Raw genomic sequence first — 57,671 nt, forward strand, 5'->3', positions numbered from 1 at the left:
CAGACGAACGCTCAACCGACGAACCCTGCCCAGCACCACGCTCAACCGACGACACGCTCGACGGACGATCACCCGAAGCAGCAGCAGGCCGCTCACCAGGCGACGCGGCCGACCGCTGATCCGACGGCGACGTACCGACAGCCTGGCCGGACGAACGCCCACTCGACGACGCGGCAGACGACTGCTCACCCGACGTCACCCCATGCCGCTGCTCCGACGGCGCCAGTGACGGCGAGGGCACCGCCGACGACGGCCTCTCCGACGACGTCGCAGACGAACGCTCCACAGGAGACGCACTCGTGACAGGACGCTCACCGGACGACGCCCCAGACGAACGCTCACCCGACGAAGCCTGCCCAGCACCACGCTCAACCGACGACGTGCCCGACGGACGATCACCGGAAGCAGGAGCAGGCCGCTCACCAGGCGACGCCCCATGTCGCTGATCCACCGACGACGGCGTACCGGCAGCCTCGCTGGACGAACGTCCACCCGGCGACGCCGCAGACGACTGCTCACCCGACGTCACCCCAGACCGCTGCTCCGACACCGGTGGCGCCACAGACGAACGCTCCACGGGGGACGCACTGGTGACAGGACGCTCGCCGGCCGACGCACCAGACGGCCGCTCAACCGACGAAGCCTGCCCAGCACCACGCTCAACCGACGACGTACCCGACGGACGATCAGCAGCAGACCGCTGATCCACCTGCGACGGGCCAACGGCGTGGCTGGACGGACGTTCGACCGGCGAAGACTGCTCACCCGACGCCGTACCGGGCCGCTGCTCCGATGACGTGCTGGCAGACGGACGATCCGACGAAGAAGCCGCGGTCGGCTGCTCGGCCGGCGACGGGCTGGAGGAACGTCCGGTCGGCGACGCGGCAGGATGTTCAGCTGATGACGCCGCCGACCGCTGTTCCGACGGCGCACCTGCTGCCGCCCCATCGCCCTGCGACTTCGTAGCCGGACGCTCTGCCTGTCCGGCGGACGGAGCTTCACTCGGCGACGGCGAGCCGGCTGAGTGCGTAGCCGACGAAGTATTCGACGTGCGCCCACTCTGCGACGCCGCGGATGACTGCTCGCCCGACGTTGTCGCAGGCCGCTGCTCCGACGACGTACCACCAGCCGAACGACCCGACGACGAAACCTCGGACCCACGCTCAAACACCGACGAGCCGACAGAACGTTCAGCCGACGACGGCGTAGCTGCACGCTCGGCCGACGACGTGCTCGACGCACGCCCACTCTGCGACGCCGCAGACGACCGCTCGCCCGACGTTGTCGCAGGCCGCTGCTCCGACGACGTACCACCAGCCGAACGACCCGACGACGAAACCTCGGACCCACGCTCAAACACCGACGAGCCGACAGAACGTTCAGCCGACGACGACCGCTGCCCCGACGGCGACGCAGATGTGGCTGCACGCTCGGCCGACGAGGTGTTCGACGCGCGTCCGTTTGGCGATGCGGCGGACGACTGCTCGCCTGATGTTGTCGCAGGGCGCTGTTCCGGCGAGCTGGCCGTGGACGACCGGCCGTCCAGGGAGGTACTCGTCGTCGGGCGTCCCGACGACGGCTGGGTGGCGGACCTTTCGTTCCCGGATGTCGACTGTCCGTTCGACGAGCGAGTGTTCGGCTCGGCCGTGGTGGGCACTGCAGCTTTGCTGCCGCCGGTGAAGCCTGAGCCCAGTTCCCGGCCACGGCTGTCGGTCACCGGCGTGGTGGTCACCGGTGCGGTGGTTTGCGGCGAATTCGCCGTCCGCGTCGTCGAGTCCGGCGTAGCGGAGGTCCGTGTTGCGGAGGTCGGGGTCGCAGAGGTCGAACTGGTCGTGTTGCCAGTCGCAGTACTGGTGCCAGACGACGTTGAGGTGCTCGACGAGGACGCAGTACCAGACGAGGTCGTGGCCGGCGGCACCGTCGTGGTGCTGGGCGTGGTGTCTGATGTGGGCAGCGGGGTCGCGGTGTCGAGGCCGGCGGGCGACGGCACCGGGACCGAGTTGAGCGGGCGCACGGTCAACGGATCGATGTTGCGGATGTTCACCTTCGGGCGGCCGCCACCGCCTGGCTCGAAGGCGCCGAACATGCCGTCGGTGAGGTTGCCGCCGGAACTGCCCGTTGCGACGTTGGTGAGCGGGTTGCTCGCTACTGCGGCGGCGATCTGGAAGCCGGTGTTCGTCAGCGTCCCGATCACGGCCTTCAGGCCGCGTGACGAGTGGGAGAAGGCCGAGCCGGCTGCCTTGCCCAGCACGCCGGCGAAGCCCTCGCCCAGGCCGCTCAGCGCTCCTCCGATGGCGCCACCGATCGCGGAGCCCTTGAGAGATTCCTTGTCGAAGCCTTCGCGCTTTCCGGCGGCGATCTGGCCGCCCTGGATGCCCGCGTCCAGGCCGACCATGAACGCCGTGCCCATGGCCGTGTTGGTCACGACCTTGATGGCGATCTGCTTCAGGATCTGAGCGAAGCCGGCCTGCATCAGCCTCTGCACCAGGGCACGCAGGGCGAAGCCGATGCCGACGCGCGCGGCGGCGATGACCCCCGGCGCGAAGATCGATCCGAAGAGGGACGCGAACAGGGACGCCAGCGTTGCGGCCAGGATCGCCAGCATCCCGATGATCATGGCCTTGGTCTTCTGGATGTCGGCGCCGCCGTTCTGCAGCGCCTTCGCCAGTTGCTCCGCGCCGTCCTTCATCTCGCCCGCGGACTTGCCGAGGACATCTCTCAGATGCTTCTGCAGCGCCGTCCCGGTGTCTCCCTCGATGGCGCGCCCGAAAGCACTCGCCTCCGCGTCCAGATCGGAGGCGAGCTGGTCCAGTTCGTCGGCGAAGGTCCGCCACGACCTCGCCAGGTCCCACATCTCGCCTTCGTCGCCCTCCGGCCAGGGCATGCCGACGGTGAGCTTCAGCAGTGTTTGAAGCTCAGGTGGCAGATGCGTCGTCATGTGGGGACCTACCTGACAGGAAGTCGCTGCGGCTACAGGTGATGCGTTGTCTCAGCGGGAACTGAGGCGGACCTCGCGAACCTCGCTGACATCGACCACGTCCGCGGAAGACACCTCGGTGAGCCGGCTCTCGCGGACCTCTGCCACGGTCAGGTTGCCGGCGTTGATCTCGTCGGTCTTCTCGAAGGCGTCGACGGCCTGCTCGACCTGCGTCGCGGTGCTGGTGACTCCTTCCTTCATCTGCCCGGCGTTGTCGAGCATCTGCTTCTCTCCGGGCTCGTAGCTCTTGCCGAACGCCTGACCGAACTCGTCGTTGCCCCAGCAGCCTTCGTGCTGCGCGGCGTCCGACTTGATTTTGTCCACAGCGGACTGGAACCGCGACGCGATTCCCTTCAGGCGTGCGATCTCGGCGCGCGCCAGGTCCGGGTCGATCCTCGTCTTGTCAGCCATTCTGGCCACCTCCCTGCGTGTCCTTCTGGGAACGGCCGAGGATGCCGTCAGCGGCCTCGTCGCCCAGGAACGGCGACACGAGCTTCTGGAAGATGTCCTCGGCGTCCATCTTTCCGGTGGCCAGGTCGGCGAAGCTGATGCCGGGCAGGAAGTCCTCGCCCATCGCGTCGGCCACTTTCTGCAGGCACTGGGCACGGCCCGCGCGGAGCGTCTCCATGAGCACGTGGCTCAGCTCCGCGGGCGCCATGGTCCGGTATTTCGTGCCGTGGAACGTGATCGCGGTGACCTCGCCCCGACCGTCGAAGTCCATCGACACCGAACGGTCCTTGGACCGCACCGTCGTCGACTCCTGGTCGATCATGTTCGTCACTTCGGTGAGCTTTTGGTGTTCGCGGTCGAGAGAGGCCAACGCCGCCTCTTGGGCTTCCTCCACCGTCCTGAACTCGGCGCTCCAGTCCTTCATCGCGCATCCTCTCCTTGCCCGGTGGCGTTCCTGTCTCCGGTGAAGCCCAGCCTGTGATCGCACGCGTGATCGCTGCCCGGCTGGCCGGCAGGCGTGTGAGTGGCGGTCCAGTCGCCGCTGTCGCCCCGCAACCACACCTCCGCGCCGCGTCCCAGCGGGGCACCGGGCACGCCAGGGGGAACGGCCGCCCCCAGGCCTGGGCGCATCATGTTCGCCGCGGATGCCGTGTCCGGCGCGAAGTTCGTGTGTGCCGGAGACGCCGGGAGACCCGGCGTGGCGGCGGGAGGAACGGGGTGCGCCGTGGGCGTGGCGGGCGCCGACGCAAGCACGGAGGTGGTCGTCAACGGAAGCTGCTGCGGCCTGGCGGTGGAGGTGTCGGCCGCGACCGCCGGAGCGGAAGCCGCTGACACCGAAGCCGAAGGTGCCGAAGCCGAACCTGTCGCAGCTGAAGCCGCCGGAGCCGACACCGTTGCAGGCGGCGCCGCTGCGGGCGCCGAAGCCGCGGCAGGGGCCGACTCCAGCTTCACCGGAGCTGCTTTGTCCACATTGGACAGGATGTCCGAGCGGTCCGGTTTCGCCGCAACCTCGGCAGTGTCGCCGTGGCCCCGATCTCGTTGCTGCGCAGTGCCTTCCGCGGCAGCCGAGCCAGGCGCTCGCGACAACACCGCCAGAACGGCCGCGTCGTCCTGGTCGGCAAGCCGCGCGAAGCCGTTGAACGACGGGACCTTCTGGGCGGGCGGCTTGGCCGGCGCCGACCGGGTCGCGAGCTGCGCGAAGCCCCCGAAGGCGGCTTGCGACACGTGATCATCCTTCTCCGCGACGTCCTCGGACGCGACCGTCTGCGAACGCATCAACATCGCGTTGACGGGCGCGAACCCCGCGGCACCACCAGTGACGACACCGGCTGTGCCAGCGCGTTCCCCGGTGTCGACGCGCGGCGGCGGCGCGACCAGCGTGTGGCCGCTCGCGGTGCGTTCCGGCAGTTCCGGCAACCGGCCGCCGAGCTCCCGATACGTGCGGGACAGGTCGTCGAGGATCTTGCGAGCCTGCTCGTCGCGGTCGGACGACGCGCGCGAGTCCGCGGTGGCCGGCTGGTGACGCAGGTCGAGCAACCGCCTGCGACTGTCCACAATGGCGTCACCGATGAGGCGCAGCAGGACGGGATAGCTGGGCATGTCGCCCATCAGCGCCGAAAGGTGCCGCACCAAGCCGTCCAGCTGGTCGAACCGCTGTTCGGTGCTGTTGGACCAGGATTCCTCCAGGACCCGCCGATGCTTCCTCAGCAGTCCCTTGGCGTCGTCGAGAGACACCACCGCCTGCTCGAACGCGTTGGCCTGCGTGTAGAAGCTCTCGGAGTCCGCGGCGAGCACGCGTTCGAGGATCTCCTCGAACACCGGCTGCCCGTCGTGTGAGGTCGCCATCGGTCAGCTCCGTCCGAGCGTCGGCGATGACACGCCCGTGTCGTCTTCGCGCCAGTCGTCCGGATCGCCCTGCAGCCACGTGGTCCGCTCGCGCTCCTGCTTCTGAGGACCACCGGCGGCGCCCGCTCCGGCGGCCGGCGGCGGCATCATGGGCATGCCGGGGTCGCCGGGAACACCACCGGGCACCCGGCCCAAGGCCGCGCCGCTGCCCTGGCCGCGGCCCGGCACCGTGAATCCCTGGTCGCCGGCGGAGTTGACGGCGCCCTCCGACGTCAGGGCGACGCCGGAGGCACCGAGGTTCCCGCTGCCTAGACCACTTCCGCCGACGCCAGCGGTTCCGCCGGTCTTGCCCGCGCCACCGAGGAAGCCGGCCAACGACGACTTCTCGTCGGCCCCGCCGGACGTGAGCGCCTTGATCGCGTCGTTCGCCTCCTTGCGAGCCGCGTCGGAGAAGCGGGACGTGTCGGACGGGGCGTTGTCCGAACCCGATCCGCCGCCGGAGTTCAGTGCGTCGATCGCCTGCTGCGCCTGCCGCCGTGCCTCGTCCGCGGCGGCGGGGTTCGCGCCGCCTTGGGGGGTGGGTGAGGTGTTGTGGCCCGAATGTGACGCACCACCACTTGAACCGCCGCCGGTTCCGCCGCTGGACAACGCCGCCATCGCCGCGTCAGCCTGCCTCTGAGCCTCCCGACGAGCAGCCTCGTTCCCAGCAGCCACCTTCGTCGCATCCGAACCACCGGCACCAGAACCACCGGAACCGCCAGTGGACAACGCCTTCACCGCAGCGTCAGCCTGCCGCTGAGCTTCCCGACGAGCAGCCTCATTCGCAGTAGCCACCTTCGTCGCATCCGAACCACCGGCAGCACCGCCGGAACCGCTGCCCCCACCAGACCCGCTGCCGCCACCGGAAGCACCAGTGGACAACGCCGCCATCGCCGACTCAGCCTGCCGCTGAGCCTCCCGACGAGCAGCCTCATTCCCAGCAGCCACCTTCGTCGCATCCGAACCACCGGCAGCACCGCCGGAACCACCCGTTCCGGAGCCGGCGCTCAGGCCCTTCATCGCGGCGTCCGCGGCCTTCTTCGCCTCGCTCAACGCCTTCTGCCGCTCGGACTCACCACCGGCACCGGTACCGCTGCCCAAGGCCTTGATCGCGGCGTCGGCAGCCTTCCGAGCGTCCCCCAACGCCTTCTGCCGCGCGGCATCGCCGGCACCACTGTCCGCGCCGGCGCCACCGGCCAGGCTCTTGATCGCGGCGTCCGCGGCCTTCTTGGCCTCTCCCAACGCCCTCTGCCGCACGGCGTCCGCGTTGCCGTTCTGAGCGGCGCCGCCTTCGTCGGTCTTCTTGATGGCGTCGATCGCGTCGTTGGCGGCCTTCTTCGCTGCCTCCAACGCCTTCTGGCGGGCGGGGTCGCCGGCGCTCTGCTGCTGCAGCGCGCTGATCGCGGCGTTGGCCGCGTTCTTGGCGTCTGCCAAGGCCTTCTGCCGCGGCGTCTCCGAGCTGGCGCCGGCACCACCCTTCGCACCGGAGCGGCCCTTCGAACCTCCGGCGCCCCCACCGAACCCGGCCATCCCAGCACCGCCGGCACCGTCACCCGACTGCTGCAGCTTCCCGATCGCGGCGTCAGCCGCGTTCTTGGCGTCCGCCAACGCCTTCTGCCGCGCCGCGTTCGCCTTGTCGGTGGCGCCACCACCGCTGCCGGTCGCACCGCCGCCAGAACCACCGGCCGCGCCACCACCACCAGACCCACCGGCCGCGCCGCCACCAGCGCCCTTACCGGCGCCGGCTCCCGCACGAGAGCCGCCCGCCACACCGGTACCGGCACCGGTACCGGTACCGGGGACGAAGCCGGCGCCCTGCCCTTCCTGCTGCAGCTTGCCGATCGTGTCGTCAGCGGCCTTCTTGGCGTCGGCCAATGCCTGCTGCCGCGCCGCGTCGGTCGACTGGCCCGCGCCGGAAGCCTCCTGCGCGGCGAGCTCGTCGAAGCGCTGGTCGATGGACTTCTTCGCCTCCAACAACGCCTCGCGTCGTGCGTCGGCCTCCGGTGAGGTCCCCGCCGGTGGCGTGGCCTTCAGCAGGTCGTCGATTCCCTTGTCCGCGACCTTCTTCGCGTCCGCGATGGCCTTCTGCCGAGCCTCCGTCGCGGCAGCACCGGTGCCGGCACCAGCAGCATCGGCGCTCGTGCCCGCTGCGGCACCAGCGGCGGCACCCCCACCGGCAGCACCAGCGGCAGCGGCTGCGGAGTCACCGTCCTTCGCCCCGTCGGCGGTGCCGTTGCCCTTCGCACCCGCAGCCGCGCCACCACCGGAGCCCGCGCCGCCGCCCGCTGCGGCGCCGGCGCCCGCGCCACCACCGGCTTGAGAGGAATGCGCTCCACGCGGCGGCTGCATCGCCCGAGGGTCGAACTCGGTCAACGCCTTGCCGTTGCTCGCATAGGAGTTGGCGAGATCGATCAGCGCCCGCCGCAACTCGGGCAGCACAGTGGTGTCGAGGTCCTTCTGGACGACCGTCTTCATGTACCCGCCGGCGTCGAACTCCGTGCCCAGCGTGGTCATCGCCGCCGACAGCTTGTCGACGAGCCGCGACTTCTCCTGCAACCGGGACTTGGCCTCGGCCTCGATCTCGGCGACCTTCGCCTGGAAGAAGGTGATCGACCGGGAGATGGACCGCAACGCGGCGGGGTAGCTCGACAGCGCCGAGGTGACGTCCTGGCTGCGCCGCAGGATCTGGTTGGTCGCGAAGTCCTGGAACTGGTCGCCCGCCCAGCCCCGGAACGAGGGTTTCACGCCCTGCACGGCGGAGTTGAAGCCCCGCTGGAACTCCGTCAACGAGTTGGTCGACGCCTCGAAGGCGGCTGCCAGCGCGTTCCAGCCCTCCGCGGCTCCCAGGTCCAACGCCGTGCCGGCCACGGACTTGAACTGCTCGATCGACGTGATGCCGTCGCCGTTGACGCTCAGCGCAGCGCTCGTCGAACCGGCGGCGGAATCGCTGACCTGCGGTCCCGGTCCCATGGTGATCGGTTGCACCACAACGACATCAGACCCGCCAACGCCGTGGATCTGCGTGTCGGAGTCGAACTTGGCAGGACCGCCGGTCACGTTGAACCGGGAGCCGTCACCAGAGTCCGGTGTGGTCATCTCACGTCCTCAGCGTCGTTGTTCCGCGCGGCTCAAGCAGATGCCAGTGCCCGGCGAGCACTGGCACCCGCTTCAGTCGCGCTGGTCCTGGGAGCCTTCTGGCTGATTCCCCGCCACCTCCCGCGCCGTCGCGCCGCTCTCGTAGGCGTGGATCTTCATGACGTTGACCTCGTGACCGACCGCGCGGTCGATCTGGCGGGCGTTCGTGTCGTCGGTGTCCTCGAGGGCGTCACTGACCTGGTTGAGGCTCTGGTCGATGTCGCCGAGGACGAGCTTCACGTGCGTCGCGTGCTCCAGCAGGCCCTTCTGCCTGTCGTGCACCACTTCCTCGAGCCACTGGGCGGCCCCGAAGTTGCCCGCCTTCGTCTCGGTGGAGGTGCACTTCTGGAACGGCGACATGTCGCCGAGCAGGCCACCGATCTCGCTCGCCGCGGAGCGCACAGCCTCCGGGTCGATGTGCGTGTGGTCACCACTTCCAGCCATGTCCGACCTTTCTGAGGTGCTGGGAGTCCTGCGATGATGGGAGCGGGTGGTGCCGGACCCGGGATGTCCGGCACCACCCGCGGCTCATCAGGGCTGGAAACGGCGCGACTCGCCGCGGTCCCGGTCCTGGAAGTTGTTGGCGCCGGTGTTGACCTTGCCCGCCAGCGTGTCGAGCTGCTGGTTGCTCGTCGTGAGGTCCTGAGCGATCTTCTGCGAGCAGGTGTCGTACGAGTCCGAGGCGGCACCGGTGAAGGCGCCCCGCAGGTTCTGCACCTCGCGGCGCAGGTTGCTCACCTGGTCGCGGATGTTGTTGTTGATCTGCCGCATGTGGTTCACGCCTTCGGAGATCGAGGCGTAGTCGTAATTGATCAAGCCGCTGGTCACTGTTTCACTCCTGACGAGAAAGAAAGTCTTCGGTAAAGGGACTGCAAACTTCAGGTCAGAGGTTGACCCCGGCCGCGCCGGCCTCGTCCTCGCTCTGCAGGTTCGTCGCCACGCTGTCGAGCGTCGTCGCCATCGTCGTCAGGTTGGTGACGATGTCCTTGGTGAGGCGGTCCCACTCGTGGTGGACCTCGGTCAGCTTCTGCATCATCCGGCCGCTGTTCACCGAGGTCAGGGTGTTGATGTGGGTGGTGAGCGTGCGCTGCTGGCTCGTGATGTCGTCGGCGCAGTTGCGGTGCTTCTTCGCCACGGCCTGTACGTCGGCCGGAGTCAGCTTGGTGTTGTTTCCCGCCATTCTCATAACCTCCTGAATGAATTTCGAAGGCCGTGCCCCGAGGAACGGCCGCGGTTCAATTAGAGGTCCGCACGCCGGTCCGCGCGGGCTCAGAAGTCCACTCAGGACCAAGCCGGGGAATATCCCTCATGAGCCCGGCGGGCTGATCGGCCTGCTCACCACGGCGTCGGCCGGGTTCAGCGCGGGGCCGCTCGGCAGCAGCGCGAGCAGTCCTACCGGGACACCCACGGCGGGCAGGTGCCCGTAGCCGAGCACGCCCGCCACGTTCTCGTCCGCCAACGGGTACTTGACGCCCAAATCGGTCACGAGGAACCCGGTGCCCGGTGGCGCACCGGGAGCGGCGACGGCGGACACGAGGGCGCCACCACCCGTTGGGATGACAACCTGGTCGGCGGTCGTACCCACGGTGTGCTTGCCCGCAGGCGGCACGGCGGCGCTCTCCGCCGAGTCCGGCAGGATCACCAGCGACGGCGTGTGCCCGCCTTCGGGACGCGGGTCGAACCTCAGGCACGGCTCCCCGGACCCGCCGAGGTCCACCAGCACGGGCGGGGCCGCCGGCAGGTCGGCCGACGCCTGGTCGCCCGGCACGACCGGAATCCCTGCCACGTCACCCGGCCCCACCTCGATCGGCCGCACGGACGAGTCCGGGTAGGCCTTCTTCACCGCGGGGTCGACCAGCAGCATGGACGCCACGCTGCGGCTGACCGGCATGAGCCCGCCGGCCTGCAGCACGTACAGCGTGTCCGACCCGATGGCGGGGTTCTTGAGCTCGTAGAGCTGCCCGACGCGACCGGGCTTGCCGGCCACCGCAGGCCCCGGCGCACCGATGTCCGCAATGGACGGAGGCCTCAGGTCACGCCCGACCGGGAGCACGTTCAGCCAGGCGGGCGACACCAGCACGGGCGGAGCCGAGTTGTAGCCCATCGCCTCGAGGACCGCCGGACTCGCGACCCGGTGCCGGACCCCGCGCCACACCAGCTGGGTGGAACCGTCCGGAGTGGACGCCAGCAGGGCGTGGTCCTGCGGTGCGGGCGTACCCGCCACACCGTCCAGGCGCAACGTCACGGTCGGCGCGCTCGCCACGGCGTTGTGGTCGGACGGCTTGGCGCAGACCGTCCACGGCGAGGTGTTGAGCCGGTCCGCGACGGGCAGCCCGTCCGGCGCGCCGGGAATGCCGATCGGGGTGCCGACCGGAACGCCGGTCAGTGAGCTCTTGCTGACCGAGGTGATCTTGGCCGCGTCACCGGCGGCGAGCAGCGCGGACGACAGGTTCAGCGCGGGTCGCAGCCGGCCGTCGAGGTAGACGTACCGGGCCCCGGACTCCTTCTCCATCACGACGGCACCCTGCACGCGCCAGGAGTTGTTGCCACCGGGGAACAACAGCCCGTAGATGCCGAAGCACGCCACGAGCAGACACGCGACCAGCAGGCCGACGAACGTGCCGCTGTTGAACCGCTTGTTGGGGTGCTCCACCACGTCCGGCTTGCCCTGCATGAGCCCGGACACCAACCGGCCGACGACGAAGAAGTAGGCCTGGACCTGATCCTTGCGTGACTGCATCAGCCGCTCAGCCCTCTCACCCAGGCGTAGACGTCCAGCACCGCCAGCAGCACGGGGACGACGGCGATCGCGGTCGTGTACTCCAGGATGTCCACCGCCCGGCCCCAGTACGGCCGCATCCGCCTACCGGGCAGAACCGGGGTGAGCACGACGAAAGCGGCGCCGGCGAGCACGAGCGGCGTCAGCACCGCCAGCACGCGGTCCAGCGGGTCGTCGCCGAACGCCAGGCGCAGCACGACGGCCACGACCGCGGCCGCCGCGGGCACGAGCAGCGACCACCGCGCCAGCACCCCGTTCAGATGCCTGGCGCGCAGGAACAACAGCAACGCGCAGACCGCGACGAAGATCAAGGGCCACTGTCCACCCCGGACGCTCAGACCGACCAGCAGCAACGTCTGCGAGGCGCCGAAACCCAGGTACAGCGCGGTGAGGTAGCCGAAGACGACAGCGCCGCGCTCGACGACGACGCGGTGCGGAACCGGGTCGATGTCCTCCTTCACCTCCGCCGCCTCGGTGGGCAGCATGGGCAGTTTCAACCTGCCGAGCCGGAACGCGGTGCCCGGCACGAAAAGCGCGGCCACCAGGTTCACCGCGACACCGATGGCGGCGCTCTGCTGCGCGGTCAGGTCCGACCAGGCCCAGATCACCGTCGGGACCAGCGTGAACACGCCGAACACCAGGCAGGCGGTGAAGATCAGCGCCGAGTCGGCGACGGCGACCAGGGCGAGCACCGTCGCCACGATCCCCAGCGCCAACGCACAGGAAATCGCGACACCGACCTCGCCGCCGGGATCGAGCCACCTGGCGAGCAGCCATCCCGCCGCAACCGCGTAAACCACACTGACCAGTGCGAGCGCGGTGGCGTCGACGACATCACCGATCGTGCGCGCCACGGCGGCTGCTCCGATGACCAGTGCCAGCGCCACCACGGCGGGCACCGTCCAGAACGACACGGCGCCGGGACCTGCGAAAAGGGCCGCCAGACCGGTGAGCAGCGCGACCACCGCACCGGTCCGCAGCATCCACCGCGACCGCTCCGGCGTCCACCTGCCCGCGTCCGCGCGGGCCCGTTCGGCGAGACCGTCGACGAGGTCGTCGAAGTCCAGCGGGGCGAGCTCTTCGCTCCTCGGTCTCAGGTAGACGGTGTCTCCGTCGTGCAACTGCAGCTCGGCGGGCGAGGAGTCCTCGTCCAGCGGCTCCTCACCGAGCCGCTGCACGACCCAGCCCTCGTGGTCGACGCTTTCCTCGATCCGCTCCTTCCCGAACTGGGCCAGGATCGAGGGCAGCAGGTCGACCAGCTGCACATCACCCGGCAGTGCGACGTCGACCGCCTTGTCGCCGAGAACGAACCGTAGCCTCGTCGGCACGTTTGTGCGATGCTGCGTGCGTTCTTCCATTTTGGGCACCGGAATCCTTCTGGCGAAAGACGAGCGTGCGTGCGGCAACCTTGCCGCGCCACACCCGCCCCCGCAGATGGTGATCAAGCCAGATCGCCACTTCGGGGGAAACCCTTCACCAGAGGAGTCCCGAGTGGCCACCGAGGTATTCATGCGCAGGACGCGCCGGCCGGGGCCGACCGCGCCCAGCGACGAGATCGAGCTGCAACCGCCACCGGTGGTACCCGAGGTGACCGGCGGCGGTATCGGTGCTGTCCTCACCTACGCGCCGATGGCCCTCAGCTCGCTCGCCATGGTGCTGTTGTTCGTCCGGCCCGGTTCGGGCGCGCTGGCCTACGTCGGCGGCGGCCTGATGCTCGTGGCCGCGGTCGGCATGCTCGTGACCAACCTCCTGCGGTCCGGGGTCGACCACAAGGAGAAGCTGCGCGGTGACCGCCGCGACTACATCCGCTACCTCGGCCAGCTGCGCGGCAAGATGCGCGGCGCCCTGTCCCAGCAGCGCAAGGCCGCTTTGTGGGTGCACCCCGAGCCGCGCTCGCTGTGGTCGATGGCCATGGGCTACCGGCTGTGGGAACGACGTCCGACGCACGAGGACTTCGGCGAGGTGCGCATCGGCGTCGGCAAGCAGCGCAGCTCCACCAAGCTGCACCCGCCGGCCGACTCCAAGCCGCTCGAGGACCTGGAACCGTTGTGCGCACACGCGTTGCGCCGGTTCATCCGCGCCTACTCGACGCTCGACAACGCCCCGATCGCGGTGTACCTGCGCGCGTTCGCCCGCCTGCAGTTCCAGGGTTTCCCCGAGGAGGTCCGCGGGTTGGTCCGCGCCGTGCTGGCCCAGCTCGCGACCGCGCACAGCCCCGGTGAGGCACGGATCGCGGTGTGCGTGAGCGGCGAGTCCCGCGCCCACTGGGACTGGGTGAAGTGGCTGCCGCACAACCAGAACCTCGACGCGCGCGACGCGACCGGGCCGCGTCGGCTGGTCGCCGACAGCATCACCGAGCTGGAACGCCTGCTCGGCGGCACCGAGTTCATCGGCAGGCCACCGTTCGAACCGGACAGTCCGATCAGCACCAACGAGCCGCTCGTCGTCGTGGTGCTCGACGGCGTCTCGCTGCCCGACGACCACCGGGTGTTCGACGAGGCCTACCGCAACACCGTCGTGCTCGACCTGACCGGCGCGCTGTCCTGGCAGTCCCGGCCCCACACGCTGCACCTGCAGGTGTCCGACGGCAAGCTGAGCACCGTCACGTTCGACCGGCTCGGCAAGCCGGTGCCGAACCCGTTGTGCCGCGCGGACTCGCTGAGCCCGCAGGCCGTGGCCGCGCTCGCCCGGCTGCTCGCGCGCTACCGGGTGGGCGAGGCGCAGGACACCGAGGAACCGCTGGCCGGTGACTACGAGCTGCCGAACCTGCTCGGCCTCGGCGATCTGCGGACGTTCGACCCGGCCACCTACCGCAAGGGCCGCAAGAGCGCGCGGCGACGGTTGCGCGTGCCGATCGGCATGACCTCGACCGGTACCTCGATCGAGCTGGACATCAAGGAGTCGGCAGAAGGTGGCATGGGCCCGCACGGCCTGCTGATCGGCGCGACGGGTTCCGGCAAGAGCGAGCTGTTGCGCACCCTCGTGCTGTCGATGGCGGCCACGCACTCGTCGGAGGAGCTCAACCTCGTCCTGGTGGACTTCAAGGGTGGTGCCGCGTTCCTCGGGTTCGACCAGCTGCCGCACACGTCCGCGGTCATCACGAACCTCGCCGACGAGCTCGACCTGGTCGACCGCATGCAGGACGCCCTCGCGGGTGAGCTCAACCGCCGCCAGGAACTGCTGCGCGCGGCGGGCAACTACGCGTCCCGGCGCGACTACGAGGCGGCCAGGGCACAGGGCACCCAGCTGGAACCGATGCCCGCGCTGTTCATCGTCGTCGACGAGTTCAGCGAGATGCTGGCGAGCAAACCGGAGTTCGTGGAGACGTTCGCCATGATCGGCCGGCTGGGCCGCAGCCTCGGCGTGCACCTGCTGCTGGCCAGCCAGCGGCTCGACGAGGGCCGCATCCACAAGATCGAGAGCCACCTGTCGTACCGGATCGGCCTGCGCACCTTCTCCGCGATGGAGAGCCGCAGCGTGCTCGGTGTGCCGGACGCCTACGAGCTGCCCAACAGCCCCGGCCACGGCTACCTGCGCCCCGACACGACGTCGCTGGTCCGGTTCAAGGGCGCCTACTGCTCCGGCCCGTACCACCCGCCGACGCGCAAACGGCGCCGGCGCGCGGAGGTGGAGCAGGACCTCGTGGCGTTCGGCACCGAGTACATCGCGCCGCGCCTGGCCGGGCAGGAGGTGGAGGAGGAGCCCGAGCAGACGTCCGGGGTGGCCGCCACCATGCTCGACGTCCTGATCAACCGGTTGCGCGGCATCGGCCCGGTGGCGCACCAGGTGTGGCTGCCGCCGCTCAAGCAGCCGCCGGCACTCGACCAGCTGCTGCCCCCGCTGGTGGACCACCCCGAGCTCGGCCCGCGCCCGGTCGGCGACTACGACGTCTCCACGTTGCGCGTGCCGGTCGGTCTCGTCGACCTGCCCGCACAGCAACGACGTGAGCTGCTCAGCGCCGACCTGTCCGGGGCGAAGGGCAACGTCGCGATCGTCGGCGGCCCGCAGACCGGCAAGAGCACCCTGGTCCGCACGCTGCTCAGCGGGCTGGCACTGACGCACACCGCGGCCGAGGTCCAGTTCTACTGCCTCGACTTCAGCGGCACGCTGAGCACGCTGTCCCGGCTCCCGCACACGGGCAGCATCGCCGGGCGCCTCGACCGCGACCGCGTCACGCGGACCGTGGCCGAGATGACCAACCTCATGGCCCGCCGCGAGCAGTTGTTCGCGCAGCACAACATCGACTCGATGGCGAGCTACCGCAGGGCCCGGCGGCAGGGCCAGTTCCTCGACGTCGATCCGCACGGGGACGCGTTCCTGGTCGTCGACGGCTGGTACACGATCCGGCAGGACTACGAGGAGCTGGAGGACCGCTTCAGCGAGCTCGCCGCCCGCGGCCTCGGCTTCGGCGTGCACCTGGTGATCGCCACCAACCGCTGGTCGGAGATGCGGCCGTGGCTGCGCGACGTGCTCGGCACCCGGTTCGAGCTGCGCCTCGGCGACCCGCTCGAGTCCGAGATCAACAGCCGCGCCGCCGCGGGCGTGCCGGAGATTCCCGGCCGTGGCCTCACGTTCGAGCAGATGCACTTCCTCACCGCGCTCCCCCGCATCGACGGCACGGGCACGACCGAGGACGTGGCGGAGGCGACGATGCAGCTCGCCGAGTCGCTGGACCTGCCGACGGCACCTCGCGCGCCACAGGTGCGTCTGCTGCCCGCCGAGGTCTTGTCAGCCTCGCTCCCTGCACCGACGTCACCCGCACCGTCGTCGGACATGACGATGGCGCTGGGCATCGAGGACGGCGCGCTGGGCCCGCTGTGGCACGACTTCGACGCGAACCCGCACCTGCTGATCTTCGGCGACGCGGAGACCGGCAAGACGAACCTGTTGCGGCACATCGCCCGCAGCGTGGCCGCCCACTACGGCCCGGACGAGGGCAGGGTGATGTTCGTCGACTTCCGCCGCGAGCTGCACGACGCGGTCCCGCAGGACAACCAGATCAACTACACGGTCAGCACCGACGGTCTGACCGAGGCCATCCGCGAGGTGGCCGACCTGGTGCAGAGCAGGGTGCCGGGCGCGGACATCACGCCCGACCGGTTGCGCAAGCGGGACTGGTGGAGCGGCGGCAGGTTGTTCATCCTGATCGACGACTTCGAGCTGTCCGAGACCGGCGGGTTCGACGACCCGATGCAACCGCTGCAGTCGTTGCTGCAGCACGGCGCGGACATCGGCCTGCACCTGATCATCGCGCGCAGCACGGCCAGCGCGGGCCGGGCGATGATGAACCCGCTCATGCGGCGGATGTGGGAGCTGGGCACCGCGGTGCTGCTGTTCTCCTGCCCGAAGGACGAGGGCGTGTTCATCGGCAACGTGCGGCCGAAGACGTTGCCGGTCGGACGGGCGCAGTTCGTGAACCGCCGCCGGACGGTGAACTTGGTGCAGACGCCCGTCGTCGAGTGAGCCGTCTTTGCGCAACGGGCGTGGTCCGCGCCCGTTGCGCCCTATCCTCGGCAGCCGGGGGTGCACATGCGCGAGGAACTGCGGGCACGGATCAAACTGGCCATCGGCCACCGGGACAACAGTGAGACCTCGGCTGCGGTCGCCGAGCTGGAAGAGGTCGTGGCGCGCGGCACCGCGGAGTTCGGACCCGACGACCCGGTGGTGCTGGAGGCCGGTCATCAACTCGCACTCTCGTACGCGAACGCGGCGGACTTCACCGCCCAACGCATGGGCCCCGCGCTCACCCTGATGGAACAGGTCGCCGGCGCTCGGGAACGGGTGCTCGGCCCCGCTCACCCTGACACCCTCGCCACCTGGGGAAGTCTTGGGGCGCTTTACATGTGGGCTCCCGCAGGCCACGAGTTCGTGGAAGGACTGGCAGAACGCGTGCGCGACGGCTGGGAACAGGTGGTCGCCCAGCGCATCGCGACGATCGGCGCGGACGAGCCGGAGACGCAGTTCGCCAGAATGCAACTGTCCCGCTGCTACGGCGACGGCCCGGAAGCCGAGCGGATCTGCGGGGAGATCAGCGCGTCGTTCGGACGCCTCGCCGCCGACCGCACGCGCCGCCTCGGCCCCGTTCACCCGGACACCGCCGACGCTCGCGCGCGCTACGCCGACACGGTGCCCAAGGAGCAGCGGATGACGTTGCTGCGCGAGCTCGTCCTCGATCACGAACTCCTGCTCGGCCCGCGTGATCCCCAGACGCTGCACTGGCAGAGGAACATCGTGCTCGAGTACGTCGGTGGCGCTCACGACGTGCCCGGCGCCATCGCGTTGGCCGAACGCGTCCTCGGCACCGCCCACGACGTGCTGGGCGAGGAGCACGAGGACTACCGCAGTCTGGTGAGCTCCCTCAGGTATGCCGAAGACCTCCTCGATCTCGGGTACGGCCGGTCGTTCCGCCAGGACGCCGTCGACCACTACGCCGGGCTGCTGCCCGAGAACGCAGACTTCTGTCTCACCGCCGTGCGCGGCCTGACCGCGGCAGAGGCGTTGCGGCGCTTCGAAGTTGCTTCCGTCGCGGAGGAGGTGGACGGCTGGATCTTCCTGGCAGGGCCGGCCTGGCCGAGCCCCGAGGCGCTGACCCGGCTGACGGAGAACAAGCTCGTGGCGTCGGCGTGCTGGAACGCGGCCGGTGAGAGCGCGATCTCGCTCGCGCGCGGAACCCGGCTCGAAACGTTCGACCTCGTCACCAGAGTCGGGAGAGGCCGCAACACCAGGCTCATGCCGTACCTGGAGGACCTGGACTTCACCGACCCGGACCGCAGACGAGCCGAGGCGCTCGCCTTCGTGGAACGCGTGTCGGACGTGCGGCTCACCCGGCTGCCCGGTTGGACTTCGTGACAGCTGCCGTCACGACTTCTCGGCCACCTCGATGCGACGCGCGGGTCGCCAGCGCCGCCTCATGCCGATCGGCACCAGCCGCGCACCAAGACCCACCAGGGCCGCCACGAGCACCACACCCAGCACGCTGAGCGCGACGACCACGCCGCTGGTCCGGTCCTCGACCGGCGCCGACGGCAGCTGGGCGTTGGGAAACACCGCTGTGGTCGCCACACCGGCGCTGCCTTCCTCCGGCAACAGCGCGGAGACCGCGGCGGACGGGTTCACGACACCCCACCCGAGGGCGGCGTCGGGAACGTTCGCCGGCGGCCGGTCCGCGGTGGCCTCCAGCCGGCGCTTCACCTGCGCGGCGGTGAGGTTCGGGTGGTAGGCGCGCACGAGTGCGGCGACCCCTGCCACGAACGGCGCCGCGTAGCTCGTGCCGCTGGCTTCCCACTGGCCGGGGCCGCCGGGACCGATGCTGGACACGTCCACCCCTGGCGCGGCGAGGTCCAGGTAGTCGCCGGTGTCCGAAAAGGACGCCGGCCTACCCGAGGAGTCGATGGCTCCCACCGCGACGACGCCGTCGAACGCAGCCGGGTACGGGGTCGGGTTGCCCTGCTGGGCGCTGTTGCCCGCGGACGCCACGACCAGCACGTCGCGCGACGCCGCGTAGGCCACCGCCGCTTCGAGCTCGCCGTCCTTCGCCGGGGTGCTGGCAGACACGTTCACGACTCTGGCGCCACCGTCCACCGCCGCCCTGACGCCCTTGGCGAGGGTGGCGGCGGAGGTGTCGGTGGCCTGGTCGGCAACGCGGATCGGCAGGATCGTGACGTCCGGCGCCACCCCGGCGAACATCGTGTCCTTCGCGGGTGCGGCGCCGATGATCCCGGCGACGAACGTGCCGTGGCCGAAACAGTCGGTGTCCGCGGGGCGGTCACCGGGGTTGCGCACGTCCCGTCCCGGCAGCACCCGTCCGGCGAGTTGCTGCGCTTTGCCGTCGGCGCCGGTGTCCACGACGCCGACGGTCACGCCGGCGCCGCGGGTGAGCGACCAGGTTCGTTGCGGGGCAAGCAGTTGCTGCGCCCAGGGCACGGTGTCAGCGCTCGCCTGCGGTGGTGGCAGGCACTGCTGGGTGATCGGGATCTTCGGCACCGGGGCGGCCAGGGCGGGCTGGGGAACGGCGACCAGCGCGGCGACCGCGGCCGCTGCGGACAGGCGGTTCACTTGTCCGCCTCGAGTGGAGTCGTCAGCCGTGCCAACGCATCCGGTTCCTCGATCAGCCGCAGGTCCGCGGTCTGACGTTCCCGCCACGCACGTTCCAGCCGTGGCAACACCGTCCGGTCCCGTTCCAGTGCTTCGGGCGACTGCGGGTCCTCGTCGGGCAACAGCTCACGGGAGAGCATGGACGGACCCCCGTCGCCGGTTTTCGTGGCCAGCACCTTGAAGCGGCGGCCCACCGGGAAGACGACCTCGTCGAACGTCCTGCCCATCACCAGTTCGGACGTGCGGCGCGCAGCGACCGGCCAGATCAGGTGGTCGATGCGTGCCGAGCCGGTGGTCACGTCCAGATGCAGGCTCGCGCTGAGGAAGCCCGGTTCGGTCAGGACGGTGCCCTCGGCGTGCTCGGTGTTCTCCTGGCGCAGCACGACTTTGCGGTGTGTCGGCAACCGGCGCAGGCCCGACACGAGGCACGGCAGATACCCGTCGAACGGCTCGCGTCCCTCGGCCAGCGCGTCGGCCAGTGCCGTCGCGCCGCCTTCGCCTCGGCCCAGGTACAGGCACACGGCGACGAGGTCCGCCTTCGCCTCCGGCTTCAGCATCGGCCACGCCGACAGCGCCACGTTCACCGCGGCCAGCGCCTCGGTGTACAAGGCTCCGGCGCTGGTCGCCAGGCGGGCCTGCTCGGCGGGAGTGCTGGGACGGTCGGCCAGGTCGACGGGTTCGCGCGGTTTCGCCGAGGTGACCGGTTCGGGCTCGGGTTCTGCTTGCGGCGCAACGGGTTCTGGCTTCGGTTCTGGTTTCGGTTCCGGCTGCGTCGCGACCGGGCCCGACACGGTGGCGACCGGTGACGCGGTCACCACGACCGGAACGTGCACCGGCTTCGCCACCACGATCCGCTGGGTCCGGCTGGAGTCCTCGCTTTCCTGGCGCGGCGGTGCCTGCAACGTGGCGCCAACGGAACGCACGTGCGCACCGAGCGCGGCCAGCTCCGCCGGCTCCGCGGTCCCCAGCACGCGGACCTGCGCGGTGCGGCACTGGTGCGGCGCGAGCCCGCCGAGCAGTTCGCGGACAGCGGCCAGTTCGGCCTCGGTGACCGGCTGGCCCTCGCCGCCGATCGCGAGCGTCCACGACGGCGAGTCGAGCCGCGTGGTGAAGACCGGCTGCTCGGCGTCCGAGTGCACGTGCAGCCCGCCGGGCAGCACCTCGGCGAGCAGCGAGGAACTGCGATCGCCGGCCCGCCGGTAGCAGCGGGACCCGTGCTTCTCCCAGCCCGGCGGCGCGGGGGCGATGTCCACGACCTCCGGCGCCGCGGCACCGGCCCGGTGCCGCAGCATCGCGGCCAGCGGCACGAGCACCTCCTGCCCCTGTGGCCCGAGCACGACCGTGCGCACCACACCGGCGCGGTTGATGGTCTCCAGACCGGCGGTGAGCATGACGTCCTCGCCGAGCAGCTCGGCGAGCTCCGCCGCCCACTCCGGCGCGACCGCCGAAGCCGACACGGGCACGACCAGCAACGCCCGCCGCAGCGGCTCCGGCACGTGCCCGAGGATCTCCGCCACCGCCTTCGCCGGCACGTCGACGCCCGGCTGCCCGACGATCAGCTTCGGGATGCGCGCGTGCATCGGCACGCGGAACACCGGACTCATGTGGCCGGGCGCGGGCAACCCGGCGGGCCGAACCGCCAGCCCGGCCGGAACTGTCGCCGTGACCAGACCCGCCGCCGTGACCGGCCCGCGCGGCAACTGGTGCTCCCACGCCGGCACGGGAAACCGGCACCCGACCACATCGCCCTGCCCACGCGGCCCGAAGCGACGCCAGCCGGTGCCACCCTCGGCGCGGTTGACGTAGAGCCCGGCGCCGACCGTCGTGGTGAGCGGGCCGTCCGGGGCGATGACGTCGATGTCGAAGTCCACCGCCAGCCCGTGCATCCACGGCCCGCACATGCCGTCCGTGTCACCGAGATCCGGCACCGCGAGCCAAACCGCCTGCAACCCGGCGCCGCCAGGAGTCGACCGCAGCTGCGCCAGCCAGTCCCGCACCACGCCGGACAGGCTGGGATGGCGGTGCGCGGTGGCCGACACCAGCACGAGGACGTTGCCGGGCACCCACGGAATGGTGCCGAGCACGTCGGCGGCACCGGGCAACTCGTCCCTGCGCCGGATCAACGTGTGCGGCCCGCGCCACTCGACGACGAGATCCCCGCCCCGCTCGCGAGGTCGGGGCGGCGGCGGAGCTCCGGTGGCCGGTGCTGCCAAAACGCCCTCCTGGTTCGTGGGCCTCTTCCCCCAGCAACCCGCATCGTCACAGCCGGCCGGACGCGACACAGCGGGACAGGCCGGGGTCACCTGATCCGCGGGGATATCCCTCACGTGCCGCGTGAACGAGCGCTCGACGAGCACGGCGCGGTGGCGCCTACCCGTGCACAGCGGCGGCCCCCACTGCCACCAGCCTGCCTTCGAGGCTCGCCGTGGCGAGGTCGAGGCGGGACCGGCAGCCGGTGCGCACGAACAGCCGGGTGAGGTAGTTCTCCACGGTCTTCTCGCTCATCCGGACCGTCGTCGCGATCTGCCGGTTGGTCCTGCCCTGGCCGACGAGGGCGATGATCCGCAGTTCGACGGCGGAGAAGTTGTCGCGAGCGGCGCGGGCGCGGGGCAGGGTCAGGCCCACCTTGCGCATCGTCTCCTTGATGTGCAGGTCCATTCCGCTCGCACCGAGTTTCCTGGCGAACTCCAGTGCCTCGCCGTACCAGGGTGCCGGGTCGTCGCTCAGAGCGGCCACCGCCAGGCACGCGCGCATCAGGTCGGCCGCGTTGCCGGTGCGGCGCAACAGGGCCACGGCGGCGACCAGAAGCGCGGAGTCCCGTTCGGACAGTCCGCGCAGGAGCATCTCGGCCGTGCGCAGGTCCGCCGAGCCGAAGTGCCCGCACCACCGCTTCGCCTCGGCGGCCGCGCGGGCCAGGCCGTCGGCGTTGCCCCGCGCTTCCTCCAGCAGGCCCAGGCGCAGCAGCAGGCACGCCAGACCGATGCCCTCGCCACGCTCGGCCGCCTGGGCGTACCCGGCCCAGCCGCGCCCGGCGCAGCGAGTCACGCCGAGGTCCGCCCAGGCCCACAGCGCCGGGAACGGGCGGGGCCCGGTCAGGGCGAGCCACTGCGCGGCGCGGCGCAGGTCGCCGGTCGACGCGTGGACCTCGGCGGTCAGCAGCCGTGCCACGTGGTGCATCGCGGTGGGGGCTCTGCTGAGCTCCAAGCGGCGCGCATGAGTAACGACCTGGGACCACTCGCCGGCGGCGTAGTCGCGCAGCAGCTGGCGATAGGTGGCGATCGGGCCGGTCTCGGGTACGCCGTAGCCGGGCACCTGCCGCAGCATCGCCACGACGTCGTACGGGCCGTCGACGGCGTCGAACGACTCGGCCACACCGAACGCGGCCGCCACCGAAGCGGGAGACACCGGCGAGTCGAACCAGCGCACGGCGAACTGCAACGCCGAACAAGTGTCACCCGAAAGTGCCTCAAACACGTTGGCGGGCAACGGCTGTCCGGTGTGGACGGACGCCAACGCGGCCGCGACGGCGAGCTCGTGCCGACAGCACCGCGGAACACCCAGCGCAACCTCGGTCGAGACGACCTCGGCCAGCTCCGAGTATTGCGCCGTGCGCACCAGCAGTTGCAGCACGGTTCGCAGCAGCCGCACGCGGTCCACGACAGGGGCGTGCCGAAGCGCGGCGCGGAACCACTGCGCGGCCAGCGGCGGGTCCGCTCGCAGGATGCGGGTCGCCTCCCGTTCCAGCAGCGACGCCAGCGCCGGATCCGGAGGCAGTGCGGCGCCCGCCAACGCGATGAGGTCCGGCCGCAACAACTGCCGTGCCATCACCCGGTAGTCCGCACCGCGCGTCAGTGCGGCCGCCAACGCAGGACACGGCACGCTCAGCTGGCCGTTGTCATCGCACGCCAGCGCGCCGATGGCGACGAGCCGGTCCACCACCTCACCGCCGTCGTGCCCGGAGGCGTCCAGAACGTCGTCCACCCCGAGGCCGGTGCGAGCCGCCAGCACGACGATCCGCACGGCCGTCTCACCAAGCCCGGTGACCTCGAGAACGAGCGTGTGGTCTGCAGGCAACGCGATCGCGGACGGATCGCGCAGGCACAAGTGGCCGAGCACATCGATGAACGCGTTCGACCGCAACAGCGCCCCGAACGTGGCGAGCACCGTGCCGGGGTTGCCCGCCAAAGGACCGAGCGCGGTACGCACCGCCGGCAGCACCGACGAGTCCAACGGCAGCGGCGCGACAGGGGCGAGCAGATCCGCGACCAGCGCCGGGAGGTCGAGCACGAGATCCGCGAGCGACACCAGCGGCGTGTCCGAGCAACAGGTGACGACGACCGTGCATCCCGCACGACGCGCCGCGGCAACAGCACGGACCGGATCAGCAGCGGTGTCCACGTCGTCGACGAACACCGCGACCGGCCGAGTGGCGCGCAACCGAGCGAACAGGCGCACCAACTCCGCGAAAGCGCCGTCCGGAGAGCCGCACGTCATCCGGCCGAGCGCTGCCAAGGGACCCGCGAGGTCGGCACCGTCGAACTCGTTGCAGGACTCGCGCACCAGCCGCACGACCGCCTGGGTGCCGAAGACGTCCCAGCCCGGGGACACTGAAAAAGACGGGGACAGCACGGTGATGCCGCGGTCCTCCCACAGCCGGCGCAGTTCGTGGAGGAATGCGGTCTTGCCGATGCCGCGTGGGCCGCGCACGACCAGCACGGACGGCACGCCCGCGAACCTCTCCAGAGCCGCCAGCTCCGCGGCACGTCCCAGGAACACCAGCCCTCCCCCGCACTACTCCATTCGGCGCAGTCATGGTAGGGCAGGACGGCGCTGCCAGCTCAGACCATCGATTCGGTGAAGTCCTCGGCGAGCAGCAGCGTCATGTCGGAGGACGTCACCCGGTCGGCCATGGCGAGCCTGGTCGCCTGGTGGTCCGCCATCACCTCGAACACCTTGCGCGCCGTGCGACCGTTGCCGAACGTGCCGTCCTTCGGGATGCGCTCGAAGTAGTCGTGCAGCACCTGCGCCGCCACCTCGTCGAGCCGGTAGTCGTGCCGGCGGCAGTGCAGGCCGACGATGGTCACCAGTTCGGCCGGCGTGTAGTTCTCGAACTCGACGGTGCGGCTGAAGCGCGACTCCAGACCGGGGTTGGCCTGCAGGAACTCGCTCATCTGCTGCGAGTAGCCCGCCGCGATGACGACCACGTCCTCGCGGTGGTCCTCCATCAGCTTCAGCAACGTGTCGATCGCCTCGCGGCCGAAGTCGGGGCCGGTGCCGCCGCCCTGGCCCGCGCTCAGGGTGTACGCCTCGTCGATGAACAGCACGCCACCGAGCGCGGTGTTGAACACCTCGGTGGTCTTGATCGCCGTGCCGCCGATGATCTGCGCGACGAGGTCCGCGCGCGCGACCTCCACGAGGTGACCGGAGCGCAGCACGCCGAGGTCGGCGAGGATCGCACCGTAGAGCCGCGCCACGGTGGTCTTGCCGGTGCCCGGCGCGCCCGCGAAGACCAGATGCCTCGCCATAGGTGGCGCCGAGAGACCCGCCTCCTGCCGCCGCTTGGCCATGAGGTTGAGGTTCACCAGCGAGTTGACCTCGCGCTTGACGCCTTCGAGGCCCACCAACGAGTTCAGCTCGCCGATGGGCTCGCCCGGCGGGCGCAGATCCACCGAAGCCGGTGCGGCGGGAGCGGATCCGGTCGCCGTTGCGGCCGCCGAGCCGTGGGCGTCGCGAACGGCGTTGCCCGTACTGCGCAGGTCGGTCACGACCAGCTCACTGCTCGGCCTGGCCTGCCGCAGCCCGGAACCGCTGTTGTCGCGGACCAGGCACTGGACGACCCGGATCCGGTCCTCGCTGTGCACGCTGATGCCGTCACCGGCGTTCGCGGTGAACTCCGACTCCTCCAGCACCCCCGTCGCGCCCGCGTCGAACAGGCAGCCGCTGGCCTTGCTGTCCCGCACCCGGCACCGCAGCGCGGTGAGCTCTCCGCCGTCACCGACGTGCAGCCCGTCCCGCCCCGCCTCGGCGATCTCGCAGTCGGACAGGGCCAGCGCCGCTGCCCGCACCAGCACCCCGCCCTCCGCGGTGCCGCGGATGCTCGCCCCGGTCACGGAGGTGCGGGCCGCACCCGTCACCGAGATCCCGTGCTTGCCGGCCCGCTCGATCTCGATGTTCTCGAACCGCCCGCGGGCGCCGTCGGTCACGTCGATCGCGGCGCCGTCGCACCCCAGCACCCGCAGGCCGCGGAAGAACGGGTCGGCCGCGCCGTCCACGCGCACACCCGCCCCGGAGCACGACGAGACCGCGGCGCGGACGAACTCCGTGGTGCACCGCTCCCCGACGGCGATGCCGACGCCGTTGACGTCGCCCGCCCCGCACTCCTCCAGCGTGCCGGCGGCCCGGCCGGTCAGGAGGTAGCCGTAGTCGCGGGTGCGCTCGACCCGGAACCGCCGCAGCACCGGTGCGCAGCCGGCGGTCACCAAGACGCCCTCGGCACCCGCGCCGCTGACGGAGCTGTCCTCGACCAGGACGCTGCCCGACGTGGCGAGGTAGAAGCCGATCCCCCTGGCGTCGCTGACGGTGACCCGCGTGGCCACCGCCGCCGCGTGCTGCTCGACCGCGATCGCCGGCTTGGCGGTGCGGGTGATGGTCGTGTCGGTGACGGTGATCCGGCCGTGGCCGTTGAGGCAGATGCCGTTGCCACCGGCGTCGCGCACCCCGCAGGCGCGCATGACGAGCTCGCCGTGCTCGGCGATCACCACGCCCGACGTGCCGGCCTCCGCCAGGCGGCACGAGTCGAGCAGGTTGCCTCCCGACGAAGTCACCACGACCCCGGCGCCGGCCGGGTTGCGCACCTCGCAGCCCCGCATCAGGATCGTGCCGCGGCCGGTCGCGTACACGGCGGACCAGGCAGCGGCGCCGATCTGGCACTCGGTGAAGCTCAGCTGGCCGTCGGTCACCACCACGGCGGGGCTCTCCGGGTCCTGCGACTCGACGATCAACCCGGACAGCGCGCCGGAGTCGGCGGCCAGCACGACCGCGGGCCCGGACGCCGAGACCACCCGCACCGTGCCGGGACCGTCCTCAGCGGTGATGGTGACGGCCCTGGTCAGCACCAGCGTCTCGCTGTACTGGCCGGTGCGCACCAGGATCACCGCACCGTCGGCGGCGGACATCAACGCGTCCGAGATGGTCGTGTGCCCCTGCCCCGTCGCGGGGTCGACCGTGATCACGTCCTGGGCCACCTGGATTCCTTCCCTGACCGCGACGAGGCTGTGGTCCGTTTGGCGGCACCCAGCTGATCGAACTAGTCTTGCGCAACCGCGGGCGGCCCCGTGCCGCCCTGCCGAGGCCGGAGACCAAATGAGGGAGTTCCCTCACGAGGTCGCCCAGCGGACCAGCACGACCAGTAGAACGACGAACAGAACAGAGCGGCTTCCGTGCCACCAGACCGACTTGCCGCGCCGGCCGAGGGTGCCGCCGCCCGCCTCCTGGAACAGGTGAACGGCGCTGGTCAGCCGCCGTTGACGGTCATCGCCGGCCCCGGCGGCGTGGAGTCGCGCTTCGTGGCGAACGAGATCTCCCGCGCGCTGGGCACGGGAGACCGCAGGGGCAGGGTCGTCAACCTCTCCTACAGCGAACCGGGCACGGGGTTCGACCTGGTCAGCCAGATTCCGCCGCCGCCGGCACTGCGCGCCGCACCGGGACTGCTGCTGTTCTTCAAGGACACGCACCGGCTGCCCGCCGAGGCGCTCGGCACGCTGGAATCGCTGGTCCGCCAGACGGCGAACACGGAGACGCGCTGCCTGTGCGCGATCACGCTGCCGCTGCCGCCCGAGACCAGGGACGCCTTCCTGGCGAGCTTCGACCGGCTGCGCCGCGACGGCCTGGTGCGGCTCGTGACCCTGCGCCCGGCGCCGCGGCGCGATCTGCCCGACCTGGTCACGTCGGCGATCGGCGCACTGCCGGAGACCGCGCTGAGCGAGGGGCTGTGGCTCACGACCAGGGGCTGGCCGAACGTGGTCACCACAGCGCTGCGGATCGGGCGCGACCGCGACCTGATGACCGTGGTGGACCGGCACGCCTACCTCACCGCGTGGCGCAGGCAGTTCCGCGTCGCGGCGGACGACGAGCTGCTCGCGGATGTGCGCCGGCTGGGGCCGACGGCGTGGCAGGCGGCCAAGGCGATCGCTGTGCTCGGCCCGCTCGGCGCCGCCGCGCCACGGCTGGTCGGCGCGGCGCTCGGGGTGTCCGAGCAGGAGGCGGAGGCGGAGCTCGCCGGACTCGCCCACGCCGGGGTGCTGCGGTACGCCAGTGCGAGCAGCACCTGGCGGTTCCGCGTACCTCTGGTGGCGTTGTCGCTGGAGTCCGCCGCCGGTCCGTACGAACGCCGCAGGCTCGCGCAGCTCGCGGTCACCGCGCTGTGGGAGGGCGAGGCGCGGTGCGACCTGCCGGCCTACCTGCCCGACCAGCTCGTCAACGCGGGCCGGCTGGTCGACCAGGAGCGGGCGCGCACCGAGCTGCTGGTGAGCGCGGGCCGGGCGGCGTTGCGCGAGGCGGAGCGGTCGCTGACGTGGTTGCGTGCCGCCGCGGAGCTGTCGGCTGACCGCGCAGACCGCGCGCAGATCCTCCTCACCCACGCGCGCACCTGCCTGATGTGCGGCGAGGCCGCGCAGGCGCTGGAGTCGACGGGCACCGTGCTGCGCGAGTACGCGGAGGAGATCCCGGACGACGAGATCATGAGCATCTGCCTGCTGCACCTCAACGCGTTGCACAAGGCCGGCGACCTCGCGACGCTCGAACAGGTGGCGCAGGACGCGTGGTGGCCGTGGCCGGGCGACGACGTGCAGCGGGCCGTCGGCCGAGCGTCCGCGCTGGCGCTGCTCGGCCGGTGGCGGCAGACCCACGAGCTGCTCGATCAGATCCGGCGGGAGCACGACACCACGCCGGTCGACCGGCACATCCGCGCCATCAGCCCGATCATCCGGCTGTGGCTGGGCGACGCGGCCGAGTTCGACGACGACGTCGCGGAGCTGGTCGCCAGGGCCGAGGCCGGCGAGAAACCGCACGACGAACTGCAGAGCCGCGCCAGCGCGCTGGTGACGCTCGGCGAGTCGCGCCGGGCACGGGACCTGCTCGCGCTGTCCGACCGCGTGCACATCCCGCTCGCCACCGCCTGCCGGGCGGCGCTGGCGGTGGCGGACGGCCGCGCGACCGAGGCGCTCGAGCTCACCCGCCAGAGCATCGCCACCGGTCCGCGCAGCGGCTGCGACGCCGAGCACACGATGATGTTCCACCTCGCGGCGACCGTGCAGCTGTACCGCGGCAAGCTCTCCCGCGCGCTCGCACTCCTCGCCACGGCACACGACCGCGCGCCGGTCCTCCCGCACCTGCTGGTCCTGACCGAGGCGACGCACGAACGCCTGTTCCGGCGAGATGTTGCCGCCGGGCAGGCACTGGAGGCGGCGTTGCGCCGGGCGGAGGAGACCGGCGGCATCGCGCTGACCGACCTGCTCTGGACCGCACTGGCCGACATCGCCTTCGACGCCGACCGGCGGGACCTGCTGCCCGGCTACCTCACGCGGGTGGAACAGGTCGCCGAGCGGATGGGCACCGAGCAGGCCGAGATGAACCGGCTGACCCTGCGGGCGGTCGTCCACGCGGACACCGGCGCGGCGGAGAAGGCCGTCGCACTGCTGCGCGAACGCGGCCGGCCGCTGGACCTGGTGAGCGGGCTCGAACGCCTGGTGCGCTACGAGGTGGCCCCGCCAGAGCTGCTGCTGGAGGCCTACAGCGCGGCGGGCGAGCTGGACGCGTTGATGTTCCGGACGGGGTTGCGCAACCTCATGCGCGCCCGCGGCATCTCCGTGCCGGGGCGGCAGGCCACCGTGGCGGAGAACGAACGCCTGCTGGCCGTCCTGGTCGCGGACGGCCTCGGCAACAAGCAGATCGCGACCCTGCTCGGCGCGAGCGAGAAGAGCGTCGAGGGCCGGCTCTCGCGGCTGTTCTCCCGCACCGGTTACCGGTCGCGGGTCGAGCTCGCCGCGGCGATGCTCACCGGCCGCTTCAAGGTGTGATCACGGCGAGTCCTCGGACGCCACGAGCCTGCCCTCCAGGCTGGCGGCGGCGAGGTCGAGCCGCGACCGGCAGCCCGTTCTGGCGAACAACCTGGTGAGGTAGTTCTCCACGGTCTTCTCGCTGATCCGCACCGAGGACGCGATCTGCCGGTTGGTCATGCCGTGACCGACGAGCTCGATGATCTGCAGGTCGGTCTCCGAGAACTCCTCGCGGGCGACGCGAGCCCGCGGCGGCGCGACGCCCAGCTTGCGCATCGACTCCTTGATGTGCGCGCCCATCCAGTCCTCACCGATCCGTCTGGAGATCTCCAGCGCCTCCGCGTACCAAGGTCCGGGCTCGTCGCAGAAGAAGGCCACCGTCATGCACGCCCGCATCAGCTCCGCCAGGTTGCCCTGCTCGCGCAACAGCTCGACCGCGGTCGTCGCGGCTTCGTAGTCGTGCTCGGCCAGCCCGCGCAGGATGAGCTCGGCCGCGCGCAGGCCGGAGCCGCCGAAGCGGGCGTGCCAGCGCCTGGCCTCCGCGCACAACCGAGCGAGCGGCTCCGCGTGCTCCGACCGTTCCTCCAGGAACGCGAGGCGCACCAGGAACCACCGCAGTCCCACGTTGTCGCCCTCGTCGGCCGCGTTGCAGATCTGCGGGTAGGCCGCCCAGCCCCGCGCGATGGCCTCCTCCCACTCGCCACCGCGGTACGCGATGCCGATCTCCACCCACGTTCGCATCGCCGGGAAGGGACCGTGCTCGCCGGCGAGTGCGAGCCACTGCCGGGCGCGCTTGAAGTCGCCGAGTGACGACATGACCTCCGCCGCGAGCAGCCGGGAGACCTGGTGCAGGGCCGTGTGCCACGGTCCGGTGAGCTCCAGCCGCCGCGCGTCGGTGACGACCTCGGCCCACGCGCCGTTGATGTAGTTGCGCACCAACCGGCCGTAGATCGCGATCGGGCCGGACGTCGGTTCGCCGTAGCCGGCGTCGAGCACCAGCTTGAACATCGTCGGGACGTCGTACTGGTCGTCGGCGCACTCGATCGCCTCCTCCCTGGCCGGCTCCACCCCGAAGAGGTGGTCGACGCGGAACCCGCCGAACGCGGTGACCAGGTCGCTCGCCCGCACCGGCGTCCGGCCGCGGAACCAGCGGGCGGCGAACTCCAGCGGGGCACGACTGCGCATGTCACGGGCCAGCGCGTCGTACACCGCGCACGTCACCGGGCGTCCGGTGTGGACGGCGGCGAGCGCGGCCGACGCGGCCAGCTCGTGCCGGAAGCGGTCCTCGACGCCCACGCCCACGACCTCCTCCACCACCACGCCCAGGTCGCGGTAGTGGCCCAGGCGCACCAGCAGGTGCAGGACGATCGGCACCAGCCGACCCCGTTCGGCGCTTTCGGCCGGGCAGTGCCGCAGCGCGGCGCGGTACAGGCGGGCGGCCAGCGCGGGACACGCCCGCACCGCGCGCCTGGCCTCCTGGTCCAGCATCGGCACGAGGGAGGGATCGGCGGCCAGCGCGGCACCCGCCAGTGCCACGTGGTCGGCGAGCACCGAGGACTCCGCCGTCCCCGCGCGCAGGAGGTGCGTCGCGACGACCGCGTGCAGTCGTTCCGCCTCGCCCGCAGGCCGGTTGCGGTCCAGCGTGATCACCAGCGCCCGGCAGGGCACGGTCAGCACACCCTCCCAGTCGTGCGCCAGCACCCCTGCGACGCAGAGCCGGTCCACCACCACGCCGCAGGACCCGAGGTCGTAGCCGAACGCGTCGGCGAAGTACAGCACGTCGTCGATCGTGCAGCGGGTGGCGCGCGAGACCAGCGCGACGAGCCGATCGCCGATCTCACCGGCGGCCGCCACCGCTGCGACGAGCTCGTGGTCCGGCGGCAGCGCGATCGTCTCGGGCGTCGGGTCGCCGACGCACAGGTACCCGAGCACCTCCGCGAGCCGGCGTTCCTCCTTCAGCAGGCCGAACGTGGCGAGCACGGTGCCGGGGTTGCCCGCCAGTGGACCGAGCGCCGCGCGCACCGCGGGCACCACCGCCTCGTCCAGTGGAGCGCACGCGGTCTGGTTCACCAGCAGCTCGATGTCCTGTTCCCCGAGCGGTCCCAGATCCAGCACCAGATCGGCGAGACCGCTCAACGCGACCGTGCCGGTCGTGGCGTCGTCGCGGCAGGTGGCGACGACCGTGCAGCCGGCCCGGTGCGCCGCGGCGACCGCGAGCACCGGATCCGGGGCCGTGTGCACGTCGTCGAACAGCACGGCGACCGGGCCGTCGGCGCGCAGCTGGGTGTACAGCCGGACCAGTTCCGCGAACAGGACGGCCCGCGACCGCACCGACTCGCCGTACTCCTCCTGGCACAGGCGGTCGACGGCGGCGAACGCGTTCAGCGCATGTGCTCCCGCGAGCTCGTCGTAGGACTGCCGGACCAGGTCGATCGCGGATCGCGCGCAGAACACGTCCCACGGCGGTGCGCTGCCGGCGGGCACGGACAGCACGGTGATGCCGCGCTCCTGCCACAGCCGGCCCAGCTCGTCCAGGAGTGCCGTCTTCCCGATTCCGCCGGCGCCGCGGAGCAGCAGGAGCGCCCGCGATCCCGCGTACGCGTCGAGATCACCGATCTCCGCTGTCCTGCCCACGAGAACCCTGCGCGGCATCCCAGCCTCCTCACCGTCTCCGCCTGGCCCCTGGCGGGACGCGGACTCGGGGCCGTGATGACGCGAAACGGGTCGACCCCGAAGAAGATTGCTCCGTTCAGCCCATTCCGGCGCGCCCAGGATAGGCCGGACGCAGGCAGCCCGGCAGGACCACACGGCAGTCGTGCACACCCCGTGACCTGCGGCAGCGCCACCAGGACGTTCCACCCCGTTCCACGCCTGTTCCACCGGTCTGCTTGGGTGTGCGGCGTGACGCCCGAGTCGTTGTTGGCAGCAGGCACCCGCGCGTTGACGGAGAACGGGGACCTGAGGACCAGCAGGGAGCGTTTCGCTCAGGCCTACGAGGCCGCCCAGAAGACCGGTGACGTGCACACCCTCGTCGCTGCCGCACTCGGCGCCGGCGGGGTGTGGGTGCACGAGCACCGCACCGCGGCCGAGGCGGAACTGGTGCGGTCACAGCTCAAGCACGCGCTCACGCTCGTGGAACCGAAGTCCGACATCGCGTTGCGGTTGCGGTTGCGGCTCACCGCGGAAAGCGACTACCAGGCCAACACGTGCACGAACATCCTTGCGCTGCTTGACGAAGCCCGGCAGGTCGTGGATCCGGTGGTGCGGGTCGAGGCGCTCAGCCTCGCGCATCACTGCGTGCTCGGGCCGGATCACGTGGAACTGCGCAAGGAACTGGCCGCCGAGATGATCGGCGAGAGTCTGCGCAGCGGGCGCCAGGGCGACCTGATGATGGCGTTGCTGTGGCAGGTGGTCGACCACTTCCTCGACGCCGACCCGCACGCCGTGCGCCGCCTCACCGACCTGAGGGAACGGCTCAAGCACGAGGACCACCTCGCCGTGCGGTTCGTGGTGAGCGCGATGGAGGTCATGCTCGCGATCCGCGACGGGCGCTTCGCCGAGGCCGAACAACTGGCCGGCGCGAGCGCGCAGCTCGGCGCCGAGGTCGGTGACGTGGACGCGACGGCCTGGTACGGCGCGCAGCTCAGTGCGATCCGTTGGTATCAGGGCCGCACCGCGGAGCTGTTCCCGTTGCTGGACCATCTGGTGCACTCGCCGACGCTGAGCACCGTCGACAACTCGTTCTTCGCCGCGCTCGCGGTCGCCGCCGCGCTCTCCGGTGACCGGCGCAAGGCCCACGGCGCGCTCGCGATGCTGTGCCGGGACGGGCTGCACTCGCTGCCCCGCTCCAGCACGTGGCTGGTGACCATGAGCGGGGTCGCGGATGCCGCGCACCTGCTCGACGACGTCGACGTCGCGCGCGAGGTCTACGCGATCCTGCTGCCGTTCGCGCGGCTGCCGTTGATGGCGAGTCTCGCCGTCACGTGCTTCGGCTCGGCCCAGCACCCGCTCGGGCTGGCGGCGCTGACGTTCGGCGACGTCGGCCTGGCGCTGACGCATCTCAAGGCGGCCGTGCGGGACAACCTCGCGCTCGGGCACTGGCCAGCCGTGCTGTCGTCGCGGCGCAAGTACGCCGAGGCGCTGGAACGGGCGGGCGCCGTCGCGGAAGCCCGCCGCCAGCTCGCCACGTGCGCGCAGGAGGCCGCCGAACTCGGCGTTGACACGCCTCCTGACGCGGATCTGACCGTGCGACGCGAGGGCAAGCAGTGGCTCGTCCGGCTCGGCAGCCGGAACGTCCTCGTGGACGGCGGAATCGGGATGGCCCACCTCGCCGTGCTCACCGCGAACCCGGGCAGGGAGATCGACGCGGCGGAGCTCGTGGCGGGCACCACCGCGGTGGCGGCCGAGGTCACCGGGCAGGATCAGCTCGACCTGGAAGCGTTGCGGCAGTATCGGAACAGGCTCGCCGACCTGCGCGGGCGCGAGCTGAGCGACGCCGAGCAGGCCGAGCACGACTGGCTCGCCGGGGAGATCGCGGCGGCCACCGGGCTGGGCGGCAGGACCCGGACGTTCACCGATTCCGGCGAGCGAGCCCGGATCGCCGTCGGCAAAGCGATCCGCCGCGCGGTGACGGCGCTGTCGTCGGCTGATCCGGTGATCGCCGAGCACGTGCGCGACCGCGTCCGGACGGGCCGCCGGTGCAGCTACACACCTGGACCGTGAGCGGATTTCGATTGTCCGGCAACGAAAATCGCACAATATTGGTCAGTGATGAACACCTGCACATTTGTCGTGATCGTCCGATTCGCAGATCATCGAACGCGATCGATCACCTCAAGACAAGCTTAAGAACAAGACCCAATCCGGTGTGATCTAGCGCACACACAGCCGCGTTCGACGACCGTTCGACAGCTGTGAACAAAGATCCGATGCCCGAACGGGCAGGCGATCGAGAGCGCTCCCACGACCTGGGCAAACGATCTTCCTGATCATCCGCCGTTCACCTCGGGGCCGCCCGTTTCCGTGTGCCGCAAGGACTTGTGAACAGTGGATCTCAATTGGTGACCTGCGAACCGGAATACGAGCTTTCCCCTAAAAGGTACTTGATACTGCACGCATGTACATCGTCGGTGACAAAGACGCTGTCCCGCTGCGGGACACCGTCAGCTCGGGTCAGGTGCAACTCGACCCGACCGCGGGCGAGGAGCTCCGCAAGCAGTTCCAGGCACAGATCGACCAGGTCGACTCGTGGCTCGAACGCGCCAACACCACCATCGCCCGGCCCGCACCGCTCGGCGCCAACCCGGTCGGCGACGCCATGCGCGACAAGTTCACCCAGCGGGCCGAGGGTGAGCAGTACTCGTTCGTCAACGTCATGACCGCGTACCGCACGGTCCTGGAGCAGACGAAGAACTCGATCGTCGAGGCGATCGAGAACTTCACCCGCCTCGACGAGGAAAAGCAAGCAGAGCTGAAGAAGTTCATGAACAGCTGATCCCGGCTCGGATCCAGCTGAGTCCACCGACGCGAGAGGCGAGCCGGTCATGCCCCCCGAGACCGACCCGAGCGACTTCGAGAACAAGCCGGTCCTCACGGACCCCCAGAACTGGGCGTCACGCTCGCACGCCGAGCTCTACGCCGCTGTGCACAACAACAACGACCCCGGTGCGGCCGGCCAGATCAGCTCCGACTGGAGCAAGTACGGCTCCGAGCTGACCGAGGCGGCCCGCACGATCAACGCGGTCATCACCGCGTCGGAGTCCAAGTGGACCGGCGGCGCCGCAGAGGCCGCTCGCGAGGCGATGAAGAAGCTCGGTGACTGGGTCGACGAGACCGCGCGCACCGCCGTCGAGGTCGGCAGCAAGGTGTCCGAGCAGGGCCACGTGGTGGAGAGCGCCCGCGCGCAGATGCCCGCGCCGATCGCGTTCGACTGGCACAAGGCCGCAGCCGCGCTCTCCCAGCCGGGCACGCCCGCCTTCGTGCTGGCCTCCGCCGACATCGCCGTGGCCAACGCCGCGTCGCGCGCGGCGCACGACCAGGCGGTCAACGTCATGACCGCCATGGAGAGCAACTCCCGGCAGGTCGACACGACGACGCCGACCTTCAAGCCGCCGTTCAACCCGAACACCGGCCAGGTCGAGGAGCCCCCGGTGGCGCTGCGGCGTCTGGCCGGCACGCCCACGCTGGGCACCGCCGAGGCTCTCACGTCGACGCACGCGGCGGGTGGCGCCGGCACGGCCGCTCCGCCCAGCCCCACCGGTGCGGCGGCTCCCGGCTCGGCGCAGACCAGTGGCGCCAACGCGCCCGCTGCGGCGGCCTACACGCCGTCGGCTCCCGGCTACACCGGTCCTGGCGGCGCCGCGGGTGGCGGTGCCGGCTACACGCCGCAGATGACGAACCACAACCCCGGCAACACGAGCGCGGCCGCCGCGACGTACACGCCGACGGCGCCGGGCTACACGGCGCCGGGCAACGCCGGCAACACCTACACCAGCGGTGGCGGCAGCAACTACACGCCGCAGTTCCCGACGGGTGGCACGCCGTACGCCCCCACGAGCCCGACCAGCAGCACGCCGCGACCGCTGGCGAACATCCCGAAGGTCCCCGTGGTCGGCAAGGACGTCCCGAACCCGAACTACACGCCGCAGAACCCCAACTCCCCCAAGGGTTACACGCCCACGGCACCCGGCTACACCGGTCCTGGCGGCCCCGGTGGCGGCGGCGGTGGTGGCGGTGCCGGGTCTGGCATGAAGCCCGGTGCGATGCCGAACTTCGGCGCCGCGGGCGGTGGCGCCGGTGGTTTCGGTGGCGGTGCGGGCGGCGCCGGTGGTGCCGGTGGCGGCTCGGTGCAGGCCGGCGGCTCGGCGGGCGTGCAGGGCAGGGCCGGTGCCATGCCGATGGGCATGACGGGTCCCGGTGCGGCCGCGGCGGCCGGTGCCGGCATGGGTGCCGGTGCGCCGATGGGTGGCGCTCCCGGTGCCGGTGGCCGGGGCGAGGAGGACAAGGAACACCGTTCCGCCAGCTACATCATGGGCGGCGACCTGTTCGAGGTTCCCGGCGAGCACCTGCCCCCTGCGGTCATCGGTGGCGCGAAGGTGAAGAAGCCGAAGGGAACCGACGCGTCGTGATCACCCCTGAGTTCCTGCTCTCGCCGCGCGAGTTCGACATCCTGTGGCACGAGTTGCGGCTCGGCCGGATGCCGTACCCGCTGGACGTGCCGAGCGAGGGCGCCACCGAGCAGGAACGCCGTGTCCTGCGCGACCGGACGCTCGAGGACCTGAAGGGGCGCGGCCTCGCCGGCAATCAGAGACTCGAGGACTTCCTGCGGCTGCTCGACGACCACGAGATGTCCGTGGACGCCGTCGCCGGGCTGGACCGGACCGTGCGGGCGCTGGCCGCGTCCGACGGCCGCCAGGCCGTGCTGGCGATCATCGACGACGACCGGATCGGACTGCTGGAGATCCGCGAGACCGGCCTGGCCCGCGAGATCGTCCGGGTCCTGCCGGACGGCGAGGCCGGTCCCGGCACCGCGGTGAACGTGCGGGTGGAGACGTTGCAGCAGGCCGTGGAACTGCAGGAGTCCGAAGAGGACGACGACTCCGACGACCCGTGGGGCGCGGCCGACGACGAACTGGACGACCGGCAGGCGCTGCAGCGCGCCGGCCTGTCGCCCCAGGACGCCAAGCAGTTCGGGGAGCTCGCGGCGAACCGCGTGGCGGGCGGCCAGTTCGGGGTCACCCGCGGCCGGCAGCGCTCAGGTGTCGTGATCAACTGGTTCGACACGCACCAGGGCCGTTACCTGATGGTCAACTCGGACGGCTGGCTGAGCCTCTCGCCGACCGACAACGACCGCATCGCCACCCGAATCAACTCCGTGCTCGCGTGAGAGCGCGTTCCCAGTTGAACCACCGCCGCCGGAGGACCGTGTGAATCCCGCGAACCCCTATCAGTGGGTCGAAGACTACGAGGCCAAGCTGGCCGACCTGAAGAAGAAGTCCGAGGACCTGGTCGAGAACTTCGCCGCGTCCAGCGCGACCGTGACGTCGAAGGACGGCGCGGTGACGGTGACCGTGGGTCCCAACGGCGGCCTGCAGAACCTCGTGCTCGGGCATCGCGCGCTGGAGCTCGGCGGGCCGCGGCTCACCGCGTTGATCCTGGAAACCGCGCGGCACGCCCAGAAGCAGGCCGCCGGGAAGGTTCTGGAGATCTTCGCGCCGCTCGGTGAAGGCACCGAGGCGTACCAGATGGTGTCCGACTCGATCCCGGCCGACGAGCCGGTCGAGGAGACCGACGCGTACGACGTCGACGACGAGATCGACGACGAGCCGGAACCCGCTCCGGCTCCCCCGCCGGTGAGCCGGCCCGCCGCGGCCCCGCAGCCGCCGCCCGTCCGCGGACGACGCCGCGCGGACGACGTTGACGACGATGACAACCAGCCCTGGTAAGGAACTGCGATGACCGCGCCGGAAAAACCACTCCCCTCTCCTCCTGGCATGAAGATCACGGAGGAGAACAAGCTCAAGGGCTCGTTGTTCATCGAGGCCTACGGCAGTCTGATCGACGGCATCAGCAAGGACGCCGAGTCCGAGACCGAGAAGGCGCTGGACATCACGTTCAACGCCATCGGCGCGGCGTCGGCCACGGTGATGCTCGCGGTCGACCCGCTGGGTACCCTGATCGGTGCCGGCATCGGCTGGCTGATCGAGCACGTCTCGTTCCTGCGTGACGCCCTCAACCAGGTGATGGGCGACCCGGACGAGATCAAGGCCAACGTCGACGCGAACAAGGCGAAGGCCGTCGAGCTGCGGCAGCTGGCCGAGGACCACAAGAGCGGGCTCGCCACGTTCGACGGCTGGACCGGCGCGTCGTCGGAGCGGTTCAAGGCGTCCATGGACGGGATGACCCAGGAGCTCGAGGACCTGGCCAACGCCGTCGAGAGCAAGGCCAAGATCGTCGCGATCATGGGCATGCTGGTCACCGTCCTGCGCGACATCGTGCGCGACATGATCGCCCAGTTGCTCGGCTCGCTGATCGGTGGCGCCATCGCCGCGGCCGCCGCGATGATCCCGACCTTCGGCGCCTCGATCCCGATCTTCATCGGCTTCGCGGTCGGCAAGGCGGTCGCGCTGGGCGTCAACATCGCCTCCCGCGTCGCCCGCGTCGTCGCCGCGCTGGGCCGCCAGATGAAGCGGATCGGCGACCTCGACGACATCATGGCCAAGATCAGCAAGGGCTGGAACCGGTTCGAGAACGGCGCCGACGTCGCCGAGATCGCCTACGAGGGCTACAAGGCGCAGAACGAGGTCAACAAGGCCGTCGACAAGGTCACCCCAGGCGGTGGCTCCGGCGGCTCCGGCGGCTCCGGGGGTGAGGGCACCTCCGGTACCAAGACGGCCGCGGACACGCTCGCAAAGGCCCGCGAGGGCACGGTGCAGGCGAGCCAGATGCACGCGCTCCAGGCCCCCACGGCCAGGGTGCAGGCGGAGGGCGAGCCGATGCAGGCCCTCTCGGCCACGCGGATGCACGACGCGCCTGTGCAGATGGCCCAGGCCCAGCCTCAGCACCTGGTCATGCCCCTCGAGGCCGAGGCGGTCCGGCCCGCCCACCGGTTGGAGCCCATGGAGGCGCTCCAGCCGATGCACCGCGCGGAACCGGCCGAGGCACTGCGGCCCACGCACCGTGTGGAGGCGGCCGAGGCACTGCGGCCCATGCACCGCGTGGAGCCGGTCGAGCAGTTGCAGCCGATGTACCGCTCGGAGGCCCCGCAGGCCATGCAGCGCGTGGACGCGATGCCGGCCCAGGACGCCACGATGGCCTCCGGCGTCAGCATGACCGCGGCGACGCCGTTCCAGCAGGCCGTCCAACCGCACGAGTTCTCGAACAGCGCCTTCGAGAGCACTCCCGCAGAGCCGCTGCAGGGCGCCCAGGCGTCGCACGTCTTCCAGGCGCTCGAGCCGACGCAGTCCTACGAGCGTGCCCAGCCGGTCCAGTCCTACGCGGCCTTCGAGGCACCGGCCGAGGAGGGCTACAACCCGCTCCTGGCCCAGGAAGCGCCTCGTGGGGGCGCGGCCCACGAGACCGCCGCCCAGGCCGGTGGCGCACCTGCGCAGCCGCTCCGGCAGGCCGTCACCAACGAGCGCCCCAGGCAGCCGGGGCAGTAGCTCCTCAGCCGGGACCCCGCCGACCCTGCTTGTTCTGACGCAGCACTGGAGAAAAGCCGCTCATGGCCAAGGGGAACACGAATCCCACACCGCCGCCGTCGTCGTCGAACCCGAACCCGACGCCGAGCCCGACGCCGTCGCCCACGGGTACCGGCGGTGGTGGTCCCACCGGCAACAGCGGCTTCTCCATGAGCGACTCCTCGATGCAGGGGTTGCAGAACAAGGCAGGGGACCTGGGGTCCCGGCTGTCGGCCATCTCCAGCGGCCTGCGCGGCCTGAACTTCAGCGGCAACGCACTGGGCCCCATCGGCCTGTTCGCCGTGCCGGCGCTCAACGCGTCGAACGACAACGCCATCTCCCAGGCCGACAAGGGCGCCAAGGCGTTCACCGACGTCCAGTCGAAACTGAAGGCCACGCTCGAAACGCACGTGCAGACCGACACGAAGATCGGTCAGGACCTCAAGTCCGTCGACACGAGCACCAACGCCAAGCCGCCACCCGGCGCGGCCAACACGACGCTCGGCAACAACACGCAGGGCGGCCCCAAGGTCCAGGGCCCGGGCACGATCGCGGGCGGCACCGGCTACACCGGTGGCGGGCAGAAGGGCCCCGGCGGCGGCCCGGTCGCCCCACCACCGAACGTCAAGGGCGGCACCGGTCCCGTCGGCACCGGAGGCTCGAAGGCACCCGGCGGCGGCCCGGTCGCCCCACCACCGAGCATCAAGGGCGGCACCGGACCTGTCGGCACCGGAGGCTCGAAAGCCCCTGCCGGCGGCCCGGCTGTGGGGGCGCCGCCGAACATCAAGGGCGGCGCCGGCCCGGTCAACAACCCCACCACCCCGGCGAACTTCGTGCCCAAGGACGTGAAGGTCCCGACCGGCCCGACCGGCGGTCCGATCGGTGCCGGTCCCGTCGGCGGCCCGGTCGGCGCTACGCCGGGGTCGAGGCCGAACACGCCAGGCGGCGGAGCCAAGGGCCCAGCCAACTTCACCCCCAAGGACGTCAAGGTCCCCACCGGCCCGACCGCCGGTCCCATCGGCGGCCCGGTCGGCGCCACGCCGGGGTCCAGGCCCAACACGCCAGGCGGCGGAGCCAAGGGCCCAGCCAACTTCACCCCCAAAGACGTCAAAGTCCCCACCGGCCCCACCGCCGGTGCCACGCCGGGTTCCAACACGCCGGGCGGAGGAGCCAAGGGCCCAGCCAACTTCGTCCCCAAGGACGTCAAGGTCCCCACCGGCCCGACCGCCACACCACCCGGCCCGCAGAGCGCAGTGACGTCTCCGTCCACGGGCGCCGGTCCGCGCAACTTCACCCCGACGGCCGGCGCCACCCCCGGCGCAGGCATGGGTGCCGCTCCACCGATGGCTCCCGGCGGCACTCCAGCCGCAGGCGCACCAGCCGACCGCAGCACCAAGTACAACGCCCCCGGCAGCGGCGGCAAGGGCGTGTTCGACGCCCCCAAGCCCGCCACCCCGGACACCATCTCCAAGGCCCCCAAGGACTCGAGCGCCACGCCGGGTCCGGCTCCAACCTCGACACCGGGTGCGGGCACGACGCCCAAGCCCGGCGGCGTTCCAACCACGCCCGGCGCAACCCCGGGCTCAGCTCCGACCGTGCCCCCAGGCGCGACCCCAGGTTCGACGCCGACCACACCCGGCCAGCAAACCGCCGTAACCGCGCCGTCCCAAAGCGGCCCGCGCGGCGCCACCCCAACGCCGACCGCTCCCGCAGCAACCCCCGGCGCCATGCCGCCCGCCGCACCACCCGCAGCCGCCCCACCGCCCGGCGCCACGGGCACCGACCGAACCAGCAAGTACACCGGCGGAACGGGCGCGGGCAAGGGCGTGTTCGACGCCCCCAAGCCCCCCACCCCCGACAACACCATCACCAGGGCTCCGGGCACCTCGCCGTCCACCCCACCCCCGGCCCCGAAGCCAACCTCGTTCACGCCGCCACCGGCCACCGTGCCGCCGACGTCGACGAGCACGCCATCACCGACTCCGGCCACGCCGCCGGTGAACACGCCAGGCGCCAACCCGAACACGGCATCACCCAACCAGGCACGCCCGACCCCAGCCGCGCCGCCGGTGAACGCACCTTCGCCAAATGCACCGTCGTCGGCGAACACCCCGTCGCCCAGGCCGGATACCGCGCCCTCCGCCCAGACGCCCAAGGCAGACACGGCTCCGCCCGCTCAGACGCGTCCCGCACCGTCGCCGACGCCCAGTCCGAGCACCAACGTCCCGCCGGTCAACACGCCGTCACCCAAGCCGGAAACCAACGTCCCGCCGGCGAACACCCCGCCGGTCAACGCGCCCAAGCCGGACACGAACGTTCCCCCGGCCAACACTGCGTCGCCCAAGCCCGAGACGAACGCTCCGCCGGCTCAGACGAAGCCCACGCCGGACACGAACACGGCTCCGCCTGCTCAGACGCGTCCCGCTCCAGCGCCTGCCGTCAACGCGCCGCCCGCGAACGTCCCAGCGGCCAACGTCCCAGCGGCGAACACGCCGAACCCGAACTGGCCCAACACGAACACGCCGCCACCGGCAGCCCCAGCGGCCGGGCCACGCGCCGTGCCCGGCGGTTGGATGCCGGACACCGATACCGGCCAGAAGACTCCTGCGGCGGCTCCGGTCACAGACACCACCAACGTCAATGCCATGTGGCCCCCGGCCGGTCCGCGGCCGGGCAGTGTGCCCAACGTCCCCGGTGTCGTGGGCCCGCCCCAGGGCATCTTCGCCCCCAACCGGCCCGCCGCGGACGCACTGCGCCCAATCGCCGAAGCATCACCACCCGCGCAACCGCGCCCCACGCCGACCACCCCCCAGCCTCCTGCCGTCCAGCCGGAGAAGAAGCCGTTCGAACCGCCCAAGCCGGGACCGTCGCCTGACCCCTTCCCCGTCGAGCCGATCAAGGCATCCCCCAACCTGCTCGACCTGCTCGACCCCCGCGGATACCCCGGCACCACCAATCACAACTCCCCCGGCAACTACAAAGCCGACGCCGCCTGGCCCGCCACCACCATCGACGGCAAACCCTGGGCCGACCTGCAAAACCTCACGCCCGAGGAAAGCAGGAAGTGGATCGACAAACTGCGCAACGTCCTGGCCTCCAAACCAGACGGCGCGTTCTTCTGGTCCGGCAACTACTACGACTCCGACGGCAACCGCATCTCGGTCATGAACGAAGCCGAGTACATGGCCAAAGCCGACGGACGCAACACCCTCGAAGGCACACTCGACGACAAAGCCATCAAACTCCCCGGATGGGGCAACACCTCACCCGAAGGCAAAGCGGTGTGGGACAGCGTGTCCGCCAGTCTCGCACACGGCGCCAGCGGTGACGTCTACGTCCTGCTCGGCCCGTCAAGGCGGCCCGACAACGTCTTCCACATGACCGAATTCCCCATCCTCCAACAAAACCCCAACGTCAACAGGGTCATCACCATCGACGTCCACACCAAAGAAGAGACGGTGATCTACACAGCCAACACCCCACCAGCACCAGACAACACCGACACGCGGTCCGCACCCCCGATGCCCGGCGACATCGGCACATCGCCGGACGCCGACACCAAGCCGGACACCAAGCCGGACACCGACACGGACACCAACGCGTCCGCCCAGAACACCCAACCGCAGAACAACCAGGCGCAGAACACCCCCGCGCCGAACACCACGGCCGACAACGGCCCGGCGCCGACCAGGGACGCCCCGGTGACCCCGCCGCCGGCCCCGCCCGCGCGGGAGCCGAACCTGAACCCCGACGGCACCCGCAAGGACGTGCCGAAGGTCGGCGCCCCGCCGGCCATGACCCCGCCGACCCCGGAGTCGCACCAGGGCAAGGACGTCCTCACCGACGGCTCGTGGCGCCACGACCCGGCGAAGACCGCGGACTGGTCGAACCCGAGCAACCCGGCCGACCGCAGCACCTGGGCCGACCGCCGCAACGACACCGACGTCCGCACCGTCGACGTCACGGTCCACGACGTCCGCACCGACAGCACACCGAGCAACATCAAGTCCTACCAAGGACTCATCAACTACGACCTGCGCCGCATCGAGACGACACCCGGCAACTTCGTCCAGGAATACACCGTCAAGGTGCACGTCGACCCCGCCGCGAACGTCGACCCGGACGCCGTGCAACAGGTCAAGGACAACGCCACCAACGGCGTCAACTCCCTGCTGAACCAGGGTTTCCGGCTGCCGAGCGGCGACCAGTTCCACCTCAACCTGGAGTTCACCGACAACGCGGCGGACGCGCACACCACCATCAAGGTCGACCCGGACAACCCCAACGTCGACCAAACCCACTGGAACCCGGACACCAGCCCCGAGGTCCTCGCCCACGAAACCCTGCACTACCTGGGCATCCCGGACGAGTACAAGGACACGTCCCGCGTCTTCCAGCAGCACGACACCAACTCCGGCGTCCACCAGAACGACGGCGGCCTCATGGGCGCCGACGTCCACCTGCCCGACCCCGGCATCCGGCCGCGCCACCTGTGGCTGATCGAAAACACCGCCAACAGCCAGGTCATGGTGCCCGACACCACGATCAACACACCCGGCCCCGCCACCGTGCCCCCGCCCGCCGACTGGAAACCGAACCCCAGCACCGAGACCGCTCCCACCCCGGCAACGGACCCGAGGCCCGACGCCGACACGCGGGCCATGCCGAAGCGCGACGCCTGGGACAGCGACAGCGACAGCGACGCGGAAACGGCGCCGGAGCAGAACAAGCGGCCCAAGCACGACGGCGCGCCGTTCGATCCGGGCAACGTCGCCGGTCCGTCCACAATCGACAGTGACGCCATGGACGTTGACCAGGACAGCCAGGTCGACGACCTCGCCAACGCGCTCAACGACCTGTCGCTGAGCAACGTCCAGTACAACCAGGCGTTCGCGAACCTGGCCAACGACGGCTTCGACCTGCCCACGAAGGACAACTACCTCGCCAAGCTCAAGGAGAGCGTCGAGGCCGACAAGCGTCCTTCCTTCGTGGTCAACATGATCGTGAGCCACACCGAGCTGGGCAAGATCAACGACGTCATCAACTCGATCACCGCCGACGCCGGGCCCACCGGCAAGGACATGGTGTTCGTCGTCGGTGTCAACGGCCCCAACGGTTCGGCCGCCACCATCGACGCCAGCATCACCCAGGCCAACAACAGCGTCTCCGGCAGGCCCGAGCCGATCGCGCTCGTGCCGTTGCCGACGTTCGACCCGGCGAAGGGCTTCCCCTTCGGCACCATGCGCAACGAGACGATGCACAGCCCTGCCACGACGTTCGCCATCGGCGCGATGAACGGCAAGGACACGCATCCGTACATCTCGTTCCAGGACTTCGACACCGGCTCGCGCAAGGTCACCGGCGACCAGAAGGACATCTTCAACCACTTCAAGGACTCGCTGAACCCGCCGGGTGCAGGCCCGATCCGGCCGGTGCTGTACTCGGGTGGTTACCGCGTCGGCGACCCGGCCGCGCTCGTCAACGACACGCAGACGCGCATCGACAAAGAGCGCGCCAAGATCAACAACGACCCCAAGCTGTCCGCGGACAAGAAGGCGGAGAAACTCGAGGAACTGCGCGTCGCGGAACAGCAGATCCGGCAGCCGGACTTCGCCGAGAAGTTCCAGCAGGCGATGAGCGACGACATGGACGCGCGCAGCCGCCAGAAGGACTCGGCGCCGCTGCTGCCGTACTCGCCGGAGCCCAACCTCTTCATCGACGCGAGCGTCACCGTCGTCGCACCCGACGTCAAGTTCAGCAAGGACGCCAACGAGTTCGGCGGTCTGAGCCAGTCGATCAACCAGTTCGCCGGCAACGAGATCGCCGAGATCCACCAGAACCAGCTGCCGAAGCCGGAGTTCACCGAGGACGTCAAGCAGGCCAAGGCGCAGCTCGAAGCCGACATCGCGGCCCAGGGCGGCAAGCCGAGCCCCGCCCAGGCCCAGGTGCTGGCCTCGCTCGACGCCGAGATCAAGGCCAAGGATGCACGCGCCGCGGCCGACCCCGGCTTCAAGGACAGCTCCGCACAGCTCGTCGTCGACGCCGGCATCGAGGTCGACCTCAAGACCAACCGGAACCCCTACCGCGGCGAGAACTTCACCAGCGACTTCGTCAACGGCGCGGTGGGCACCGACCTGTCCCGCCTCGCGCTCGGGTTCGCCAAGAGCGAGGGCAAGTCGTGGCCGCAGTCGCACGTCGCGCTCACCTCGGTCACCAGCCGCATGTACGCCGGTGTCCCGGACGCGACCGGCAAGCTCGACCCGCAGGCCGACCGCGCGGCCAAGTCCGACGTGTCCGGCGCGAAGATCCGCGACGAGTTCCAGGACCGCAAGCCCGGCAAGGACGGCACGCCGAACCCGAAGAACAAACCGCACAGCGAGCGCGAGGCCCAGCAGCTCAAGGTCCACGGCGACCAGCCGACGGGCGGCTGGAACCCGTCGGACGCCGACGCGAAGAAGCTCGGTGTGCAGGACAAGAACACCCTCAGCACGGCGGTCTCCGCGCCCGTCGCGGGTCACGGACACATGGGCATCGACCCGACGGCCAAGAACGAGAAGATGGCCGCGATGCTCAACCTGGCGTTGTCGTCGAACACGAGCAACGTCACCCGCACCTTCGGCACGCTGGAGCACGGCGTCCTGCCGATCGCCGATCCGCCGCGGCAGGACGGCATGTTCAACGCCGTGCACGACGCAATGGTCAAGGACGCCAAGGCGAACCCGCCCGGCGCCAAGAAGGGCAAGCCCGCTCCGGAGATCAAGTCGGCGACGGACCTGCGCGCCGGCGCGATCCAGAAGGGCTCGATCGCCTCCCCCGCGATCACCAAGCAGATCGCGAACTTCCGCCAGGAGCACGGCCTCGAGAACGGCCACCTGGTCAACGCGCTCATCGAGCCGAACGCGGCACCGCAGGCCGACACCACGGCCCAGGAGATCGACGCCGACAAGATCGCCGACAACGCCAAGGCGGCCAAGGCGGAGGAGCTGGCCGCCAAGCTGCTCGCGACGGAGATCGGCCGGCCGCTGACCATCCACGGCCCCAACGGACCGCAGACCTTCGAGCCGTTCTACGAGCCCAGGCCGGAGACCAACTCGAAGTCCAAGCCTGCGGACATCAAGAAGGCGGAGAACTGGAGGCCGCCGGCCTTCCCGCCACCGCTCGAGCTCGACGCGCACCCACAGCCGAACGGCAAGACGCATTTCACGCCGCACGACCTGGGTGAAGGCCCGTCGCACCGGGCCGCACCGCCGGCGCCCGACACCCAGACACCGGACGTGGAGACGCGCCCGGCACCGCAACGGCCGACGCCGAACCCGGTCATCCCGATGACCACCACGGCCCCGCAACCGGTGGGCCAGGTCCCGAACACGAACCTGCCGAGCTTCTTCCAGGACAACAAGGCACTGGGTTCGATCACGCCGACGGACGTGCGCGGCGCGGACGCGGTGGTCAACGAGATCCAGGGCATCAAGCCGGACGACCAGGCGCGCATCAAGAACTCGCTGGAGAACGACTTCGAGACGTTCCTGGGCAACGGCCGCAACTTCCAGGTGAAGATCGGCAACGCCTGGTTCGAGGCGAACGTCCGCGCCGAGATGCACGCGGACACCAACACGGCTGTGCAGGACGCGGCCGACACCAAGGTGGACAAGAACTTCCAGGCCGCCGCGGCCTCCACCACCACGAACACCATCGCGACGGCCAACGACGTCGGCGCCTCGGCGACGGCCGGTGTCGCCATGGGCCCGTACGGCTCGCTGGGCGGCAAGGCCGCGCTCGCCACGCCCGCGGTGTCGCAGGCGACCACGAACACCACGACCGAGCAGCGCGCGATCAAGGGGTCGGACGACGGCTCCAAGAAGGTCACGGTGCCGGTCTCGTTCGAGATCACGGTCACCGACGCGGCCGGCAACCCCAGGCAGTTCGCGACGCTGAACAGCGGCCCGGACGTCACGCTGCAGGTCCCGACCGACCTCAGCACGATCGTCGACTCCGGCAAGTCGTCCGACGTGGTCACCCCGACCGACGCGGCCTGGGGCACGAAGGTCGAGAACGCGGTGCCGGAAGCCGTGGTGGTCAACGACTCCGGGAAGGCGTTCAACGACGTCGCGGCGAAGCTGCACCCGTCGATCACGAAGGTCGGCTCGCCCGGACGCGAGGCGCTGCAGAACTTCCTGAGCCCGACGTCGATCCGCAACAACCTGCCCGCGATGCTCGGCGGCTTCGTCACCTCGCCCGACCTGATCAGCCCGCACGCCAGCAAGGGCGGCGCGGTGCAGATGACGGCGACGCTGAAGGACGCGAAGCTCGTCGGCACGCACGACAACGCGGCGCTGGACCTGAAGGACACCTCTGCCTGGGGCAGCAGTGTGTCCGCGACCACCAAGACCGGCTTCGACGTCACCGCGGGCTTCGGCGGCAACATCGGTGTGCCGGGCCAGGTCGGCGGCACGGTCGGCGCCACCGCCACCTACTCCGCGCGCACCGCGGAAGGCGTGAACGCGGGGACCAGCTCCAGCCGCAAGACCGGCATCGGTGTCAAGAACGAGACGGGCCTCTACGAGGTCACCGCCGAGGTCGAGGTGCGCACGCCCGCGGGCGACAGCGTCAAGATCCCGGTCACCACGCACATGCGGATGGGCCTGCACGAGGCCGGCGCGGTCGGTCTGCCGACGCCAGACGGCACCAGGAACACGATCACCGACGCGGCCACCGCGGACACCAAGTTCCTGCCGCCCTACCTCGCCGACACGCTCGCCGCCGGCAACGCCAAGGTCGGCGAGTTCGTGCCGGCCACCAAGGTGCAGGGCCAGGTCGAGGGCGCGCTGCGGGACCTGCCCGGCTTCGGGAAGTTCCTGCCGCAGTGGAACAACCCGGACGCGAACCCGCGCAGCGGCAAGGGCCAGAGCTTCGCCGACGTCGCCGAGCAGCTCGCGAACCAGCGCAAGCTGACCGCGAACCTCTCCCCCGCCGCGTTGAAGGCGAACATGGACAGCCTGCTCGGTCCCGGCGTCCAGGTGCAGCTGAAGAACTCCGGCAAGACCACGAACACCTACGTCAACGTCACCGTCAAGGCGAAGCTGACCAACCCGAAGCACCTCGGCCAGGCCGACGCGCGCCCGGTCAGCGACTCGACCACCACCGGTCCGAAGCTGGACGCGAACACCAGCACCACCAAGGGCTGGACCGGTGGCGTGCAGGGCCGGGTCAACATCCCGGTCAAGACCGGGGTCGCCTCGCTCACCCCGGCGCCGCAGGTCGGCGCGTCCTACACCCACTCGTGGACGGACAAGACGACGGCCGGACCGGCGGTCAGCAGCACGTCGGCGAACCCCGGCAGCCCGGACGCCCAGGTGTTCCAGCAGGACGTGGAGTTCGAGGTCGAGATCACCTCGTTCACCCGGCCGCGCACGTGGGTGCGCAACATCGTGCCCGGCGCGCCGGGATTCCACTCGCCAGAGGTGAAGACGGTCGCCAAGACCGGCGCCGGTCTGGACAAGATCGACGGCAAGGTCAACCTGTGGGTGTCGGACGGCTCGACGCTGAAGACCAATCCCGGCAACGGTTTCAAGCCCGGTGACCCGCGGTCGACCAAGATCGAGAACTCGCCGACCGTCAAGGACCTGCTGAACCCCAAGGAAGCGCGCCCGAAGTCGCCGGAGTTCCTGCACGTCGAAGCCGTCGCGAACACGACGGCGTTGCGGGACCAGGCGATCGACGCGCTCAACCGTGCCGCGAACGGCGACTCGGCGCTGACCGTGCCGGGCACCGCGTCCCGTGCCCAGATCGACAAGATGTTCTCCCCGGAGAACATCAAGGCGAACCTGCAGCGGCTGGTCGACACCGGCATCCAGGAGCAGGGCCTCAAGTACGACCGCCGCGTCACCGACCGTTCCGGCGCCATCGGCATATCCGTGAAGCTGGGCGAGGCGAAGCTGGTGTCCATTTCGGACACCACCGGCACGGACAACTCGGTCAGCGGCGGCTACAAGGCCGGAGAATCGTCGTCGACCAGCCGGTCCGTCGACCTCACGGCCGGCATCAACGTGCCGGTGCGCCCCAACGTCACCCCGCCGCCCGCCGGCACGCCGTCGCAGCCCAGCGGGTCCGGCGGTGCCGCGGTCACCGGCAAGGTGACGCCGTGGTCGGACAGCAAGACGGAGTCGAACGAGATCGGCGGCAACGTCGACCGCGGCAAGACCACCCCCGGTGACGCGCGGACCGTGCTGGTCCAGATCGACGCCGAGTTCACCATCGTCGGCGAGAGCCGGGCGGGGAACTTCGTGCACGGCGGCACGCCGAACGCCGAGGGCGTCACGGTGAACATGCCGAAGTCCGTGTTCGTGCGGGTGTCCGAAGACGTGGCGCGCGAACTCGGCGCCCTGCCCACCGTGACGCCGAACGTGCCCAAGCCGGACTTCCCGAAGATGGCGCCGCCGTCGACGGTGGCGGTCGGCGAGCCGGGTGCGCTCGGTCTGTCCAATGTGGAGTCTGTGCCGAACCTGTCCGGTGTGGTCAACGACCTCACGAGCAAGCTCGCCACGAACACCAAGAAGTTCGGCAGCGACGCGCTGGTTCCGGACTCGGTGCTCGAGGACTCGATGAGCAACCTGCAGCGCATCGTCGACCTGAACTCGCCGGCCAGCGTCAAGGCGATGATCGACAGCGCGCTGGACGGCGGTGTGCCGCTGCTGGTGCACCAGCCGGGCACGTTCGGCAAGGACTCCTACCAGGTCACGTTGCGGGCCAAGGCGGGCGAGCCGAAGTTCGACCAGGTCGTCAACGACGGCGTCGACATGTCCCACAACTCCGGCGGCTCCCGCAAGGAGAGCTCCGGCCAGGGCCGCGGCACCGGCTGGGGTGTCGGCGTGCGGGCACCGGGTCTGGCCGCGCCGGGCAGCGCGAACCCGAAGGTCTCCGGCACCGCGGGCGCCAGCGTCGGCGCCAACATCGGTGGCGGCAAGAGCAGTTCGGTGACGACCTCGACGCAGGAGGCGTTCAGCCACACCCGCACGGCGAGCGGACCGGCGGCGCAGTACACCGTGCCGGTCGAGTTCGAGCTCGTCGTCGAAAAGGGCTCGAAGGAGATCGCGAAAGCCGAGAGCGGCCGGCAGGAGATGGTGGTCCGCACGCACGCGGACAACCAGAAGGTCTCCCAGCCGACGTCCGGCCGCGGCAACCCGCAGCCGTACATGTCGGCCGCCAGCAGGCGCGGCAGCGAGTTCGGCACTCCGGAGGCGACGTTCGCGTTCCAGCAGGACAGCCGTGCCACGCAGCTGCCGGCGACCGCGTCGGTGGAGAACCTGCGCGGCGCCAAGGACCTGCGCGACGCAGCGGTGAAGGCGTTGACGGAAGCCGGCGCGGGCAAGGGCCTCACCGGCAAGGGCACCGGCGCGGTGAACAGCCTGTTCTCCACGCTGAGCCCGGAGAACCTGCAGCCGCACCTGCCGTCGATGCTGTCCGGCCCGCTTCCCGTGCCCGGCCTGAAGGAGGCCGCGCTGACGTTCGGGCAGGACGCCGACGTCAAGGTCTACGCGAAGCTGGTGAACCCGCAGCTGGGTTCGCTGAGCGACAGCGTCAAGATCGAGAACCCGCTGACCACGAAGACGACCGAGACCTCCGGCGAGGCCAAGGTGTCCGAGACCGCCGACGTGTCGGTCGGTCTCGCGCAGGGCAGCGCGGCGGTCAAGCAGGGCACCGACCCGAAGGACACCGTCAACTTCGGCACGGGCGGCGTCGAGGCACGGCACGCGGGCGAGGACTCCGCCGCGGTGTCCGGCGGCCCCGCGCAGGCCGAGGGCGGCAACATCAAGCCTGCCGATGCCTCGCGGACCGGCCTGGTGCAGTTCGACGTCGAGTACCGCGTGGTCGCGACCATCGGTGGCAAGACCGGTGTCGTCGACCTGACCGTGCCCGGTTCGGCTGGTGTGCGCATGCCTGCCACCGAGGTCGAGACCGTGCTGAAGCACGACCTCGGCGACTCGCTGAAGGACGCGCAGACCGAGGTCAAGAAGGCGGCCGACGACTGGCGCACCGCCGAGCAGACCGTCGAGACGGCCCGCCACGAGGCTCAGGACGCGATCAACGAGGCCGCGGCCGTGCTGGCGAGGACCGACCAGCCGCTGGGCAACGCCGCAACGGCGTTGAACACGGCGATCGACGCGCACCTGGACGCCGAGGCGAAGCTCCCGCCGCTGGAGGCCGCGGCTGCTGCGACGCAGGCCGACGTGGCCCGCACCCGCGCCACGATCCAGGAGCTCAACCCGCAGATCACGTCGTTGAGCCAGGATGCCCTGTCCACAAAGGACGCCCTCGACGACGCCCAGATCGAGGGCGCTCCCCAGGCCGAGCTGGACCGGTTGAGCCAGGAGGCCGACGCCGCGCACACGGCGCTGACCGACGCCCAGCAGCAGCTCACCGACGCCCACGCCGACCTCGACACCCAGCGCAAGGCGGCCGCCGACGCGCGCGCCGCACTGCAGGCACAGCAACAGGTCGTCGCTCAGGCCGACCGTGCCCGCGCCGATGCCGAGGCCGCGCACCAGCAGCTCGCGGACGAACGGGCCGCAGCCGAGAAGGCGATCACGGACGCGGAGACCAAGCTCGACGACGCCCGCCGCACTGCGGACGCCAAGCAGCAGGCCTGGTGGGACGCCAAGGCGAACGTGGACCGCGAGGTCGATGCCTTCAACACGGCTTCGTCGACGCCGCCGCCGGTGCCGCCGAAGGACACCGCCGCGGGCACGTCCACCGACACCGCTGCTGACGTCGACGAGAGGCCGCTGCCGCCGACGCCGCAGCCGGACACCGAGACGACCGGCAACGCGTCCGGCGGCACCTCCGCCAGCGCGAATGCCGGCCTCGACCAGAAGCCGTTGCCGCCGTTGCCACCGAACTCCTCCGCAGCGGAGACCAACAGGAGTGGAGCCGAGGCGAGCACGTCCCGCCAAGCCCCGCCGCCGGCACCTCCCGCCCCGCCCGCTCCCCCGGCGCCGAACACCGGCACCAAGTCCAGCACCGACGCCAAGTCCGAGGCACCGCCGAAGAAGGTCCGCAGCGGCGGCGCACCGCCCGCGACGACCCCGCCCACCCCGGAGTCCCACCAGGGCAAGAACGTCCTCACCGACGAGTCGTGGCGGCACGACCCCGCGCGGACCGCGGACTGGTTCGCCCCCAGCGACCCGGCCGACCGCAGCACCTGGGCCGACCGAAGGGACAACGAGAACGTCCGCACGGTCAGCCAGGTCGTCCACGACGTCCGCACCGACAGCACGCCGAGCAACCTCAAGTCCTACAAGGGACTCATCAACTACGACCTGCGCCGCATCGAGACGAGCCCCGGCAACTTCGTGCAGGAGTACACCGTCAAGGTGCACCTCGACGCGGCGAAGGACGTCGGCCCCGAGGTCGTCGAGCAGGTCAAGCGGGACGCCGCCAAGGGTGTGCACGACCTGCTGAACCAGGGGTACCGGCTGCCCAGCGGGGACCAGTTCCACCTCAACCTCGAGTTCACCCCGACCAAGGCGGAGGCGCACACCAGCGTCAAGGTCGACCCGGACAACCCGAACGTCGACCAGACCCACTGGCAGCCCGGCACGTCGCCCGAGGTCCTGGCCCACGAGACGTTGCACTACCTCGGCGTGCCCGACGAGTACAGCGACACGTCGCGGGTCTTCCAGCAGCACGACACGAACTCCGGCGTGCACCAGGACGACGGCGGCATGATGGGCACCGACGTCCACCTGGACAACCCCGGGCTGCGGCCGCGGCACCTGTGGCTGGTCGAGCGCACCGCCACCAGCCAGGTCATGGTGCCCGACACCACGATCAACCCGGCCGGCCCGGCCACCGTGCCGCCGCCGCCCGGCTGGACGCCGTCCGCAGACACCAAGTCGGACACCAGGACCGGGACGCACCACAACACGGACGTCGAGGGCGACACCCGCCCGATGAAGCGCCCGCGCGACGAGAACAGCAGCGCCAACGACCGCAAGTCCAAGCGCACGGCCGGCGCGCAGACGTGGGCCGACCCGGGCAACGTCACCCCCATCATCGAGGTGCCGTCCATCGGCAGGGCGAACTTCCGGTACAACCAGGCGTTCGCCGACCTGGTGAACAGCACCAGCCCCGAGCTGCCGACGAAGGACTCCTACCTCGGCAAGCTCAAGGAGAGCGTCGACGAGAACAAGCAGCCGTCGTTCGTCGTCAACATGATCGTCAGCCACGCGAAGCTGAACGAGGTCGGCAACGACATCGAAGCCGTCGTCCAGAGCATCACGGCGGACGCGGGCGACCTGAAGAACAACATGGTCTTCGTGGTCGGCGTGAACGGCAAGGCCGCTGACAAGGCCGCCATCAGGCAGGCCATCGACACGGCCAACGCCAAGATCGCCGGCCGGCCCGAGGCCATCGCGCTGGTGCCGCTGGACAACCCCGCGCCGACCGGCAAAACGGTCACCTTCCCCTACGGGAAGATGCGCAACGAGACGATGACCAGCACGGCCACCAAGTACGCGGTCGGCGCGATGTTGGACAAGGGCTCGCACCCCTACATCTCGATCCAGGACTTCGACACCGGCTCGCGCAAGGTGACCGGCAACGAGACCGACATCTTCAACCACTTCACGGAATCGCTGAACACGGACGTCGGTCCCGTCCGGCCGCTGATGTTCGCGGGTGGCTACCGGGTCGACAACGTCCCCAAGTTCCTGTCCGACATCAACGACCGCATCGTCGCGGAGCAGCGCAAGCTCGACGAGGAGGCCCCAGGCCTCGCAGCCGAAAAAGCGGCCCTCCCGAAGAACAACCCCGACGCGCTCAAGGCGTACAAGAAGAAGCAGAACGCGCACGACAACGCCAACGCCGACCTCGTCAAGGCGAGGGCCTACGTCGTGCGGCCCGACTTCGTCGACCGGTTCCACCAGGCCATGCACGACGACATGGACGCGCGGGTCCGGCAGTCCGGCGTCAGCCCGCTGCTGCCGTACATGCCGGAGCCGAACCTGTTCGTCGACGCGGTCGTCCCGCTGGTCGACCCCGACGTCAAGTTCAGCGACAACGCCGCCGAGTTCAACGGCCTCAGCCAGTCGATGAACACGTTCGCGGCGACCGAGATCGTCGAGATCAACAAGCACAAGTCGTTCGCGGACATCAGCCCCGAGACGAAGGCGAACGCGGAGGCACTCCAGGCGGAGCTGCGGGAACGCGTCTCGGACATCGCGTCCGGGTCCGCTGTGGACGGCGCGACCAACCGCAACCCCTACCGCGGCCAGAGCTTCGCCACCGACTTCGTCCACGGGGCTGTCGGCACCGACCTGTCCCGGATCGGGCTGAGCTTCGCCAAGCAGGAGGGCGCGGACTGGGCTCAGTCGCACGTCAACTTCGACAGCGTGCCCGGCCGGTTCTTCGGCGGTCCTCCCGGCGCGGCGGACCGGGCGGCCAAGCAGGGCACGTCTCCCGCGAACATCCGCAGCGACTTCAAGTCCAAGCCACACCAAGAACGCGAGCCGCAGCAGGTCAAGTACCACACCTACACGGACCGGGACCCCCAGACGGGCCATCAGACGCACGTGTCCACCCAGGGCGGCTGGACGCCTTCCCCTGAGGACGCGCGCAAGCTCGGCTGGCAGGACAAGAACACGCTCGACAAGAACGTCTCGGTCCCGCTGAAGGACGGGTTCGGCTACTCGGGAATCGACCCCGAGGCGACGACCGACCCGACGGCGATGGACGTCGACGCACCGCCCGCCAAGGGTAAGAAGGGCAAGCAGCCCAAGAAGACCGCGGCGGAGAAGCGGGCGGAGGCGGCAGCCAGGGAAGCGCTGCTGCCCACGATCGACTCGCAGACCAAGCAGCACAAGATGGCCGCGATGCTGGACCTGGCGTTGTCGGACAACAACAGCGACGTGACCCGCACGTTCGGCACCCTCCAGGACGGCGTCCTGCCGCTCGCGCTCCCGCCGCGCCAGGACGGGCTGTTCACCGCAGTGCACCAGGCCATGGGCAGCCCCGCGAACCAGTCGCCGGAGAGCCTGCGGGAGGGTGCGGTGCAGCAGGGCTGGGACGCGTCGACCTCCACCACCACGGACATCGCGCGGTTCAAGCAGGAACACGACCTCGCGAACGGCCACCTGGTCGTCGCACTGGTCGAACCGGGCCCGGCACCCCGAACCGAGATCCACCCGAAGTTCGAGCCCGGCACTGGTGACGTCGCGGTCGACCACACCAGCACGCCCGGCGAGGACGTGACCGCGGAAGAGCTCGCGGAGCACGCCGCCGCCGACGCCGAGGCGACGGCGGAGGACCACGCGAAGACGGCCAAGGCCGAGGAGCTCGCGGTCAAGCTGCTCGCGACCGAGCTCGGCCGGCCGATCCGGGTCCACGGCACCGGCTGGCCTGCCGATGCGATCCAGCCGTTCGTCGAGAGCACGCAGCCGGCGCTGGACATCTACGCGCACGCGAACCCCAACGGCAAGACGAGCTTCAGCGCGCACCCCGAGCCCGGCCCGGCCACGCAGCTGGGGTCCGGCATGGCCGATCTGACCCTCGACAGCGACGTGGATGCCGACGGCGACACGGACATGGAGGTCAACGAGGACGTCGAGTCCCGTCCGGCACCTCCCCGGCCGGCACCGCAGCCTCCCTCGGCACCGGCTCTCGCGAGCCCTTCAACCCACACCGAACTGGACAACCGGCTCGCGGACCTCACCGCCAATGCCATGGCAACCGCGTCACCGATGGCCAAGCTCGTCGAGATGAAGCTGCAGTCCGACCCGCGCAAGTACGTGCAGTCCGAAGCGGGCCTGCATCTCCTGCACGCGTCGGTCGTCCTCGACACGAAGACCGACGAGATCGCCGACATGATCCGCGACCACGGCGTCGAGGCAGTCGCCCGCACCTTCAACAAGGCCTTCGAGCGGCCCATCATCGAAACCGCGCAGCTGCAGCAGTTCGCCGACATCAGCAACCCCGGCAACCGGGCCAAGTTCGACGAGTGGGCGCACCAGCTGTGGTCCACCGTCAACGGCGCGGACGGCCTGAACGCGGACCCGGACCAGGTCGCGGCCGACATCTTCAACCACGACAAGGGTTACAACCGCGCGTTCAACTTCGCGCAGGAGGCCGCGCTCGCCGGCATCATGGGCGCGCCGCCGCTCGCCGACGTCGTGAGCGGCCGTCCCGCGCCGGAAGCCGACGCGTCGTCCCAGGCGGCGTGGCTGTTCCAGGTGTTCTCCGAGGCGCAGATCATCACGGCGGACGGCACGGACCGCGCGTCGCAGTTCGGTGCTCTCGTCGAGCAGCACCGGGCAGACCTGGAGTCCAAGCTCGGGCCGTTGAGCGAGCAGCGCATCAAGGAGATGCGGCAGGAGCTCGTCGACATGGCGATGCTCGACGACGACATCGCCGCGCCGTCCGCTCCCCCGGTCGAGACCGCGACGGGCAGCCCGAACCCGTTGCACAGCACGGCGACCAGCGCGCCGTGGTTCGATCCGCAGCACCCGGTGTCCTCGCAGGCCATCGCCGACGCCCGCGCCACGACCCCGGCCACCAGCTGGGTGCGCGGCGAGGACAGCGGCGTGCTGGACAGCACGACGGTCGGGCCGCAGGGCATCAAGATGCAGGCCTGGCGCGGGCCGATCGCCTACGACAACCGCGTGCTGGACGTCGACGGCGTGCCGGTGCGGGACTTCACGGTCCGGCTGCACCTCGACCACGCGCCCGGCGACATCCAGGACCGCACCCGTGCGGGCGTCGAGGAGATGTTCAACCAGGGTTACCGGCTGCCGAGCGGCGAGCAGTTCCACGTCACGGTGGAGTTCACGGACAACCCGAACGACGCGCACGCCACGATCAACGTCACCGACGACCCCGAGGGCCGCGCGAACCAGCTGACCTGGCCGGCGCACACGGACTCGCGGCGGCTCGCGCACGAGGTCGGGCACTTCCTCGGCCTGCGCGACGAGTACCTCGAGACCGGTGCGGTGAAGCCGATCTTCCAGCACCAGGACGGCAAGGGACGCGTCGTCAACGACAACTCCCTCATGACCGCCGGGATCGACGCGCCGGACGCGACGCTCAAACCGCGGCACCTGGAGCTCGTCGAGAACCGGATGGCGGCG

At 70.7% G+C, this 57,671-nt stretch carries 26 protein-coding genes and 1 pseudogene (1 of these 27 running past the window's edge); 11 read left to right on the forward strand and 16 right to left on the reverse strand.

Annotation, left to right across the window (positions count from 1 at the left end; genetic code table 11):
• Positions 1 to 797 precede the first annotated feature (797 nt).
• Positions 798 to 2,456, forward strand: a complete 1,659-nt coding sequence (locus DI276_RS22925) for a hypothetical protein (RefSeq protein WP_157984880.1) — start codon at positions 798 to 800, stop codon at positions 2,454 to 2,456.
• 143 nt (positions 2,457 to 2,599) lie between these two features.
• On the opposite strand, the pseudogene DI276_RS53625 reads toward DI276_RS22925, so the two are convergent.
• From DI276_RS53625 to eccD, 10 genes and pseudogenes are all read right to left on the reverse strand, one after another.
• Positions 2,600 to 2,938: pseudogene (locus tag DI276_RS53625) on the reverse strand (WXG100 family type VII secretion target); the annotation flags it as partial.
• A gap of 51 nt (positions 2,939 to 2,989) precedes the next feature.
• Complete coding sequence (locus DI276_RS22935) at positions 2,990 to 3,388, reverse strand: WXG100 family type VII secretion target (protein WP_112266613.1); 399 nt, start codon at positions 3,386 to 3,388, stop codon at positions 2,990 to 2,992.
• Positions 3,381 to 3,851: a YbaB/EbfC family nucleoid-associated protein gene (locus DI276_RS22940; protein ID WP_112266622.1), complete on the reverse strand. Its 471-nt coding sequence runs from the start codon at positions 3,849 to 3,851 to the stop codon at positions 3,381 to 3,383. The genes DI276_RS22935 and DI276_RS22940 overlap by 8 nt, the downstream gene beginning before the upstream one ends.
• Positions 3,848 to 5,272: a hypothetical protein gene (locus tag DI276_RS22945; RefSeq protein ID WP_112266624.1), complete on the reverse strand. Its 1,425-nt coding sequence runs from the start codon at positions 5,270 to 5,272 to the stop codon at positions 3,848 to 3,850. The genes DI276_RS22940 and DI276_RS22945 overlap by 4 nt, the downstream gene beginning before the upstream one ends.
• Before the next feature lie 3 nt (positions 5,273 to 5,275).
• Positions 5,276 to 8,407: a hypothetical protein gene (locus tag DI276_RS53045; protein WP_112266626.1), complete on the reverse strand. Its 3,132-nt coding sequence runs from the start codon at positions 8,405 to 8,407 to the stop codon at positions 5,276 to 5,278.
• 72 nt (positions 8,408 to 8,479) lie between these two features.
• Complete coding sequence (locus DI276_RS22955) at positions 8,480 to 8,890, reverse strand: hypothetical protein (RefSeq protein ID WP_112266627.1); 411 nt, start codon at positions 8,888 to 8,890, stop codon at positions 8,480 to 8,482.
• A gap of 87 nt (positions 8,891 to 8,977) precedes the next feature.
• Positions 8,978 to 9,274, reverse strand: coding sequence for a WXG100 family type VII secretion target (locus tag DI276_RS22960; RefSeq protein ID WP_112266629.1), 297 nt, complete (start codon positions 9,272 to 9,274; stop codon positions 8,978 to 8,980).
• A 55-nt stretch (positions 9,275 to 9,329) separates the two neighbouring features.
• Positions 9,330 to 9,626: a WXG100 family type VII secretion target gene (locus DI276_RS22965; protein ID WP_157984881.1), complete on the reverse strand. Its 297-nt coding sequence runs from the start codon at positions 9,624 to 9,626 to the stop codon at positions 9,330 to 9,332.
• 126 nt (positions 9,627 to 9,752) lie between these two features.
• Positions 9,753 to 11,186, reverse strand: a complete 1,434-nt coding sequence (eccB, locus tag DI276_RS22970) for a type VII secretion protein EccB (protein ID WP_112266633.1) — start codon at positions 11,184 to 11,186, stop codon at positions 9,753 to 9,755.
• Complete coding sequence (eccD, locus tag DI276_RS22975; RefSeq protein WP_157984882.1) at positions 11,186 to 12,553, reverse strand: type VII secretion integral membrane protein EccD; 1,368 nt, start codon at positions 12,551 to 12,553, stop codon at positions 11,186 to 11,188. Before eccD ends, eccB begins: the two co-directional genes overlap by 1 nt.
• Before the next feature lie 163 nt (positions 12,554 to 12,716).
• Here eccD and eccCa point away from each other — a divergent pair, with 163 nt between their 5' ends.
• The gene (gene eccCa, locus DI276_RS22980; RefSeq protein ID WP_112266635.1) at positions 12,717 to 16,688 is read left to right on the forward strand and encodes a type VII secretion protein EccCa; all 3,972 of its coding nucleotides are present in this window, start codon (positions 12,717 to 12,719) and stop codon (positions 16,686 to 16,688) included.
• Between the two features lie 66 nt (positions 16,689 to 16,754).
• Positions 16,755 to 18,074, forward strand: a complete 1,320-nt coding sequence (locus DI276_RS22985) for a tetratricopeptide repeat protein (protein ID WP_157984883.1) — start codon at positions 16,755 to 16,757, stop codon at positions 18,072 to 18,074.
• A 9-nt stretch (positions 18,075 to 18,083) separates the two neighbouring features.
• On the opposite strand, the gene mycP is transcribed toward DI276_RS22985, so the two are convergent.
• From mycP to DI276_RS23005, 4 genes are all read right to left on the reverse strand, one after another.
• On the reverse strand, positions 18,084 to 19,280 hold the full coding sequence (gene mycP / locus DI276_RS22990; RefSeq protein ID WP_112266639.1) for a type VII secretion-associated serine protease mycosin: 1,197 nt from the start codon (positions 19,278 to 19,280) through the stop codon (positions 18,084 to 18,086).
• Positions 19,277 to 21,532: a hypothetical protein gene (locus DI276_RS22995; RefSeq protein ID WP_157984884.1), complete on the reverse strand. Its 2,256-nt coding sequence runs from the start codon at positions 21,530 to 21,532 to the stop codon at positions 19,277 to 19,279. The genes mycP and DI276_RS22995 overlap by 4 nt, the downstream gene beginning before the upstream one ends.
• A 157-nt stretch (positions 21,533 to 21,689) precedes the next feature.
• Positions 21,690 to 24,095, reverse strand: a complete 2,406-nt coding sequence (locus DI276_RS23000; protein WP_112266643.1) for a helix-turn-helix transcriptional regulator — start codon at positions 24,093 to 24,095, stop codon at positions 21,690 to 21,692.
• Between the two features lie 62 nt (positions 24,096 to 24,157).
• Positions 24,158 to 26,563, reverse strand: a complete 2,406-nt coding sequence (locus tag DI276_RS23005) for a right-handed parallel beta-helix repeat-containing protein (protein ID WP_112266645.1) — start codon at positions 26,561 to 26,563, stop codon at positions 24,158 to 24,160.
• Between the two features lie 195 nt (positions 26,564 to 26,758).
• Between DI276_RS23005 and DI276_RS23010 the strand changes: the two genes are divergently transcribed.
• Positions 26,759 to 29,395, forward strand: coding sequence for a helix-turn-helix transcriptional regulator (locus DI276_RS23010; protein WP_157984885.1), 2,637 nt, complete (start codon positions 26,759 to 26,761; stop codon positions 29,393 to 29,395).
• Here the strand turns inward: DI276_RS23010 and DI276_RS23015 are convergent, their stop codons facing one another.
• A complete protein-coding gene (locus DI276_RS23015) occupies positions 29,396 to 32,026 on the reverse strand; it encodes a helix-turn-helix transcriptional regulator (protein WP_112266649.1) in 2,631 nt (876 codons plus the stop codon).
• Between the two features lie 249 nt (positions 32,027 to 32,275).
• Here DI276_RS23015 and DI276_RS23020 point away from each other — a divergent pair, with 249 nt between their 5' ends.
• The 6 genes from DI276_RS23020 (at position 32,276) to DI276_RS51170 (ending at position 39,534) form a co-directional block, all read left to right on the forward strand.
• Positions 32,276 to 34,096: a hypothetical protein gene (locus DI276_RS23020; RefSeq protein ID WP_232836851.1), complete on the forward strand. Its 1,821-nt coding sequence runs from the start codon at positions 32,276 to 32,278 to the stop codon at positions 34,094 to 34,096.
• Between the two features lie 394 nt (positions 34,097 to 34,490).
• The gene (locus tag DI276_RS23025; protein WP_112266651.1) at positions 34,491 to 34,868 is read left to right on the forward strand and encodes a hypothetical protein; all 378 of its coding nucleotides are present in this window, start codon (positions 34,491 to 34,493) and stop codon (positions 34,866 to 34,868) included.
• Positions 34,869 to 34,917: 49 nt separating this feature from the next.
• Positions 34,918 to 36,501, forward strand: coding sequence for a PPE domain-containing protein (locus tag DI276_RS23030; RefSeq protein WP_112266653.1), 1,584 nt, complete (start codon positions 34,918 to 34,920; stop codon positions 36,499 to 36,501).
• Positions 36,498 to 37,259 (forward strand): ESX secretion-associated protein EspG, encoded by a 762-nt coding sequence (locus DI276_RS23035; protein WP_112266655.1) that lies wholly within the window; start codon positions 36,498 to 36,500, stop codon positions 37,257 to 37,259. Before DI276_RS23030 ends, DI276_RS23035 begins: the two co-directional genes overlap by 4 nt.
• Positions 37,260 to 37,299: 40 nt before the next feature.
• On the forward strand, positions 37,300 to 37,818 hold the full coding sequence (locus tag DI276_RS23040) for a YbaB/EbfC family nucleoid-associated protein (protein WP_112266656.1): 519 nt from the start codon (positions 37,300 to 37,302) through the stop codon (positions 37,816 to 37,818).
• A gap of 48 nt (positions 37,819 to 37,866) precedes the next feature.
• Positions 37,867 to 39,534: a hypothetical protein gene (locus DI276_RS51170; RefSeq protein ID WP_198680833.1), complete on the forward strand. Its 1,668-nt coding sequence runs from the start codon at positions 37,867 to 37,869 to the stop codon at positions 39,532 to 39,534.
• A gap of 4 nt (positions 39,535 to 39,538) precedes the next feature.
• Here the strand turns inward: DI276_RS51170 and DI276_RS23050 are convergent, their stop codons facing one another.
• Positions 39,539 to 39,724 carry a hypothetical protein gene (locus DI276_RS23050; protein WP_112266658.1) on the reverse strand — a complete coding sequence of 62 codons (186 nt, stop codon included), beginning with the start codon at positions 39,722 to 39,724 and terminating at the stop codon, positions 39,539 to 39,541.
• Here DI276_RS23050 and DI276_RS23055 point away from each other — a divergent pair.
• A protein-coding gene (locus tag DI276_RS23055; protein WP_112266660.1) for a hypothetical protein crosses the window boundary here: on the forward strand, positions 39,723 to 57,671 show its 5' portion. Its footprint extends 2,130 nt past the window's final position; the window shows 17,949 of its 20,079 coding nt (coding positions 1-17,949); it begins with the start codon at positions 39,723 to 39,725; its stop codon lies beyond the right edge, outside the window. The two genes, DI276_RS23050 and DI276_RS23055, sit on opposite strands and share 2 nt — an antisense overlap.

This window comes from Lentzea terrae (assembly GCF_003265345.1).
Lineage (GTDB): Bacteria > Actinomycetota > Actinomycetes > Mycobacteriales > Pseudonocardiaceae > Lentzea > Lentzea terrae.

Coding starts and splice junctions, on each gene's coding strand:
- DI276_RS22935 (WP_112266613.1), bottom strand. CDS start 3,388: ATGGCTGACAAGACGAGGATCGACCCGGACCTGGCGCGCGCCGAGATC.
- DI276_RS22940 (WP_112266622.1), bottom strand. CDS start 3,851: ATGAAGGACTGGAGCGCCGAGTTCAGGACGGTGGAGGAAGCCCAAGAG.
- DI276_RS22945 (WP_112266624.1), bottom strand. CDS start 5,272: ATGGCGACCTCACACGACGGGCAGCCGGTGTTCGAGGAGATCCTCGAA.
- DI276_RS53045 (WP_112266626.1), bottom strand. CDS start 8,407: ATGACCACACCGGACTCTGGTGACGGCTCCCGGTTCAACGTGACCGGC.
- DI276_RS22955 (WP_112266627.1), bottom strand. CDS start 8,890: ATGGCTGGAAGTGGTGACCACACGCACATCGACCCGGAGGCTGTGCGC.
- DI276_RS22965 (WP_157984881.1), bottom strand. CDS start 9,626: ATGGCGGGAAACAACACCAAGCTGACTCCGGCCGACGTACAGGCCGTG.
- eccB (WP_112266633.1), bottom strand. CDS start 11,186: ATGCAGTCACGCAAGGATCAGGTCCAGGCCTACTTCTTCGTCGTCGGC.
- DI276_RS22985 (WP_157984883.1), top strand. CDS start 16,755: ATGCGCGAGGAACTGCGGGCACGGATCAAACTGGCCATCGGCCACCGG.
- DI276_RS23015 (WP_112266649.1), bottom strand. CDS start 32,026: ATGCCGCGCAGGGTTCTCGTGGGCAGGACAGCGGAGATCGGTGATCTC.
- DI276_RS23025 (WP_112266651.1), top strand. CDS start 34,491: ATGTACATCGTCGGTGACAAAGACGCTGTCCCGCTGCGGGACACCGTC.
- DI276_RS23030 (WP_112266653.1), top strand. CDS start 34,918: ATGCCCCCCGAGACCGACCCGAGCGACTTCGAGAACAAGCCGGTCCTC.
- DI276_RS51170 (WP_198680833.1), top strand. CDS start 37,867: ATGAAGATCACGGAGGAGAACAAGCTCAAGGGCTCGTTGTTCATCGAG.
- DI276_RS23050 (WP_112266658.1), bottom strand. CDS start 39,724: ATGGAGAAGCCGCTGTTGCCGGTGGGACCACCACCGCCGGTACCCGTG.